Annotated in this window: 53 protein-coding genes and 1 tRNA gene (1 of these 54 running past the window's edge); 51 read left to right on the top strand and 3 right to left on the bottom strand. The window is 60.4% G+C overall.

Features of this window, described 5'->3' with window-relative positions; translation table 11 throughout:
- The 46 genes from tuf (NCT32_RS12825) to dsbD all read left to right on the top strand — a co-directional run.
- Positions 1-1,185 (top strand): elongation factor Tu (gene tuf / locus NCT32_RS12825; RefSeq protein WP_250477167.1); only part of this gene is annotated, 1,185 nt, incomplete at its 5' end.
- 67 nt (positions 1,186-1,252) lie between these two features.
- A tRNA-Trp gene (locus tag NCT32_RS12820) sits at positions 1,253-1,328 on the top strand.
- 34 nt (positions 1,329-1,362) lie between these two features.
- A complete protein-coding gene (gene secE, locus NCT32_RS12815; protein ID WP_008343790.1) occupies positions 1,363-1,743 on the top strand; it encodes a preprotein translocase subunit SecE in 381 nt (126 codons plus the stop codon).
- A gap of 1 nt (position 1,744) precedes the next feature.
- Positions 1,745-2,302, top strand: a complete 558-nt coding sequence (gene nusG, locus NCT32_RS12810; protein WP_061120232.1) for a transcription termination/antitermination protein NusG — start codon at positions 1,745-1,747, stop codon at positions 2,300-2,302.
- Between the two features lie 146 nt (positions 2,303-2,448).
- A complete protein-coding gene (rplK, locus tag NCT32_RS12805; protein WP_008343796.1) occupies positions 2,449-2,880 on the top strand; it encodes a 50S ribosomal protein L11 in 432 nt (143 codons plus the stop codon).
- Complete coding sequence (rplA, locus tag NCT32_RS12800) at positions 2,881-3,579, top strand: 50S ribosomal protein L1 (RefSeq protein WP_061120231.1); 699 nt, start codon at positions 2,881-2,883, stop codon at positions 3,577-3,579.
- 302 nt (positions 3,580-3,881) lie between these two features.
- Complete coding sequence (gene rplJ, locus NCT32_RS12795; RefSeq protein ID WP_061120230.1) at positions 3,882-4,379, top strand: 50S ribosomal protein L10; 498 nt, start codon at positions 3,882-3,884, stop codon at positions 4,377-4,379.
- An 83-nt stretch (positions 4,380-4,462) separates the two neighbouring features.
- Positions 4,463-4,837, top strand: a complete 375-nt coding sequence (gene rplL, locus NCT32_RS12790; protein WP_014192486.1) for a 50S ribosomal protein L7/L12 — start codon at positions 4,463-4,465, stop codon at positions 4,835-4,837.
- Positions 4,838-5,204: 367 nt separating this feature from the next.
- Positions 5,205-9,311 (top strand): DNA-directed RNA polymerase subunit beta, encoded by a 4,107-nt coding sequence (gene rpoB / locus NCT32_RS12785; protein WP_061120229.1) that lies wholly within the window; start codon positions 5,205-5,207, stop codon positions 9,309-9,311.
- A gap of 21 nt (positions 9,312-9,332) precedes the next feature.
- Positions 9,333-13,574, top strand: a complete 4,242-nt coding sequence (gene rpoC / locus NCT32_RS12780; RefSeq protein WP_061120228.1) for a DNA-directed RNA polymerase subunit beta' — start codon at positions 9,333-9,335, stop codon at positions 13,572-13,574.
- Positions 13,575-13,732: 158 nt separating this feature from the next.
- Entirely contained in the window at positions 13,733-15,580 is a 1,848-nt protein-coding gene (gene recQ / locus NCT32_RS12775) for a DNA helicase RecQ (RefSeq protein ID WP_061120227.1), read from the top strand.
- 217 nt (positions 15,581-15,797) lie between these two features.
- The gene (gene rpsL, locus NCT32_RS12770; protein WP_006998493.1) at positions 15,798-16,178 is read left to right on the top strand and encodes a 30S ribosomal protein S12; all 381 of its coding nucleotides are present in this window, start codon (positions 15,798-15,800) and stop codon (positions 16,176-16,178) included.
- A 188-nt stretch (positions 16,179-16,366) separates the two neighbouring features.
- A complete protein-coding gene (rpsG, locus tag NCT32_RS12765; RefSeq protein ID WP_006053291.1) occupies positions 16,367-16,837 on the top strand; it encodes a 30S ribosomal protein S7 in 471 nt (156 codons plus the stop codon).
- Between the two features lie 118 nt (positions 16,838-16,955).
- Positions 16,956-19,058 (top strand): elongation factor G, encoded by a 2,103-nt coding sequence (gene fusA, locus NCT32_RS12760; RefSeq protein ID WP_061120226.1) that lies wholly within the window; start codon positions 16,956-16,958, stop codon positions 19,056-19,058.
- Between the two features lie 54 nt (positions 19,059-19,112).
- Positions 19,113-20,303 carry an elongation factor Tu gene (gene tuf / locus NCT32_RS12755; protein WP_061120225.1) on the top strand — a complete coding sequence of 397 codons (1,191 nt, stop codon included), beginning with the start codon at positions 19,113-19,115 and terminating at the stop codon, positions 20,301-20,303.
- Between the two features lie 141 nt (positions 20,304-20,444).
- Positions 20,445-20,756: a 30S ribosomal protein S10 gene (gene rpsJ / locus NCT32_RS12750; RefSeq protein ID WP_006998489.1), complete on the top strand. Its 312-nt coding sequence runs from the start codon at positions 20,445-20,447 to the stop codon at positions 20,754-20,756.
- Between the two features lie 210 nt (positions 20,757-20,966).
- Positions 20,967-21,626, top strand: a complete 660-nt coding sequence (gene rplC, locus NCT32_RS12745) for a 50S ribosomal protein L3 (protein WP_061120237.1) — start codon at positions 20,967-20,969, stop codon at positions 21,624-21,626.
- Entirely contained in the window at positions 21,626-22,246 is a 621-nt protein-coding gene (gene rplD, locus NCT32_RS12740; protein WP_061120224.1) for a 50S ribosomal protein L4, read from the top strand. Before rplC ends, rplD begins: the two co-directional genes overlap by 1 nt.
- Complete coding sequence (gene rplW / locus NCT32_RS12735; RefSeq protein ID WP_250490384.1) at positions 22,243-22,557, top strand: 50S ribosomal protein L23; 315 nt, start codon at positions 22,243-22,245, stop codon at positions 22,555-22,557. Before rplD ends, rplW begins: the two co-directional genes overlap by 4 nt.
- A 2-nt stretch (positions 22,558-22,559) precedes the next feature.
- The gene (gene rplB / locus NCT32_RS12730) at positions 22,560-23,387 is read left to right on the top strand and encodes a 50S ribosomal protein L2 (protein ID WP_061120223.1); all 828 of its coding nucleotides are present in this window, start codon (positions 22,560-22,562) and stop codon (positions 23,385-23,387) included.
- A 10-nt stretch (positions 23,388-23,397) separates the two neighbouring features.
- Positions 23,398-23,673, top strand: coding sequence for a 30S ribosomal protein S19 (gene rpsS / locus NCT32_RS12725; RefSeq protein WP_008343850.1), 276 nt, complete (start codon positions 23,398-23,400; stop codon positions 23,671-23,673).
- A 12-nt stretch (positions 23,674-23,685) separates the two neighbouring features.
- Positions 23,686-24,015 (top strand): 50S ribosomal protein L22, encoded by a 330-nt coding sequence (rplV, locus tag NCT32_RS12720; protein WP_007730533.1) that lies wholly within the window; start codon positions 23,686-23,688, stop codon positions 24,013-24,015.
- A gap of 11 nt (positions 24,016-24,026) precedes the next feature.
- Entirely contained in the window at positions 24,027-24,821 is a 795-nt protein-coding gene (rpsC, locus tag NCT32_RS12715) for a 30S ribosomal protein S3 (protein ID WP_035506762.1), read from the top strand.
- A 2-nt stretch (positions 24,822-24,823) separates the two neighbouring features.
- On the top strand, positions 24,824-25,240 hold the full coding sequence (rplP, locus tag NCT32_RS12710; protein WP_008343852.1) for a 50S ribosomal protein L16: 417 nt from the start codon (positions 24,824-24,826) through the stop codon (positions 25,238-25,240).
- A 10-nt stretch (positions 25,241-25,250) separates the two neighbouring features.
- Entirely contained in the window at positions 25,251-25,445 is a 195-nt protein-coding gene (gene rpmC, locus NCT32_RS12705) for a 50S ribosomal protein L29 (RefSeq protein WP_007180130.1), read from the top strand.
- Positions 25,442-25,714 (top strand): 30S ribosomal protein S17, encoded by a 273-nt coding sequence (rpsQ, locus tag NCT32_RS12700; protein ID WP_008343854.1) that lies wholly within the window; start codon positions 25,442-25,444, stop codon positions 25,712-25,714. The genes rpmC and rpsQ overlap by 4 nt, the downstream gene beginning before the upstream one ends.
- 302 nt (positions 25,715-26,016) lie before the next feature.
- The gene (rplN, locus tag NCT32_RS12695) at positions 26,017-26,385 is read left to right on the top strand and encodes a 50S ribosomal protein L14 (RefSeq protein WP_006998478.1); all 369 of its coding nucleotides are present in this window, start codon (positions 26,017-26,019) and stop codon (positions 26,383-26,385) included.
- 9 nt (positions 26,386-26,394) lie between these two features.
- On the top strand, positions 26,395-26,703 hold the full coding sequence (rplX, locus tag NCT32_RS12690; protein WP_061120222.1) for a 50S ribosomal protein L24: 309 nt from the start codon (positions 26,395-26,397) through the stop codon (positions 26,701-26,703).
- A 14-nt stretch (positions 26,704-26,717) separates the two neighbouring features.
- Positions 26,718-27,257 (top strand): 50S ribosomal protein L5, encoded by a 540-nt coding sequence (rplE, locus tag NCT32_RS12685; protein WP_016346472.1) that lies wholly within the window; start codon positions 26,718-26,720, stop codon positions 27,255-27,257.
- A 7-nt stretch (positions 27,258-27,264) separates the two neighbouring features.
- On the top strand, positions 27,265-27,570 hold the full coding sequence (gene rpsN / locus NCT32_RS12680) for a 30S ribosomal protein S14 (protein ID WP_016346471.1): 306 nt from the start codon (positions 27,265-27,267) through the stop codon (positions 27,568-27,570).
- A 14-nt stretch (positions 27,571-27,584) separates the two neighbouring features.
- Complete coding sequence (gene rpsH, locus NCT32_RS12675; RefSeq protein ID WP_035506756.1) at positions 27,585-27,980, top strand: 30S ribosomal protein S8; 396 nt, start codon at positions 27,585-27,587, stop codon at positions 27,978-27,980.
- An 18-nt stretch (positions 27,981-27,998) separates the two neighbouring features.
- The gene (gene rplF / locus NCT32_RS12670; RefSeq protein ID WP_061120221.1) at positions 27,999-28,532 is read left to right on the top strand and encodes a 50S ribosomal protein L6; all 534 of its coding nucleotides are present in this window, start codon (positions 27,999-28,001) and stop codon (positions 28,530-28,532) included.
- A 12-nt stretch (positions 28,533-28,544) separates the two neighbouring features.
- Complete coding sequence (rplR, locus tag NCT32_RS12665; protein ID WP_008343872.1) at positions 28,545-28,910, top strand: 50S ribosomal protein L18; 366 nt, start codon at positions 28,545-28,547, stop codon at positions 28,908-28,910.
- A gap of 14 nt (positions 28,911-28,924) precedes the next feature.
- A complete protein-coding gene (gene rpsE / locus NCT32_RS12660; RefSeq protein WP_008343875.1) occupies positions 28,925-29,443 on the top strand; it encodes a 30S ribosomal protein S5 in 519 nt (172 codons plus the stop codon).
- A gap of 10 nt (positions 29,444-29,453) precedes the next feature.
- Complete coding sequence (gene rpmD, locus NCT32_RS12655) at positions 29,454-29,636, top strand: 50S ribosomal protein L30 (RefSeq protein WP_006052220.1); 183 nt, start codon at positions 29,454-29,456, stop codon at positions 29,634-29,636.
- Between the two features lie 31 nt (positions 29,637-29,667).
- Positions 29,668-30,102 carry a 50S ribosomal protein L15 gene (rplO, locus tag NCT32_RS12650; protein ID WP_035506750.1) on the top strand — a complete coding sequence of 145 codons (435 nt, stop codon included), beginning with the start codon at positions 29,668-29,670 and terminating at the stop codon, positions 30,100-30,102.
- Positions 30,103-30,143: 41 nt separating this feature from the next.
- Positions 30,144-31,490, top strand: coding sequence for a preprotein translocase subunit SecY (gene secY, locus NCT32_RS12645; RefSeq protein WP_008343935.1), 1,347 nt, complete (start codon positions 30,144-30,146; stop codon positions 31,488-31,490).
- A gap of 8 nt (positions 31,491-31,498) precedes the next feature.
- On the top strand, positions 31,499-31,717 hold the full coding sequence (gene infA, locus NCT32_RS12640; RefSeq protein ID WP_004521905.1) for a translation initiation factor IF-1: 219 nt from the start codon (positions 31,499-31,501) through the stop codon (positions 31,715-31,717).
- Between the two features lie 20 nt (positions 31,718-31,737).
- Entirely contained in the window at positions 31,738-31,854 is a 117-nt protein-coding gene (gene rpmJ / locus NCT32_RS12635; protein ID WP_004199844.1) for a 50S ribosomal protein L36, read from the top strand.
- A gap of 41 nt (positions 31,855-31,895) precedes the next feature.
- Positions 31,896-32,261, top strand: a complete 366-nt coding sequence (gene rpsM, locus NCT32_RS12630) for a 30S ribosomal protein S13 (protein ID WP_008344037.1) — start codon at positions 31,896-31,898, stop codon at positions 32,259-32,261.
- Between the two features lie 28 nt (positions 32,262-32,289).
- Entirely contained in the window at positions 32,290-32,694 is a 405-nt protein-coding gene (rpsK, locus tag NCT32_RS12625) for a 30S ribosomal protein S11 (protein WP_035506748.1), read from the top strand.
- Between the two features lie 152 nt (positions 32,695-32,846).
- Positions 32,847-33,470 carry a 30S ribosomal protein S4 gene (rpsD, locus tag NCT32_RS12620; protein WP_061120219.1) on the top strand — a complete coding sequence of 208 codons (624 nt, stop codon included), beginning with the start codon at positions 32,847-32,849 and terminating at the stop codon, positions 33,468-33,470.
- Positions 33,471-33,604: 134 nt separating this feature from the next.
- Complete coding sequence (locus NCT32_RS12615; RefSeq protein ID WP_014192467.1) at positions 33,605-34,582, top strand: DNA-directed RNA polymerase subunit alpha; 978 nt, start codon at positions 33,605-33,607, stop codon at positions 34,580-34,582.
- 139 nt (positions 34,583-34,721) lie between these two features.
- Positions 34,722-35,117: a 50S ribosomal protein L17 gene (rplQ, locus tag NCT32_RS12610; RefSeq protein ID WP_061120218.1), complete on the top strand. Its 396-nt coding sequence runs from the start codon at positions 34,722-34,724 to the stop codon at positions 35,115-35,117.
- Between the two features lie 151 nt (positions 35,118-35,268).
- Positions 35,269-35,601 (top strand): divalent-cation tolerance protein CutA, encoded by a 333-nt coding sequence (cutA, locus tag NCT32_RS12605; protein WP_061120236.1) that lies wholly within the window; start codon positions 35,269-35,271, stop codon positions 35,599-35,601.
- Complete coding sequence (gene dsbD, locus NCT32_RS12600; RefSeq protein ID WP_061120217.1) at positions 35,594-37,426, top strand: protein-disulfide reductase DsbD; 1,833 nt, start codon at positions 35,594-35,596, stop codon at positions 37,424-37,426. Before cutA ends, dsbD begins: the two co-directional genes overlap by 8 nt.
- 51 nt (positions 37,427-37,477) lie before the next feature.
- On the opposite strand, the gene hemB is transcribed toward dsbD, so the two are convergent.
- The gene (hemB, locus tag NCT32_RS12595) at positions 37,478-38,476 is read right to left on the bottom strand and encodes a porphobilinogen synthase (RefSeq protein ID WP_061120216.1); all 999 of its coding nucleotides are present in this window, start codon (positions 38,474-38,476) and stop codon (positions 37,478-37,480) included.
- 256 nt (positions 38,477-38,732) lie between these two features.
- A complete protein-coding gene (gene yihA, locus NCT32_RS12590) occupies positions 38,733-39,395 on the bottom strand; it encodes a ribosome biogenesis GTP-binding protein YihA/YsxC (protein ID WP_061120215.1) in 663 nt (220 codons plus the stop codon).
- Positions 39,396-39,697: 302 nt separating this feature from the next.
- Here yihA and NCT32_RS12585 point away from each other — a divergent pair, with 302 nt between their 5' ends.
- The 5 genes from NCT32_RS12585 to msrQ all read left to right on the top strand — a co-directional run bounded on the left by NCT32_RS12585 (position 39,698) and on the right by msrQ (position 45,772).
- Positions 39,698-40,366 carry a cytochrome c gene (locus tag NCT32_RS12585; protein ID WP_061120214.1) on the top strand — a complete coding sequence of 223 codons (669 nt, stop codon included), beginning with the start codon at positions 39,698-39,700 and terminating at the stop codon, positions 40,364-40,366.
- A gap of 176 nt (positions 40,367-40,542) precedes the next feature.
- Positions 40,543-42,774: a cytochrome c biogenesis protein ResB gene (locus tag NCT32_RS12580; protein ID WP_250490383.1), complete on the top strand. Its 2,232-nt coding sequence runs from the start codon at positions 40,543-40,545 to the stop codon at positions 42,772-42,774.
- 4 nt (positions 42,775-42,778) lie between these two features.
- Positions 42,779-43,981 carry a c-type cytochrome biogenesis protein CcsB gene (gene ccsB, locus NCT32_RS12575; RefSeq protein ID WP_061120212.1) on the top strand — a complete coding sequence of 401 codons (1,203 nt, stop codon included), beginning with the start codon at positions 42,779-42,781 and terminating at the stop codon, positions 43,979-43,981.
- A gap of 147 nt (positions 43,982-44,128) precedes the next feature.
- Complete coding sequence (msrP, locus tag NCT32_RS12570; protein WP_061120211.1) at positions 44,129-45,118, top strand: protein-methionine-sulfoxide reductase catalytic subunit MsrP; 990 nt, start codon at positions 44,129-44,131, stop codon at positions 45,116-45,118.
- Positions 45,119-45,121: 3 nt separating this feature from the next.
- Entirely contained in the window at positions 45,122-45,772 is a 651-nt protein-coding gene (gene msrQ / locus NCT32_RS12565; protein WP_250477163.1) for a protein-methionine-sulfoxide reductase heme-binding subunit MsrQ, read from the top strand.
- Between the two features lie 46 nt (positions 45,773-45,818).
- Here msrQ and lysA read toward each other — a convergent pair whose 3' ends face one another.
- A protein-coding gene (gene lysA, locus NCT32_RS12560) for a diaminopimelate decarboxylase (protein WP_061120209.1) crosses the window boundary here: on the bottom strand, positions 45,819-46,306 show its 3' end. It continues 775 nt past the right edge of the window; the window shows 488 of its 1,263 coding nt (coding positions 776-1,263); its start codon lies beyond the right edge, outside the window; it ends in the stop codon at positions 45,819-45,821.

Here is a 46,306-nt window from a genome sequence, read left to right as displayed (position 1 = left end):
AAAGGTAAATTCGAGCGGACCAAGCCGCACGTGAACGTGGGTACGATCGGTCACGTTGACCACGGCAAGACCACGCTGACGGCAGCGATCACGACGGTTCTCACGCAGAAGTTCGGCGGCGAGGCGAAGGCGTACGACCAGATCGACGCGGCGCCGGAAGAAAAGGCGCGTGGTATCACGATCAACACCGCGCACGTCGAGTACGAAACGGCTAACCGCCACTACGCACACGTCGACTGCCCGGGCCACGCTGACTATGTGAAGAACATGATCACGGGCGCGGCGCAGATGGACGGCGCCATCCTGGTGTGCTCGGCCGCTGACGGCCCGATGCCGCAAACGCGTGAGCACATCCTGCTGGCCCGTCAGGTTGGCGTGCCGTACATCATCGTGTTCCTGAACAAGTGCGACATGGTGGACGACGCCGAGCTGCTCGAACTCGTCGAAATGGAAGTGCGTGAGCTTCTGTCGAAGTACGACTTCCCGGGCGACGACACCCCGATCATCAAGGGTTCGGCCAAGCTGGCGCTGGAAGGCGACAAGGGCGAGCTGGGCGAAGTGGCGATCATGAACCTGGCCGACGCGCTGGATTCGTACATCCCGACGCCGGAGCGCGCAGTTGACGGTTCGTTCCTGATGCCGGTGGAAGACGTGTTCTCGATCTCGGGTCGCGGCACGGTGGTGACGGGCCGCGTCGAGCGCGGTGTGGTCAAGGTCGGCGAGGAAATCGAAATCGTCGGTATCAAGCCGACGGTGAAGACGACCTGCACGGGCGTGGAAATGTTCCGCAAGCTGCTCGACCAAGGTCAGGCGGGCGACAACGTCGGTATCCTGCTGCGCGGCACGAAGCGTGAAGACGTGGAGCGCGGCCAGGTTCTGGCCAAGCCGGGTTCGATCACGCCGCACACGCACTTCACGGCTGAAGTGTACGTGCTGAGCAAGGACGAAGGCGGCCGTCACACGCCGTTCTTCAACAACTACCGTCCGCAGTTCTACTTCCGTACGACGGACGTGACGGGCTCGATCGAGCTGCCGAAGGACAAGGAAATGGTGATGCCGGGCGACAACGTGTCGATCACGGTCAAGCTGATCGCCCCGATCGCCATGGAAGAAGGTCTGCGCTTCGCCATCCGCGAAGGTGGCCGTACCGTCGGCGCCGGTGTCGTTGCAAAGATTATCGAGTAAGAGCCAGAGATCTTCTCGGTAATTAGCGGTTTCGGGGTCGGCGAAGTCCGCCGGCCCCAAATGGTTTAGGGGTATAGCTCAACTGGCAGAGCGTCGGTCTCCAAAACCGAAGGTTGGGGGTTCGATTCCCTCTGCCCCTGCCAAATTCTTGCGCCAAGTGGCGCTGCTTAAGGTGTTATGGCGAATCCTTCCGTCGAAACTGTAAATACTTCCGGCGACAAGTTGATGTTGGTGGCGGGCGTATTGTTGGTCTTGGCCGGGTTCGTCGGGTTCTTCTGGCTCTCAGGCCAAGAATGGTACGTCCGCGGCGCAGCGCTTGCTGTTGGTGTCATCGCGGGTGTCGCAGTCGGTCTTCTCTCTGCGCCGGGCAAAGGGTTCATTGCGTTCGCCAAAGACTCGTACAAGGAAGTCCGCAAGGTTGTCTGGCCGACTCGCAAGGAGGCTACCCAGACAACTCTAGTGGTCTTCGCGTTTGTTCTGATCATGGCCATTTTCCTTTGGCTTAGTGATAAGTCGATTGAGTGGGTGATTTTCTCGGCGATTCTGGGTTGGAAATGATATGAGCGATACTCCGGCATCCCCGAGTGGAAAGCGTTGGTATGTGGTGCACGCCTACTCCGGCATGGAGAAGAGCGTGCAACGCGCGCTTCAAGAGCGCATTGAGCGTGCAGGCATGCAAGATCAGTTCGGTCAGATTCTTGTGCCGACCGAAGAAGTCGTAGAGGTAAAAGGTGGTCATAAGTCGGTCACCGAGCGTCGTTTTTTCCCGGGCTACGTCCTGGTTGAAATGGAAATGACGGACGAAACGTGGCACCTGGTAAAGAACACGGCCAAGGTCACTGGTTTTGTCGGCGGTGCGCGCAACCGCCCAAGTCCTATCTCGCCACGTGAAGTCGAAAAGATCATGTCGCAGATGCAGGAAGGCGTCGAGAAGCCGCGGCCGAAGACGCTGTTCGAGGTAGGCGAGATGGTCCGCGTGAAGGAAGGTCCATTCACCGACTTCAATGGCAACGTCGAAGAAGTGAACTACGAAAAGTCCCGAGTCCGTGTTTCCGTCACGATTTTCGGGCGATCGACACCGGTCGAACTCGAGTTTGGCCAGGTCGAAAAGCTTTAATCGAATACATCGCGCGTGGCTTTCGGGTCATCGCGCGATTCGCGCTTACGGTCCGCGGTATGGCCGTTGAGGAGCGTCAGTAGGCGGCACCGTCGAACACGCGCTATCACTCACCGAACGCTCACGCGTTCAGCAGAGGTTTCAACATGGCAAAGAAAATTATCGGCTTTATTAAACTGCAGATTCCTGCAGGTAAAGCCAACCCGTCGCCGCCGGTCGGTCCGGCACTGGGCCAGCGCGGCCTGAACATCATGGAGTTCTGCAAGGCGTTCAACGCGCAGACTCAAGGTATGGAGCCGGGTCTGCCGGTGCCGGTCGTCATCACGGCATTCGCGGACAAGAGCTTCACCTTCATCATGAAGACGCCGCCGGCAACCGTTCTGATCAAGAAGGCAGCCGCCGTGCAAAAGGGTTCGAGCAAGCCGCACACCGACAAGGTGGGCAACATTACCCGCGCTCAAGCGGAAGAAATCGCGAAGACCAAGATGCCGGATCTTACGGCAGCTGATCTGGATGCAGCCGTGCGCACGATCGCCGGCAGCGCGCGTTCGATGGGCATCACTGTGGAGGGCGTGTAAATGGCTAAGCTTTCTAAGCGCCTTCAGGCATTCGCGACCAAGGTAGATCGTCAGAAACTGTACGCAATCGACGACGCACTGGCTCTCGTGAAAGAGTGCGCGAGCGCGAAGTTCGATGAATCGATCGACGTCGCCGTTCAGCTCGGCATCGACGCGAAGAAGTCGGACCAGGTCGTTCGTGGCTCCGTCGTTCTTCCGGCTGGTACCGGCAAGTCGGTTCGCGTGGCGGTGTTCGCTCAAGGCGACAAGGCCGAACAGGCTCGCGCAGCTGGCGCGGACGTGGTCGGCATGGAAGACCTCGCCGAGCAAGTCAAGGCTGGCAATCTGAACTTCGACGTCGTGATCGCTTCGCCGGACACGATGCGTGTCGTCGGCACGCTGGGTCAGATCCTCGGTCCGCGTGGCCTGATGCCGAACCCGAAGGTTGGCACGGTTACGCCGGATGTCGCTCAAGCGGTCAAGAACGCAAAGGCCGGTCAGGTGCAGTTCCGCGTCGACAAGGCCGGTATCATCCATGGCACGATCGGTCGCGCATCGTTCGAGCCGGCATCGCTGCGTCAGAACCTGTCGGCGCTGATCGAAGCGCTGCAAAAGGCAAAGCCGGCGACGAGCAAAGGCGTGTACCTGCGCAAGATCGCCGTGTCGAGCACGATGGGCGTTGGCGTTCGCGTGGATCAAGCAACGCTGGCACAACAGTAACAATTTCGGGCGCGATCGGCTGATCGCGCTTCAAAAAGGGCTTTGGGCGGTTGCGAGACTGCAATATCGAGTCGAGCAACCGGTTGTCAAAGACCGTTGGTGGTGGTGCAGCAGGCAGGCATTGCCTTAATTCAAGCCAACGCAGATGGCGAACCCGAAACAGTTTTGCAGTGGTTGAAGTCGGTTGTCGATCATCCTGAATGATCACCAATCGATCGAAATACTCCTAACAGTCGGACGCCGTTGTCGAACGTGGTGCATGAGGGTTGTGGCCCGAGTGCATCGAATCTGGAGGTTTAACCGTGCCACTGAACAAAGAAGATAAGCAGGCAGTCGTCGCTGAAGTCGCCGCGCAAGTCGCGAAGGCTCAGACGATGGTGCTCGCTGAGTATCGTGGGATCACGGTTGGCGATCTGACCAAGCTGCGCGCGAAAGCGCGTGAGCAACAGGTGTATCTGCGCGTGTTGAAAAACACGCTGGCGCGTCGCGCCGTGGAAGGTACGCCGTTCGCTCCGCTGGCTGAGCAGATGACCGGTCCTCTGATCTACGGCATCTCGGAAGATGCCATTGCCGCTGCCAAGGTCGTCAACGACTTCGGTAAGGGCAATGACAAGTTGATCATCAAGGCTGGTTCCTACGAAGGCAAGGTAATGGACAAGGCAGGCGTGCAAGCGCTGGCCAACATTCCGAGCCGCGAAGAACTGCTCTCCAAGCTGCTGTTCGTCATGCAAGCGCCTGTTTCCGGCTTTGCGCGCGCCCTGGCCGCGCTCGCTGAGAAGAAGCAAGGCGAAGCTGCGTAACGCACACGCTTGGGCACCAGTTGCTCAGTTAGGTATTAGCTAGATCGCTAGCTCGATCCGAATTCAATTTAGGAGTATTTCAAATGGCAATCGCAAAAGAAGACATCCTGGAAGCCGTTGGCTCGATGTCGGTTCTCGAACTGAACGAACTGGTCAAGGCGTTCGAAGAGAAGTTTGGCGTGTCGGCTGCTGCTGTCGCAGTTGCTGGCCCGGCAGGTGGCGGCGCAGCTGCTGCAGTCGAAGAGCAAACCGAGTTCACGGTCAACCTGCTCGAAGCAGGCGCGAACAAGGTTTCCGTGATCAAGGCAGTTCGTGAACTGACGGGTCTCGGCCTGAAGGAAGCGAAGGATCTGGTCGACGGCGCACCGAAGCCCATCAAGGAAGCGGTGCCCAAGGCTGCTGCTGAAGAAGCCAAGAAGAAGCTGGAAGACGCAGGCGCGAAGGCTGAAATCAAGTAAGTTTCATTGCGCTATGCGAAGGCTGGCGGTTTTCCACCGCCGGCCTTTTTGTGCTTTGTGGGGACGCAGTTTTTGTGCTTGTCGGCAAGCATGAAAGTCTCCACAGAAGCCAAAGAAAACGTTCGGAGCGGCAGATTTTTCCGATTGTTCTCTTTGTCTTCTGAAGCGACTGCAGAAGGCAAGTTTGGTCGGGTAGCGGGAAACACAGGCATCCGCTGCCGTCAGCCAGCGGTTGGTAGCGGCCAACCACCAAGCTTCTAGGCTCGCGCGTCCTCCCGGGCACGTGCGCGGGTCTCAGTCGGTGAACACCGGGCTGTGACATCGAGGTATCCCGCCTCGGTAACGCCCGCCGTGATTCGGAGATCGTATGCAATATTCCTTCACCGAGAAGAAGCGTATTCGCAAGAGTTTCGCGAAGCGCCCCATCGTTCACCAAGTTCCCTTTTTGCTGGCGACCCAGCTTGAATCATTCCAGACGTTTCTGCAAGCAGACACGTCGTCCTCGCAGCGCAAGTCGGAAGGCTTGCAGGCTGCGTTCACCTCTGTTTTCCCGATTGTCTCGCACAACGGTTTCGCGCGGCTCGAGTTCGTCAGCTACATGCTGTCATCGCCCGCATTCAACATCAAGGAATGCCAGCAGCGCGGCCTGACGTACTGCTCGGCTCTGCGCGCGAAAGTGCGTCTGGTTCTGCTCGACAAGGAGTCGCCGAGCAAGCCGGTCGTCAAGGAAGTGAAGGAACAGGAAGTGTACATGGGCGAAATTCCGCTCATGACGCCGACGGGTTCGTTCGTCATCAACGGAACGGAGCGCGTGATCGTGTCGCAGCTCCACCGTTCGCCTGGCGTGTTTTTCGAGCACGACAAGGGCAAGACGCACAGCTCCGGCAAGCTGTTGTTCTCGGCGCGCATCATTCCTTACCGCGGTTCGTGGCTCGACTTCGAATTCGACCCGAAGGACGTGCTTTACTTCCGCGTCGACCGTCGTCGCAAGATGCCGGTGACGATTCTGCTGAAAGCGATCGGCATGACGCCGGAGCAGATCCTCGCGAACTTCTTCGTGTTCGACAACTTCGGCCTGATGAGCGAAGGCGCGCAAATGGAATTTGTTCCCGAGCGCCTGCGCGGTGAAGTCGCGCGTTTCGACATCCAGGACCGCGACGGCAACGTCATTGTCACGAAGGACAAGCGGATCAACGCGAAGCATATTCGCGACCTCGAAAACGCCAAGACGAAGTTCATCTCGGTGCCGGAAGAGTACCTGCTCGGCCGCGTGCTGGCGAAGAACGTGATCGATCCGGAAACGGGCGAAGTGATCGCGAACGCCAACGAGGAAATCACCGAAACGGTTCTCGAGAAGCTGCGCGAGGCGAAGGTCAAGGACATCCAGACGCTCTACACGAACGACCTGGACCAGGGGCCGTATATCTCGTCGACGCTGCGTATCGACGAAACCGCCGACAAGATGGCCGCCCGCATCGCGATCTATCGCATGATGCGCCCGGGCGAGCCGCCGACCGAAGAAGCGGTCGAGGCGCTGTTCAACCGTCTGTTCTACAGCGAAGATGCGTACGATCTGTCGAAGGTCGGCCGTATGAAGTTCAACCGCCGTGTCGGCCGTGACGAAATCGTTGGCCCGATGACGCTGCAGGACGACGACATCCTCGCGACGATCAAGATCCTCGTCGAGTTGCGTAACGGCAAGGGCGAAGTGGACGACATCGACCACTTGGGCAATCGTCGTGTGCGTTGCGTCGGCGAGCTCGCGGAGAACCAGTTCCGTGCAGGTCTCGTGCGCGTGGAGCGCGCCGTGAAGGAACGCCTCGGCCAGGCCGAGAGCGAAAACCTGATGCCCCACGATCTGATCAACTCGAAGCCGATTTCCTCGGCGATCCGCGAGTTTTTCGGTTCGTCGCAGCTCTCGCAGTTCATGGACCAAACTAACCCGCTGTCGGAAATCACGCACAAGCGTCGTGTATCCGCACTGGGCCCGGGCGGTCTGACGCGCGAGCGCGCGGGCTTCGAAGTCCGCGACGTGCACCCGACGCACTACGGCCGGGTGTGCCCGATCGAAACGCCGGAAGGTCCGAACATCGGTCTGATCAACTCGCTCGCGCTGTATGCGCACCTGAACGAATACGGCTTCCTCGAAACGCCGTACCGCAAGGTCGTGGACAGCAAGGTGACCGACCAGATCGACTATCTGTCGGCAATCGAAGAAGGCCGTTACGTGATCGCTCAGGCGAACGCGGCAGTGGCCGACGACGGAACGCTGACCGACGAACTCGTGTCGTCGCGTGAAGCGGGCGAAACGCTGATGGTCACGCCGGATCGCATCCAGTACATGGACGTGGCGCCGTCGCAGATCGTGTCGGTGGCTGCATCGCTGATTCCGTTCCTCGAGCACGACGACGCGAACCGCGCGTTGATGGGCTCGAACATGCAGCGTCAGGCCGTGCCGTGTCTGCGTCCGGAAAAGCCGGTCGTCGGTACGGGCATCGAACGCACGGTGGCGGTCGACTCGGGTACGACCGTGCAGGCGCTGCGCGGTGGCGTGGTGGATTACGTCGACGCGGGCCGTATCGTGATTCGCGTGAACGACGATGAAGCCGTTGCCGGCGACGTCGGCGTGGACATCTACAACCTGATCAAGTACACGCGTTCGAACCAGAACACGAACATCAACCAGCGTCCGATCGCAAAGGTGGGCGACAAGGTCTCGCGCGGCGACGTGCTGGCCGACGGCGCCTCGACGGATCTGGGCGAGCTCGCGCTCGGCCAGAACATGCTGGTCGCGTTCATGCCGTGGAACGGCTACAACTTCGAAGACTCGATCCTGATCTCGGAAAAGGTCGTTGCGGACGATCGCTACACGTCGATCCACATCGAAGAACTGAACGTCGTTGCTCGCGACACGAAGCTCGGACCGGAAGAAATCACGCGCGACATTTCGAACCTCGCGGAAGTGCAGCTTGGCCGTCTCGACGAGTCGGGCATCGTGTATATCGGCGCGGAAGTCGAAGCGGGCGACGTGCTGGTCGGCAAGGTCACGCCGAAGGGCGAAACCCAGCTGACGCCGGAAGAAAAGCTGCTGCGCGCGATCTTCGGTGAGAAGGCATCGGACGTGAAGGACACGTCGCTGCGCGTGCCGTCGGGCATGAGCGGCACGGTCATCGACGTGCAGGTGTTCACGCGCGAAGGCATCACGCGGGACAAGCGCGCGCAACAGATCATCGACGATGAACTGAAGCGCTATCGCCTCGACCTGAACGACCAGCTTCGTATCGTGGAAGGCGACGCGTTCCAGCGTCTCGCGCGCATGCTGAACGGCAAGGTCGCGAACGGCGGTCCGAAGAAGCTCGCGAAGGGCACGAAGATCGACCTCGCTTACCTCGAAGATCTCGACCACTACCACTGGTTCGACATCCGTCTCGCGGACGAAGAAGCAGCGGCACAACTGGAAGCGATCAAGGACTCGATCGAGCAAAAGCGTCACCAGTTCGACCTCGCGTTCGAAGAGAAGCGCAAGAAGCTCACGCAAGGCGACGAACTGCCGCCGGGCGTGCTGAAGATGGTCAAGGTGTATCTCGCCGTTAAGCGTCGCCTGCAGCCTGGCGACAAGATGGCGGGTCGTCACGGTAACAAGGGTGTCGTGTCGAAGATCGTGCCGATCGAAGACATGCCGTACATGGCCGATGGCCGTCCGGCCGACGTCGTGCTGAATCCGCTCGGCGTGCCGTCGCGGATGAACGTGGGTCAGATTCTCGAAGTGCATCTGGGCTGGGCCGCGAAGGGTCTCGGCTGGCGTATCGGCGAAATGATGCAGCGTCAGGCGAAGGTCGAAGAACTGCGTCAGTTCCTAACGCAGATCTACAACGAGTCGGGCCGCAAGGAAGAGCTGGAAAGCTTCTCCGACGACGAGATCGTCGAACTGGCGAAGAACCTGCGCGAGGGCGTGCCGTTCGCGACGCCGGTGTTCGACGGTGCGACGGAAGACGAAATGTCGCGCGCGCTGGATCTGGCCTACCCGGACGAGATCGCAACGAACCTCGGCATGACGCCGTCGAAGAACCAGGTCACGCTGTACGACGGCCGCACCGGCGAGGCATTCGAGCGCACGGTCACGGTCGGCTACATGCACTACCTGAAGCTGCACCACCTGGTCGATGACAAGATGCACGCACGTTCGACCGGTCCGTACTCGCTCGTCACGCAGCAGCCGCTGGGTGGTAAGGCACAGTTCGGTGGTCAGCGCTTCGGTGAGATGGAAGTGTGGGCGCTCGAGGCGTATGGCGCGTCGTACGTGCTACAGGAAATGCTGACGGTCAAGTCGGACGACGTGACGGGCCGGACGAAGGTTTATGAGAACCTCGTCAAGGGCGATCACGTGATCGACGCGGGCATGCCGGAATCCTTCAATGTGCTGGTGAAGGAAATCCGCTCGCTCGGTATTGATATCGATCTGGACCGCAATTAATCGGACTACGGAGAGAAAGCAATGAAAGCTCTGCTCGATCTATTCAAGCAAGTCCAACAAGAAGAAGTTTTTGATGCGATCAAGATCGGCCTCGCGTCGCCCGACAAGATTCGTTCTTGGTCGTTCGGCGAAGTGAAGAAGCCTGAGACCATCAACTACCGCACGTTCAAGCCGGAGCGGGATGGTCTGTTCTGCGCGAAGATTTTTGGTCCGATCAAGGACTACGAATGCCTTTGCGGCAAGTACAAGCGCCTGAAGCACCGCGGCGTGATCTGCGAGAAGTGCGGCGTCGAAGTGACGCTGGCGAAGGTGCGTCGTGAGCGGATGGGCCACATCGAACTGGCCTCGCCGGTTGCGCACATCTGGTTCCTGAAGTCGTTGCCGTCGCGTCTGGGCATGGTGCTCGACATGACGCTGCGCGACATCGAGCGCGTGCTGTACTTCGAAGCCTATGTGGTGATCGATCCGGGCATGACGCCGCTGAAAGCGCGGCAGATCATGACGGAAGAGGATTACTACAACAAGGTCGAAGAGTACGGTGACGAATTCCGTGCCGAAATGGGTGCGGAAGGCGTTCGCGAGCTGCTGCGCGCGATCAACATCGACGAACAGGTCGAAATGCTGCGCACCGAACTCAAGAACACGGGTTCGGAAGCGAAGATCAAGAAGTACGCGAAGCGCCTGAAGGTGCTCGAGGCTTTCCAACGCTCGGGCATCAAGCCTGACTGGATGGTGCTCGAAGTGCTGCCGGTGCTGCCGCCGGAACTGCGTCCGCTGGTGCCGCTGGATGGCGGCCGTTTCGCGACGTCGGATCTGAACGACCTGTATCGCCGCGTGATCAACCGTAACAACCGGTTGAAGCGTCTGCTCGAACTGAAGGCGCCTGAAATCATCGTCCGCAACGAAAAGCGGATGCTGCAGGAAGCCGTCGATTCGCTGCTCGACAACGGCCGTCGCGGCAAGGCGATGACCGGCGCGAACAAGCGTCCGCTGAAGTCGCTCGCCGACATGATCAAGGGTAAGGGCGGTCGTTTCCGTCAGAACCTGCTCGGTAAGCGCGTCGACTACTCCGGCCGTTCGGTGATCGTGGTGGGTCCGACGCTCAAGCTGCATCAGTGCGGTCTGCCGAAGCTGATGGCGCTCGAACTGTTCAAGCCTTTCATCTTCAACAAGCTGGAAGTGATGGGCGTCGCGACGACCATCAAGGCCGCGAAGAAGGAAGTCGAGAACCAGACGCCGGTGGTGTGGGACATCCTCGAAGAGGTGATCCGCGAGCATCCGGTGATGCTGAACCGTGCGCCTACGCTTCACCGTCTCGGTATTCAGGCGTTCGAGCCCGTGCTGATCGAAGGCAAGGCGATTCAGCTGCACCCGCTCGTCTGCGCGGCGTTCAACGCCGACTTCGACGGTGACCAGATGGCCGTTCACGTGCCGCTGTCGCTCGAAGCGCAGATGGAAGCGCGCACGCTGATGCTGGCGTCGAACAACGTCCTGTTCCCGGCGAACGGCGATCCGTCGATCGTGCCGTCGCAGGATATCGTGCTGGGCCTTTACTACGCGTCGCGTGAAGCGATCAACGGCAAGGGCGAAGGCATGACGTTCACGGGCGTGTCGGAGGTGATCCGCGCGTACGAAAACAAGGAAGTCGAGCTGGCTTCGCGCGTCAACGTGCGTATCACCGAAATGGTGGCGAACGAGGACACGAGCGAAGGCGCGCCGGCGTTCGTGCCGAAGATCTCGCTGTACGCGACCACGGTCGGCCGTTCGATCCTGTCGGAGATTCTGCCGCCGGGTCTGCCGTTCTCGGTGCTGAACAAGCCGCTGAAGAAGAAGGAAATCTCGCGCCTGATCAACACGGCGTTCCGCAAGTGCGGTCTGCGCGAGACGGTGATCTTCGCCGACCAGCTGATGCAGATGGGCTTCCGCCTCGCAACGCGCGCCGGTATCTCGATCTGCGTGGACGACATGCTCGTGCCGCCGCAGAAAGAGACGATCGTCGGCGACGCTGCGAAGAAGGTGAAGGAGTACGACCGTCAGTACATGTCGGGTCTCGTCACCGCGCAGGAACGCTATAACAACGTGGTCGACATCTGGTCGGCGACGTCGGAAAGCGTCGGCAAGGCGATGATGGAGCAGCTCGCGACGGAACCCGTCACCGACCGTGACGGCAACGAAACGAAGCAGGAGTCGTTCAACTCCATCTACATGATGGCCGACTCGGGCGCTCGTGGTTCCGCGGTGCAGATTCGTCAGCTCGCGGGTATGCGCGGCCTGATGGCGAAGCCGGACGGCTCGATTATCGAGACGCCGATCACCGCGAACTTCCGCGAAGGTCTGAACGTGTTGCAGTACTTCATCTCGACGCACGGCGCTCGTAAGGGTCTGGCGGATACGGCACTGAAGACTGCGAACTCGGGCTACCTGACGCGTCGTCTCGTCGATGTGACGCAGGACTTGGTCGTCGTCGAAGACGATTGCGGCACCTCGAACGGCGTGGCGATGAAGGCGTTGGTCGAAGGCGGTGAAGTCGTCGAAGCGCTGCGTGACCGTATTCTCGGTCGTGTCGCGGTGGCGGACGTCGTCAATCCGGAAACGCAGGAAACGCTGTACGCGTCGGGCGATCTGCTCGACGAAGACGCGGTCGAGGAAATCGAACGCCTCGGCATCGACGAAGTGCGCGTGCGCACGCCGCTGACCTGCGAAACGCGCTATGGCCTGTGCGCCGCGTGCTACGGCCGTGACCTCGGCCGCGGTTCGCGCGTGAACGTCGGTGAGGCAGTGGGCGTGATCGCTGCGCAGTCGATCGGTGAGCCGGGCACGCAGCTGACGATGCGTACGTTCCACATCGGTGGTGCGGCATCGCGTGCGGCGGTTGCTTCGACGGTCGAAGCGAAGTCGAACGGTACGGTGCGCTTCACGGCGACGATGCGTTACGTCACCAACGCGAAGGGCGAGCAGGTCGTCATCTCGCGTTCGGGCGAGGCGATCATCGCGGACGACTTCGGTCGCGAGCGTGAGCGTCACAAGGTTCCGTACGGCGCGACGCTGCTGCAACTCGACGGCGCGCAGATCAAGGCCGGTGCGCAACTGGCTCAATGGGATCCGCTGACGCGTCCGATCATCACCGAGTGGGGCGGTACGGTGAAGTTCGAAAACGTCGAGGAAGGCGTGACCGTTGCGAAGCAGATCGACGACGTGACTGGTCTTTCGACCCTGGTCGTGATCGACGTGAAGCGTCGCGGCTCGCAAGCGTCGAAGAGCGTGCGCCCGCAGGTGAAACTGCTCGACGCGAACGGCGAGGAAGTGAAGATCCCGAACACCGAGCATTCGGTGCAGATCGGCTTCCAGGTCGGCGCACTGATCACCGTGAAGGATGGTCAGCAAGTGCAGGTCGGTGAAGTGCTGGCGCGTATCCCGGTTGAAGCGCAGAAGACGCGTGACATTACCGGTGGTCTGCCGCGCGTGGCCGAACTGTTCGAAGCGCGCTCGCCGAAGGACGCGGGTATTCTCGCGGAAGTCACGGGCACGACGTCGTTCGGTAAGGACACGAAGGGCAAGCAGCGTCTCGTCATCACGGATCTCGAGGGCAATCAGCACGAGTTCCTGATCGCGAAGGAAAAGCAGGTGCTGGTGCACGATGGTCAGGTCGTCAACAAGGGCGAAATGATCGTCGACGGTCCTGCCGATCCGCACGACATCCTGCGTCTGCAGGGTATCGAGGCGTTGTCGCGCTACATCGTGGACGAAGTGCAGGACGTGTACCGTCTGCAGGGCGTGAAGATCAACGACAAGCACATCGAAGTGATCGTGCGTCAGATGCTGCGTCGTGTGCAGATCGTCGACAACGGCGATACGCGCTTCATTCCGGGCGAGCAGGTCGAACGTTCGGACATGCTGGACGAGAACGACAAGATGATCGCGGAAGACAAGCGTCCGGCGACGTACGACAACGTGCTGCTCGGTATCACGAAGGCATCGCTGTCGACCGACTCGTTCATCTCGGCGGCATCGTTCCAGGAAACGACCCGCGTGCTGACCGAAGCGGCGATCATGGGCAAGCGCGATGATCTGCGTGGCCTGAAGGAAAACGTGATCGTCGGCCGTCTGATTCCGGCTGGTACGGGTCTCGCGTTCCACAAGGCACGCAAGGCGAAGGAGTCGTCGGATCGCGAGCGTTTCGACCAGATCGCGGCCGAAGAGGCATTCGACTTTGGTACGCCGGAAACCCCGGCAGCGGAGCAGCAGCCGCATACCAACGAGTAAGCGTCTTTCGCTGTAGTAGCCACGAACCGCTCAGCTTCGGCTGAGCGGTTTTTTTTTGCCTCTGCCATTCGGCTAACAACATATTCCTGCGCCTCGGCGCGCGCGGATGCGTTGGTAGAATTCGTTATCTCTCACGTTGCAGTGCACATCCCTCTTCCATGGCTCGGTCGCTCGAAATACTCAACGAAATCTTCGGCTATCCCGCATTTCGCGGACAACAGGCGGAGATCGTCGAGCATGTCGCGAACGGCGGCGATTCGCTCGTGCTGATGCCGACGGGCGGCGGCAAGTCGCTGTGCTACCAGATTCCCTCGCTCGTGCGCAGCGAGGCCGGGCTCGGCGCGGGTATCGTGGTGTCGCCATTGATCGCGCTGATGCAGGACCAGGTCGCGGCTCTGACGGAAGTCGGCGTGCGCGCCGCATATCTGAATTCGACTTTGTCGGGCGCGGAGGCCGCGGCCACCGAGCGGGCGCTGCGCGAAGGCGACATCGATCTCCTTTACGTCGCACCCGAACGCCTGATGACGCCGCGCTTTCTCGAACTGCTCGAGCGCGCGCGCGTCGGACTTTTCGCCATCGACGAAGCGCATTGCGTGTCGCAATGGGGGCACGATTTCCGTCCTGAGTACATCCAGCTTTCCGTGCTGCACGAGCGGTTTCCGGATGTGCCGCGGATCGCGCTCACCGCGACTGCCGATGCGATCACGCGCGATGAGATCGTCCATCGGCTCGCGCTGGACGATGCGCGCATATTCGTTTCCAGCTTCGATCGGCCGAACATTCGCTATCGGATCGTCGAGAAGGACAACGCGCGTTCGCAACTGCTCGATTTCATCCGCGCCGAGCATACGAACAAGGACGGCACGACCGATGCGGGCGTCGTGTATTGCCTGTCGCGGCGGAAAGTCGAAGAAACCGCGGACTGGCTGAAAGGCCAGGGCATCCGCGCGCTGCCTTACCACGCGGGCATGGAGTTCGAGACGCGCCAGAAGCATCAGGAGATGTTTCAGCGCGAGGAAGGCATCGTCATGTGCGCGACGATCGCGTTCGGCATGGGCATCGATAAACCGGATGTCCGCTTCGTCGCGCATCTGGATTTGCCCAAGAGCGTCGAAGGCTATTACCAGGAGACGGGCCGCGCCGGCCGCGACGGTCTGCCGGCGAACGCATGGATGGCGTACGGGCTGGGCGACGTCGTGCAACAGCGCAAGATGATCGACGAATCCGAGGCTGACGACGCACACAAGCGCGTGCAGAGCGGCAAGCTCGATGCCTTGCTGGGTCTGTGTGAGGCGGCGTCCTGTCGTCGCGTGCGCCTCCTCGCGTATTTTGGCGAGACGAGCAAGCCGTGCGGCAACTGCGATACATGTCTCGAGCCGCCCGCGTCATTCGATGCCACCCGCGAAGCGCAAATGGCGCTGTCGTGCGTGTATCGTGCGCAGAAAGCGAGCGGGTTCCATTTCGGCGCGGGCCATCTCATCGACATCCTTCGTGGTACCCGCAGTGAGAAAGTCCTGCAGCGCGGACACGAGAAGATATCGACCTTCGGCGTCGGCGCCGCGCTCTCCGAACCCGAATGGCGCGCCGTGTTCCGGCAACTCGTCGCGTTCGGCTATCTCGCTGTCGATCACGACGGTTTCGGCGCGCTCGTGCTGACCGACGCCAGCAAGCCCGTGCTGAAGGGCGAAGAGCAAGTCACGCTGCGCAAGTATGTGAAGCCGACTCGGGCGCGCCAGTCCTCCAGCCGTACTGGTGAACGCGCGGATCCGACCGCCGGCATGTCGGCACGCGAAAGGGCGCGTTGGGAGCGCCTGCGCGCCTGGCGCGCAGAGACCGCGAAGAGCGACGGCGTGCCGGCCTACGTCATCTTCCACGATGCCACGCTCGCCGAGATCGTCCGCAGCGATCCCGACACGATCGACGATCTGCGCCACATTCCCGGGATCGGCGTGCGCAAGTTGGAGCGCTTCGGCGACGAATTGCTCGCCGTTGTCGGCTCCGACTGATGTCTGGCTTGCGAAAAGCCTCGAAATCATCGCAACCTATTGACCCGATTGCGATTTTCGGAATATCATGCTTGGTTCTCGTTCGCGGTCCGACTTTGGGCCTGGCTCAGCGCCGGGTGTGAATGGCGGAATTCATCGGCGAGATAGTCAAACGCGTAGCTCTTTTCGCTTTGCCCGAAAGAGTTTCGCGGATTTTGTTCATTTTTAGGATTAAACAATGCCAACCATCAATCAACTGGTTCGCAAAGGCCGCGCGTCGGAAACGACGAAAAGCAAGTCGCCGGCCCTGCAGGACTGCCCTCAGCGTCGTGGCGTGTGCACTCGCGTGTACACCACGACGCCGAAGAAGCCGAACTCGGCACTCCGTAAAGTCGCCAAGGTTCGTCTGACGAACGGCTTCGAAGTCATTTCGTACATCGGCGGTGAAGGCCACAACCTGCAAGAGCACTCGGTTGTGCTGATCCGCGGCGGCCGTGTGAAGGACTTGCCGGGTGTGCGTTACCACATGGTTCGCGGCTCGCTGGATACCCAGGGCGTCAAGGATCGTAAGCAAGCTCGCTCGAAGTACGGTGCGAAGCGCGCGAAGGCCGGCAAGTAAGTCGCGGTCGGAAGTAAGAATCAGGAATCAGGTCGCCGCAAGGCGGTTAAGGCGGTGGTGCCGGAAGCGCCGGTGCTGTCGAGTAAGTGGTCACCCGGCCAAGCTGGTTTAGTCGAATAGATGGATCGGGTTTGTTGGTGGCCGCGGAGTTGAGAATCAGCTCCAACTGAAAAAGTAAAGGAAGAATCATGCCGCGTCGTCGCGAAGTCCCCAAGCGGGAAGTGTTGCCGGATCCGAAGTTCGGTAACGTAGATGTAGCCAAGTTCATGAACGTGCTGATGCTCTCCGGCAAGAAGTCGGTTGCCGAGCGTATCGTGTACGGCGCTTTTGAACAGATCCAGACCAAGGGTGGCAAGGACCCGCTGGAAGTGTTCACGGTTGCGCTCAACAACGTGAAGCCGGTGGTCGAAGTGAAGAGCCGTCGCGTTGGTGGTGCCAACTATCAGGTTCCGGTCGAAGTGCGTCCCTCGCGTCGTATGGCATTGGCGATGCGTTGGTTGCGTGAAGCCGCGAAGAAGCGCAGCGAAAAGTCGATGGCCCTGCGCCTGGCAGGTGAACTCTCCGAAGCGGCTGAAGGCCGTGGCGGCGCGATGAAGAAGCGCGATGAAGTTCACCGCATGGCAGAGGCCAACAAGGCATTCTCGCACTTCCGTTTCTAAGCTCCCGCTCGTAGAGCAAACGGAAAAATCAGGGCGGGTGCGCTACTCCAGGCGCCTCGCCCGTTTGTGTTAGGGCGCGCTCGCATTCGCAGGCGCGTCGACCGAAAAAGGATCGAAAGTGGCTCGCAAGACACCTATCGAGCGCTACCGCAATATCGGTATCAGCGCTCACATCGACGCCGGCAAAACGACGACGACCGAGCGCATCCTGTTCTACACGGGCGTGAATCACAAGATCGGTGAAGTTCACGACGGCGCAGCAACGATGGACTGGATGGAGCAGGAGCAGGAGCGCGGCATCACCATCACGTCGGCTGCTACTACGGCCTTCTGGAAGGGCATGGGCGGCAACTATCCCGAGCACCGCATCAACATCATCGACACCCCGGGGCACGTCGACTTCACGATCGAAGTGGAGCGCTCGATGCGCGTTCTCGACGGCGCGTGCATGGTCTACTGTGCAGTGGGCGGCGTGCAGCCGCAGTCGGAAACCGTGTGGCGTCAGGCTAATAAGTACAAGGTTCCCCGTCTCGCGTTCGTCAACAAGATGGACCGTACCGGCGCGAACTTCTTCAAGGTCTACGACCAGTTGAAGAACCGCCTGAAGGCGAACCCGGTTCCCGTCGTGGTGCCGATCGGCTCGGAAGAAAACTTCAAGGGCGTGGTTGATCTCCTGAAGATGAAGGCGATCATTTGGGACGAAGCGTCCCAGGGCACGAAGTTCGACTACGTCGAGATTCCCGCTGAACTCGTCGATACGTGCAACGAGTGGCGCGAGAAGATGATCGAGTCGGCTGCCGAAGCCAGCGAAGAGCTGATGGAAAAGTATCTCGGCGGCGAAGAGCTGACCGAAGCGGAAATCGTCAAGGCGATCCGCGACCGGACGATCGCGTGCGAAATCCAGCCGATGCTCTGCGGCACCGCGTTCAAGAACAAGGGCGTGCAGCGCATGCTCGACGCTGTGATCGACTTCCTGCCGTCGCCGGTCGACATTCCGCCGGTTACGGGCGAACTCGAAAGCGGCGAGAAGGCCGAGCGCCGTGCTGCCGACGACGAGAAGTTCTCCGCGCTGGCGTTCAAGATCATGACGGACCCGTTTGTCGGTCAGCTGATCTTCTTCCGCGTGTACTCTGGCGTCGTGAATTCCGGTGACACCGTGCTGAACGCGACCAAGGACAAGAAGGAACGTCTGGGCCGTATTCTGCAGATGCACGCGAACCAGCGCGAAGAAATCAAGGAAGTGCGCGCGGGCGACATTGCGGCGGCCGTCGGCCTGAAGGAAGCGACCACCGGCGACACGCTGTGCGATCCGCAGCACCCGATCGTGCTCGAACGCATGATTTTCCCGGAGCCGGTGATTTCGCAGGCTGTGGAGCCGAAGACCAAGGCTGACCAGGAGAAGATGGGCCTGGCGCTGAACCGTCTCGCGCAGGAAGACCCGTCTTTCCGCGTTCAAACGGACGAGGAATCGGGCCAGACGATCATCTCGGGCATGGGCGAGCTCCACCTCGAAATTCTCGTCGACCGCATGAAGCGCGAGTTCAACGTGGAAGCAACGGTCGGCAAGCCGCAGGTTGCGTATCGCGAAACCATTCGCACGACGGCTGCAGATGTTGACGGCAAGTTCGTCAAGCAGTCGGGTGGTCGCGGCCAGTACGGTCACGCGGTCATCACGCTCGAGCCGAACGAGCAGGGCAAGGGCTACGAGTTCCTGGACGAGATCAAGGGCGGCGTGATTCCGCGCGAATACATCCCGGCCGTGGACAAGGGTATCCAGGAAACGCTGAAGTCGGGCGTGCTGGCGGGCTTCCCGGTGGTCGACGTGAAGGTTCACCTGACGTTCGGTTCGTATCACGACGTGGACTCGAACGAAAACGCGTTCCGCATGGCCGGCTCGATGGCCTTCAAGGAAGCAATGCGCAAGGCGAGCCCGGTCATCCTCGAACCGATGATGGCTGTGGAAGTCGAAACGCCGGAAGACTACATGGGTAACGTGATGGGCGACCTGTCGGGCCGTCGCGGTATCGTGCAGGGCATGGAAGACATGGTCGGCGGCGGCAAGATCGTCCGCGCTGAAGTGCCGCTGTCGGAAATGTTCGGCTACTCGACGTCGCTGCGTTCGCTGACACAAGGCCGCGCCACGTACACGATGGAGTTCAAGCACTACGCCGAAGCTCCGCGTAACGTCGCCGACGCGATCATCAACGCGAAAAGCAAGTAATTCGGCGCAAGCCACAAGCTTTAACCGATAACCAAACTTTGAAAGAAGGTAATCATGGCAAAAGGTAAATTCGAGCGGACCAAGCCGCACGTGAACGTGGGTACGATCGGTCACGTTGACCACGGCAAGACCACGCTGACGGCAGCGATCACGACGGTTCTCACGCAGAAGTTCGGCGGCGAGGCGAAGGCGTACGACCAGATCGACGCGGCGCCGGAAGAAAAGGCGCGTGGTATCACGATCAACACCGCGCACGTCGAGTACGAAACGGCTAACCGCCACTACGCACACGTCGACTGCCCGGGCCACGCTGACTATGTGAAGAACATGATCACGGGCGCGGCGCAGATGGACGGCGCCATCCTGGTGTGCTCGGCCGCTGACGGCCCGATGCCGCAAACGCGTGAGCACATCCTGCTGGCCCGTCAGGTTGGCGTGCCGTACATCATCGTGTTCCTGAACAAGTGCGACATGGTGGACGACGCCGAGCTGCTCGAACTCGTCGAAATGGAAGTGCGTGAGCTTCTGTCGAAGTACGACTTCCCGGGCGACGACACCCCGATCATCAAGGGTTCGGCCAAGCTGGCGCTGGAAGGCGACAAGGGCGAGCTGGGCGAAGTGGCGATCATGAACCTGGCCGACGCGCTGGATTCGTACATCCCGACGCCGGAGCGCGCAGTTGACGGTTCGTTCCTGATGCCGGTGGAAGACGTGTTCTCGATCTCGGGTCGCGGCACGGTGGTGACGGGCCGCGTCGAGCGCGGTGTGGTCAAGGTCGGCGAGGAAATCGAAATCGTCGGTATCAAGCCGACGGTGAAGACGACCTGCACGGGCGTGGAAATGTTCCGCAAGCTGCTCGACCAAGGTCAGGCGGGCGACAACGTCGGTATCCTGCTGCGCGGCACGAAGCGTGAAGACGTGGAGCGCGGCCAGGTTCTGGCCAAGCCGGGTTCGATCACGCCGCACACGCACTTCACGGCTGAAGTGTACGTGCTGAGCAAGGACGAAGGCGGCCGTCACACGCCGTTCTTCAACAACTACCGTCCGCAGTTCTACTTCCGTACGACGGACGTGACGGGCTCGATCGAGCTGCCGAAGGACAAGGAAATGGTGATGCCGGGCGACAACGTGTCGATCACGGTCAAGCTGATCGCCCCGATCGCCATGGAAGAAGGTCTGCGCTTCGCCATCCGCGAAGGTGGCCGTACCGTCGGCGCCGGTGTCGTTGCAAAGATTATCGAGTAAAATCTCCGATTCGCTCGATTTGAAGTTGCAGTACTGAAGTACAGATTGGAGCCGGGTGCTCGCCCTCAGCGAGTGTCCGGTTCCACGCTCTTTTGCCTAATGTGCGGTGCAACACCGCCTCGCTCTTTTCAAGGAATCGTCATGCAAAACCAGAAAATCCGCATTCGTCTGAAGGCTTTCGACTATCGTCTGATCGATCAATCGGCAGCCGAAATCGTCGATACGGCGAAGCGGACTGGCGCGATCGTCCGTGGCCCGGTGCCGCTGCCCACGCGTATTCAGCGTTTTGACATCCTGCGTTCGCCGCACGTCAACAAGACCTCGCGCGACCAGCTCGAAATCCGTACCCACCAGCGCCTGATGGACATCGTCGATCCGACGGACAAGACCGTCGACGCGTTGATGAAGCTCGATCTGCCGGCTGGCGTCGACGTCGAGATCAAGCTGCAGTAAATCCCAAAAGCATGTCCGGCGCGCTTCCTGGCGCGTCGGAAGGTGCTAAGTCTTTGATTGCTTGCGGGATTCGAAAAGCCTTGTTATACTCCAAGGCTTTTCGCGCCTATGCGCACGAAAAAGACGCAAGAAAGCCGCCCCAGTTTCTCGTAACGAAGCCGGCATTTGTAAATCAGCCCCGACCAATCGCAGTTGGGAATGGAGAAAACGATGAGCCTTGGACTCGTAGGTCGCAAGGTTGGCATGACCCGTATCTTCACGCCTGAAGGGGATTCGATCCCCGTCACCGTGCTGGACGTGTCGGACAACCGCGTGACGCAGATCAAGACCGTTGAAACGGATGGTTATACCGCCGTTCAGGTTGCATTCGGTGCTCGCCGCGCGTCTCGCGTGACGAAGCCTCTGGCGGGTCATCTCGCCAAAGCCGGCGTTCAAGCCGGTGAAATCCTCAAGGAATTCCATATCGAAACGGCCAAGGCAGGCGAACTGTCGAACGGCGCCGTTATCGGTACGGACATCTTCGAAGTCGGCCAGAAGGTTGACGTGCAAGGCACGTCGATCGGTAAGGGTTATGCCGGCACGATCAAGCGCTACAACTTCGCCTCGGGCCGGGCAACGCACGGTAACTCGCGTTCGCACAACGTCCCGGGTTCGATCGGTATGGCGCAGGATCCGGGTCGCGTGTTTCCGGGTAAGCGCATGACGGGTCACCTCGGTGACGTCACCGTCACGGTTCAAAATCTCGAAATCGCCCGCATCGACGCTGAGCGTAATCTTCTGCTCGTCCGCGGTGCTGTTCCGGGTGCGAAGGGCGGCAAGGTCTTCGTGACCCCGGCCGTCAAGACGCGTGCTGTGAAAGGAGCGAAATAATGGAACTTAAGCTCCTGAATGCCAATGGTCAGGAAGGCGCTGGCGTGAACGCATCGGACGTCGTGTTCGGTCGCGATTACAACGAAGCCCTGATTCACCAGGTCGTCGTCGCTTATCAGGCGAACGCACGTAGCGGTAACCGCGCGCAGAAGGACCGCGAGCAGGTCAAGCACACCACCAAGAAGCCGTGGCGTCAGAAGGGTACGGGCCGCGCTCGTGCCGGTATGTCGTCGAGCCCGTTGTGGCGTGGCGGTGGTCGCATTTTCCCGAACTCGCCGGAAGAAAACTTCTCGCACAAGGTCAACAAGAAGATGCATCGTGCAGGCCTCTGCTCGATCTTCTCGCAGCTGGCTCGCGAAGGCCGCATCGCCGTGGTCGAAGACCTCGCGCTCGAAGCCCCGAAGACCAAGCTGTTGGCCGAAAAATTCAAGGCGATGGGTCTCGAATCCGTGTTGGTGATTACCGATACGGTCGACGAGAACCTGTACCTCGCGTCGCGCAACCTGGCCCACGTGGCGGTTGTCGAGCCGCGTTACGCCGACCCGCTCTCGCTGATCTACTTCAAGAAGATTCTGATCACGAAGGCTGCGGTCGCTCAGATCGAGGAGTTGCTGTCATGAGCGAAGTTCGCAAAAACGATCATCGTTTGATGCAAGTTCTGCTCGCGCCGGTGATCTCCGAAAAGGCGACGCTGGTTGCCGAAAAGAACGAACAAGTCGTGTTCGAAGTCGCGCCGGACGCCACGAAGCAGGAAGTAAAGGCTGCTGTCGAGCTGCTGTTCAAGGTCGAAGTCAATTCCGTCAACGTGCTCGTCACGAAGGGCAAGGCAAAGCGCTTTGGCCGCTTCAACGGCAAGCGCAAGGACGTGAAGAAGGCGTACGTCTGCCTGAAGCCCGGCCAGGAAATCAACTTTGAAGCGGAGGCCAAGTAATCATGGCAATCGTGAAAGTTAAGCCGACCTCGCCGGGTCGCCGCGCGATGGTCAAGATCGTCAACAAGGATCTGCACAAGGGCAAGCCGCACGCGGCGCTGCTCGACTCGCAATCCAAGTCGGCGGGCCGTAACAACAACGGCCGTATCACCACGCGTCACCAGGGTGGTGGTCACAAGCAGCACTATCGTATCGTCGATTTCCGTCGCAACAAGGACGGCATTCCGGCGAAGGTCGAGCGTCTCGAGTACGACCCGAACCGTAGCGCGAACATCGCGCTGGTTCTGTACGCAGACGGCGAGCGTCGCTACATCATCGCGCCGAAGGGCGTGGCCGTTGGCGCGCAGCTGATGTCCGGTTCGGAAGCGCCGATCCGCGCAGGCAACACCCTGCCGATCCGCAACATCCCGGTCGGTACCACGATCCACTGCATCGAAATGCTTCCGGGCAAGGGTGCGCAAATCGCACGTTCGGCCGGTACGTCGGCGATGCTGCTGGCTCGCGAAGGCGTCTACGCTCAAGTGCGTCTGCGTTCGGGCGAAATCCGCCGCGTGCACGTCGAGTGCCGCGCGACGATCGGCGAAGTGGGTAACGAAGAGCATAGCCTCCGTCAAATCGGTAAGGCTGGTGCAAACCGCTGGCGCGGTATCCGTCCGACGGTGCGCGGTGTTGCAATGAACCCGATCGATCACCCGCACGGTGGTGGTGAAGGCCGCACGGCAGCAGGTCGCGATCCGGTGAGCCCGTGGGGCACGCCGACGAAGGGCTATCGCACCCGCAGCAACAAGCGCACGACGACGATGATCGTCCAGCGCCGTCACAAGCGTTAAGGAGTAGGCAATGACACGTTCTGCTAAAAAAGGTCCGTTCTGCGACGCTCATTTGCTGAAGAAGGTTGAGGCGGCTGCATCGACGCGTGACAAGAAGCCGATCAAGACCTGGTCGCGTCGTTCGACGATTCTGCCGGACTTCATCGGTCTGACGATCGCTGTTCACAACGGCCGTCAACACGTTCCGGTGTACGTCACGGAAAACATGGTCGGCCACAAGCTTGGCGAGTTCGCACTGACCCGTACGTTCAAGGGTCACGCGGCCGACAAGAAGGCCAAGAAATAAGGGGCTATCAAGATGGAAGTGAAAGCAATTCATCGCGGTGCCCGCATCTCGGCGCAGAAAACGCGCCTTGTGGCTGACCAGATTCGTGGTTTGCCGGTCGACAAGGCGCTGAACGTTCTGACGTTCTCGCCGAAGAAGGCGGCGGGTATCGTCAAGAAGGTCGTGCTGTCTGCGATCGCGAATGCGGAACACAACGAAGGCGCCGATATCGACGAGCTCAAGATCACGAGCATCTACGTCGACAAGGCTGCTTCGCTGAAGCGTTTCACCGCACGCGCAAAGGGTCGCGGTAACCGCATCGAGAAGCAATCCTGTCACATCACTGTGACGGTCGGGAATTAAGGAGCCATACGATGGGACAGAAAATTCATCCGACTGGCTTCCGTTTGGCCGTCAGCCGTAATTGGGCTTCGCGCTGGTATGCGAACAACAACAATTTCGCGGCGATGTTGCAGGAAGACATCGGTGTTCGTGAATACCTGAAGAAGAAGCTGAAGAACGCTTCGGTCGGTCGCGTCGTCATCGAGCGTCCGGCGAAGAACGCGCGCATCACGATTTACAGCTCGCGTCCGGGCGTTGTCATAGGCAAGAAGGGCGAGGACATCGAATCGCTGAAGGCTGAACTGCAGAAGCGCATGGGCGTTCCGGTTCACGTCAACATCGAAGAGATCCGCAAGCCGGAAACCGATGCTCAGCTGATCGCTGACTCCATCACGCAACAGCTCGAGCGCCGGATCATGTTCCGCCGCGCGATGAAGCGCGCGATGCAGAACGCGATGCGTCTTGGCGCCCAGGGCATCAAGATCATGAGCGCGGGCCGCCTGAACGGTATCGAAATCGCTCGTACCGAGTGGTATCGCGAAGGTCGCGTGCCCCTCCATACGCTGCGTGCGGATATCGACTACGCGACGTCGGAAGCGAAGACCACGTACGGCATCATCGGCGTGAAGGTGTGGGTCTACAAGGGCGACACGCTGGGCCGTAACGAAGCGCCGGTGGTGGAAGAAGTGGCGGAAGAAAAGCGTCCGCGCCGCAACGCACGTCCGGGTGGCGATCGCCGTCCGCGCCGTGACGGTGAAGGCGCTCCGGCTGGTGCGCGTCGTGGTGCACCCCGTCGCGCTGGCGGTGACGCGAAGACTGGAGAATAACGATGCTGCAACCGAAACGCAGAAAGTATCGCAAAGAGCAGAAAGGTCGTAACACCGGCAAGGCGACGCGCGGCAACGCAGTGTCGTTCGGTGAATACGGTCTGAAGGCTATCGGTCGCGGCCGTTTGACCGCGCGTCAAATCGAAGCGGCGCGTCGTGCAATGACGCGTCACATCAAGCGTGGCGGCCGGATCTGGATCCGTATTTTCCCGGACAAGCCGATTTCGCAGAAGCCGGCCGAAGTGCGTATGGGTAACGGTAAGGGTAACCCGGAGTACTACGTCGCTGAAATTCAACCGGGCAAGATGCTGTACGAAATGGACGGTGTCTCCGAAGAACTGGCGCGCGAAGCGTTCCGTCTGGCTGCAGCCAAGCTGCCGCTCAAGACGAACTTCGTCGTTCGTCAGCTCGGCGCCTAAGGAGTAAATGATGAAGGCATCTGAACTTCACCAGAAAGACCAGGCCGCGCTCAACAAAGAGCTGTCGGACCTGCTGAAGGCGCAATTTGGCTTGCGTATGCAACTCGCGACCCAGCAGCTCACGAACACGAGCCAGCTGAAGAAGGTCCGTCGCGACATCGCACGTGTGCGCACCGTCCTGACTGAGAAGGCGAACCAGAAATGAACGATAGCGTAAAAACCTCGCTCAAGCGGACGCTGGTCGGCAAGGTCGTCAGCAACAAGATGGACAAGACGGTCACCGTTCTGGTCGAGCACCGCGTGAAGCATCCGATCTACGGCAAGTACGTCGTGCGCTCCAAGAAGTACCACGCGCATGACGACGCGAACACGTACAACGAAGGCGATCTCGTCGAAATCCAGGAAACCCGTCCGATTTCGAAGACGAAGGCTTGGGTTGTGTCGAAGCTTGTTGAAGCGGCTCGCGTGATCTAAAGCCGAAGTAGCAGTACCACGATGCAGTAGCAAATCGTGTCGCAGTAAGTTTCGCTTGCAAGACCGAGATTATTTGTTATAATCTCGGTCTTCCCTCTTTGTGGGAGCCCCGTCGCGGGCGAAACTGGTGGGGGAAGCCGGTTCGGGCGCCAGCCTGAGTCGACAGATTCACCGGATTGCGATGGCGGGTTTCGTCTGCCCTCGCTGCCTGTTCTAACCCAAGCAGCCAGTTGGCTGACGGGACCAAGACTGACCGGCTGTGCCATGGTGGTGCGACCGGATTAAGTTGGGAAAGATAAACCATGATCCAGACCGAAACTCGGCTTGAAGTGGCCGACAACACGGGTGCGCGTGAAGTCATGTGCATCAAGGTGCTCGGCGGTTCGAAGCGTCGTTACGCTAGCATTGGCGACATCATCAAGGTGACCGTCAAGGAAGCGACGCCGCGCGGACGCGTGAAGAAGGGCGAAATTTACAACGCCGTGGTCGTTCGTACGGCCAAGGGCGTGCGTCGCCAGGATGGCTCGCTCATCAAGTTCGACGGCAATGCCGCCGTTCTGTTGAATACGAAGCTCGAGCCGATCGGCACGCGTATTTTCGGGCCGGTTACGCGTGAACTGCGTAGCGAACGATTCATGAAGATCGTTTCGCTCGCGCCGGAAGTGCTGTAAGGAGTCGCGATGAACAAGATTCGCAAGGGTGACGAAGTCATCGTCATCACCGGCAAGGACAAGGGCAAGCGCGGTACCGTGCTGGCCGTTGCGGAAGACCGTGTCACGGTCGAGGGCATCAACCTCGTCAAGAAGCACGTGAAGCCGAACCCGATGAAGGGTACGACGGGCGGTGTGGAAGCCAAAACGATGCCGCTGCATATTTCGAACGTCGCATTGGTCGACGCGAATGGCAAGGCATCGCGTGTGGGCATCAAGGTCGAAGACGGAAAGAAGGTTCGCTTCTTGAAGTCGACCGGCGCCACGCTTAACGCCTGACGCGGAGTTAAAAAATGGCTCGTCTGCAAGAGATTTATAAAGAAAAGGTTGTGCCGCAACTCGTCGAAAAGTTCGGCTACAAGTCTGTCATGGAAGTGCCGCGCATCACCAAGATCACCCTGAACATGGGTCTTGGCGAAGCCGTCGCCGACAAGAAGATCATCGAAAACGCCGTGGGCGACCTGACGAAGATCGCTGGCCAGAAGCCGGTCATCACGAAGGCGCGCAAGGCAATCGCAGGCTTCAAGATTCGTCAGGGCTACCCGATCGGCGCGATGGTCACGCTGCGCGGCCAAGCGATGTACGAATTCCTCGACCGTTTCGTGACCGTTGCGCTCCCGCGTGTGCGCGACTTCCGTGGCGTGTCGGGCCGTGCATTCGACGGTCGTGGCAACTACAACATCGGTGTGAAAGAGCAGATCATTTTCCCCGAAATCGACTACGACAAGATCGACGCGCTGCGTGGGCTGAACATCAGCATCACGACCACCGCGAAGACTGACGACGAAGCAAAGGCGCTGCTCGCCGGCTTCAAGTTCCCGTTCAGAAACTGAGGTTACCGTGGCTAAACTGGCACTGATCGAACGTGAAAAGAAGCGCGCGCGCCTGGCAGCCAAGTACGCTCCGAAGCGTGCTGAGCTGAAGGCTGTGATCGATGACGCAAGCAAGTCGGACGAAGAGCGTTACTTCGCGCGTCTGGCGCTGCAACAACTGCCGCGTAACTCGAACCCCACTCGCAAGCGTAACCGCTGCGCGATCACGGGTCGCCCGCGTGGCACGTTCCGTAAGTTCGGACTCGCACGCGGCAAGATTCGTGAAATCGCTTTCCGCGGCGAAATCCCTGGCCTGACCAAGGCGAGCTGGTAATAGGAGAAACATAAATGAGCATGAGTGATCCTATCGCCGATATGCTGACTCGCATCCGCAATGCGCAGATGGTCGAGAAGGTTTCGGTGACTATGCCCTCGTCGAAAGTCAAGGTTGCGATTGCGCAGGTTTTGAAGGACGAAGGTTATATCGACGACTTCGCAGTGAAAGCTGAAGGCGCGAAGATCGAATTGAACATCGCGTTGAAGTACTACGCTGGCCGTCCGGTGATCGAGCGCCTCGAGCGCGTCTCGAAGCCTGGTCTGCGCGTGTACCGCGGTCGCAACGACATTCCGCAGGTCATGAATGGCCTCGGCGTTGCAATCGTGTCGACGCCGAAGGGTGTGATGACCGACCGCAAGGCGCGCCAGAACGGCGTCGGCGGTGAAGTCATCTGCTACGTCGCTTAACGCCTAAGGAGAAGAAACATGTCTCGAGTAGGTAAAAGCCCGATCGCGCTGCCGCAAGGCGCCGAAGTGGCCATCAAGGGCGACGTCATCACCGTTAAGGGCCCGCTCGGCACGATCTCGCAACCGGCCAACAAGCTGGTGACCGTGACGAACGACAACGGCACGTTGAAACTCGCTCCGGCCGACGAAAGTCGTGAAGCGAACGCGATGTCCGGCACGATGCGCGCCCTGGTGGCGAACATGGTGCAGGGCGTCACCAAGGGTTTCGAGCGCAAGCTGACGCTGGTTGGCGTTGGTTATCGTGCGCAAGCGCAAGGCGACAAGCTGAACCTGTCGCTGGGTTTCTCGCACCCCGTGGTGCACCAGATGCCGGAAGGCGTCAAGGCTGAAACCCCGTCGCAGACCGAAATCGTGATCAAGGGGATCGACAAGCAGAAAGTCGGACAGACCGCAGCAGAAGTGCGCGGCTATCGTCCGCCTGAGCCGTACAAGGGCAAAGGCGTGCGCTATTCCGACGAGGTCGTGATCCTCAAAGAAACGAAGAAGAAGTAAGGGTGCGCAATCATGGATAAGACTCAATCTCGCCTGCGCCGCGCTCGTCAGACGCGTATCAAGATCGCTGAGCTGCAGGTTCCGCGTCTGGCCGTGCATCGCACGAATACGCATATCTACGCGCAAGTGTTCTCGGCATGCGGTACGAAAGTCGTGGCTAGCGCCTCGACGCTCGAAGCTGAAGTGCGCGCTGAACTCGCCGACAAGTCGGGCAAGGGCGGCAACGTCAATGCTGCGACCCTGATCGGCAAGCGTATCGCCGAAAAGGCCAAGGCTGCCGGCATCGAATCCGTCGCCTTTGACCGCTCGGGTTTCCGCTACCACGGCCGCGTGAAGGCGCTGGCTGATGCGGCGCGTGAAGCCGGGCTCAAGTTCTAAGGGAAGAATTCGTCATGGCAAAGATGCAAGCGAAAGTTCAGGCTGACGAACGCGACGACGGCCTGCGCGAAAAGATGATTTCGGTCAACCGCGTGACCAAGGTCGTGAAGGGTGGCCGGATTCTCGGCTTCGCCGCACTGACCGTGGTTGGCGACGGTGACGGCCGGATCGGCATGGGCAAGGGCAAGGCCAAGGAAGTTCCGGTCGCCGTTCAAAAGGCAATGGAACAGGCCCGCCGCAACATGTTCAAGGTGCCCCTGAAGAACGGCACGCTGCAACACGAAGTGCACGGCAAGCACGGCGCATCGGCGGTCCTCCTCGCTCCGGCGAAGGACGGTACCGGCGTGATCGCTGGCGGCCCGATGCGCGCAGTGTTCGACGTGATGGGCGTGCAAAACGTTGTGGCCAAGAGCCACGGTTCGACGAACCCGTACAACCTCGTTCGCGCAACGCTGGACGGTCTGCGCAAGCAGTCGACCCCGGCCGACATCGCGGCGAAGCGTGGTAAGTCCGTCGAAGACATTCTGGGCTAAGGTGGTCACCATGTCTGAAAAAACTGTCAAGGTTCAGCTCGTCAAGAGTCTGATCGGGACCCGCGAAACGCACCGGGCGACGGTGCGTGGCCTCGGCCTGCGCCGCCTCAACTCGGTCTCCGAGTTGCAGGACACGCCGGCAGTGCGCGGGATGATCAACAAGGTTTCGTACCTCGTTAAGGTCATCAGCTAAGCGGCTGACCCTAGGATCCAAGGAGTTGAACATGGAATTGAATAACCTGAAGCCGGCAGAAGGCGCGAAGCACGCTAAGCGTCGCGTCGGTCGCGGTATTGGTTCGGGCCTCGGCAAGACCGCCGGCCGCGGCCATAAGGGTCAGAAATCGCGTTCGGGCGGCTTTCACAAGGTCGGCTTCGAAGGCGGTCAGATGCCTCTGCAGCGTCGTCTGCCGAAGCGTGGCTTTACCTCGCTGACGAAGGAATTCGTCGGTGAAGTGCGCCTCTCTGATCTGGAAAAGCTGCCGGTCGACGAAATCGATCTGTTGGCGCTGAAGCAAGCGGGTCTGGTCGGCGAACTCATCAAGAGCGCAAAGATCATCAAGACCGGCGAGATTACGCGCAAGGTCACGGTGAAGGGCCTGACGGCAACGAAGGGCGCCCGTGAGGCAATCGAAGCCGCTGGCGGCTCGTTCGCCGAGTAACGCGCTTTCGCCGTTACTAGCACTAGCATCGGAGAAGGTACTTGGCTAACAGCCCGAGTCTCGCAAAAACCGGTCGAAGCGCGGCGAAATTCGGCGATCTGCGTCGGCGTGCAGTGTTCCTGCTGCTGGCGCTGATCGTCTACCGCATTGGTGCGCATATTCCGGTACCCGGCATCGATCCGGATCAACTGGCCAAGCTGTTCCAAAGCCAGTCAGGCGGCATCCTGGGCATGTTCAACATGTTCTCGGGTGGCGCGCTGTCGCGATTCACGATCTTTGCACTGGGCATCATGCCCTACATTTCGGCGTCGATCATCATGCAGTTGCTGTCGATCGTGTCGCCGCAGATGGAGGCGTTGAAGAAGGAAGGGCAAGCGGGACAACGGAAGATCACGCAGTACACGCGTATCTTTACGGTGGTTCTGGCGACCTTCCAGGCGTTCGGTATCGCGGTTGCGCTGGAAAATCAGCCGGCTTTGGTGCTGGACCCCGGCATGGTGTTCCGGCTGACGACGGTCGTCACGCTGGTGACGGGCACGATGTTCCTGATGTGGCTCGGTGAGCAGATCACGGAGCGCGGTCTCGGCAACGGCATCTCGATCATCATCTTCGGTGGTATCGCGGCGGGCTTCCCGAACGCAATCGGTGGCCTGTTCGAGCTGGTTCGCACCGGTTCGATGAGCATCATCTCGGCGATCATCATCGTCGTGTTGATCGCGGCGGTCACGTATCTGGTCGTGTTCATCGAACGCGGTCAACGCAAGATCCTCGTGAACTACGCGAAGCGCCAGGTCGGTAACAAGATTTACGGCGGACAGTCATCTCATCTGCCGCTGAAGCTGAACATGTCGGGTGTGATTCCGCCGATCTTCGCATCGTCGATCATTCTCTTCCCGGCAACCATCCTGAACTGGTTCAGTTCGGGTACGCGCACCAACTGGTTCGCGAACACGCTGCACAACGTGGCCGAGGCGCTGAAGCCCGGTCAGCCCGTGTACGTGCTGCTGTATGCGTTGGCGATCGTTTTCTTCTGCTTCTTCTACACCGCACTGGTGTTCAACAGCCGAGAGACCGCCGACAACTTGAAGAAGAGCGGTGCTTTCGTTCCGGGTATCCGTCCGGGCGATCAGACTGCACGATATATCGACCGCATCCTGACGCGTCTCACGCTGGCTGGTGCGATCTACATCGTATTCGTGTGCCTGCTGCCTGAGTTTCTGGTGTTGCGCTGGAACGTGCCGTTTTATTTTGGTGGAACGTCGCTGCTGATCATTGTCGTCGTCACGATGGACTTCATGGCTCAGGTGCAGTCGTACGTTATGTCGCAACAATATGAATCGCTGCTCAAGAAGGCAAACTTCAAGGGTGGCAACGTCCCGATGCGTTAATAAGGACTATGGCCAAAGACGATGTTATCCAGATGCAGGGTGAGGTCATCGAAAACCTTCCCAACGCTACTTTCCGGGTGAAATTGGAAAATGGCCATGTCGTCCTGGGACATATCTCCGGAAAGATGCGGATGCACTACATCCGCATCCTGCCGGGCGACAAGGTTACGGTTGAATTGACGCCTTACGATCTGTCTCGTGCACGGATCGTGTTCCGGGCGAAGTGATTTGAAAAAAGGGTAATATCATGAAAGTGATGGCATCGGTTAAGCGCATTTGCCGCAATTGCAAGATCATCAAGCGCAAGGGCGTTGTGCGCGTGATTTGCAGCTCTGATCCGCGCCACAAACAGCGTCAAGGCTGAACGCCGCGCTTTTGCTTGCGCTTTTTGTTTGAGGAAAAACAATGGCTCGTATCGCAGGGGTTAACATCCCGAATCACCAGCATACCGAGATCGGCCTTACGGCAATCTTCGGCATCGGTCGCACGCGTTCCCGCGGCATTTGCACGGCAGCTGGTGTGGAATTTTCGAAGAAGGTCAAGGACCTCACTGACGCAGACCTCGAAAAGCTGCGTGACGAAGTGGGCAAGTTCATCGTCGAAGGCGACCTGCGTCGTGAAGTGACGATGAATATCAAGCGCCTGATGGACTTGGGTTGCTACCGCGGCATGCGCCATCGCAAGGGTCTGCCCCTGCGTGGCCAGCGTACGCGCACGAATGCCCGTACCCGTAAGGGTCCGCGTCGTGCAGCGCAATCGCTGAAGAAGTAAGCGGAACTGACAGTTACAGGAAAACGTAATGGCTAAGGCTTCGAACAACTCCGCGGCGCAACGCGTTCGCAAGAAGGTCAAGAAGAACGTCGCCGAGGGCGTGGTTCACGTTCACGCGTCGTTCAACAACACCATTATCACGATCACTGACCGTCAAGGTAACGCGCTGGCATGGGCGACCTCGGGTGGTCAGGGCTTCAAGGGCTCGCGTAAGTCGACGCCGTTTGCAGCTCAGGTCGCAGCCGAATCGGCTGGCCGCGTGGCATTGGAATACGGCGTGAAGAACCTCGAAGTGCGGATCAAGGGCCCCGGTCCTGGCCGCGAATCGGCGGTGCGCGCGCTGCATGGTCTTGGCATCAAGATCACCGCGATCTCCGACGTGACGCCGGTCCCGCACAACGGCTGCCGTCCGCCGAAGCGCCGTCGTATCTAAAGTCCGACGACGCGACCGCACGTTTTCCTGTCGATGCGAAAGTATCGGCGGGTTTCGTGCGTTATGAAGTTTTGACTAAGCCCACCGTTCGGCCCAAGGGGTTCGGACTAGCGCAGACGAAAGTGTGCGTGATCAATATTTAAGGATGCAAAGTGGCACGCTATACCGGTCCCAAAGCAAAACTGTCCCGCCGTGAAGGCACCGATCTGTTCCTGAAGAGCGCACGCCGCTCCCTCGCTGACAAGTGCAAGCTCGACAGCAAGCCCGGCCAGCACGGCCGCACCTCGGGCGCGCGTACGTCCGACTACGGCACCCAGTTGCGCGAGAAGCAGAAAGTGAAGCGTATCTACGGCGTGCTGGAGCGTCAGTTCCGCCGCTACTTCGCTGAAGCCGACCGCCGCAAGGGTCCGACGGGCGAAAACCTGCTGCAATTGCTCGAATCGCGTCTCGACAACGTCGTCTATCGCATGGGCTTCGGCTCGACGCGCGCCGAAGCGCGTCAGCTCGTGAGCCACAAGTCGATCATGGTGAACGGCCAAGTCGTGAACATTCCGTCGATGCAAGTGAAGTCGGGCGACGTCGTGTCCGTGCGCGAGCAGTCGCGCAAGCAGGCTCGTATCGTCGAAGCCCTGTCGCTGGCCGAGCAAGGCGGAATGCCGAGCTGGGTGTCGGTCGACGCGAAGAAGTTCGAAGGCACGTTCAAGTCGATGCCGGAGCGTAGCGACATCGCTGGCGACATCAACGAAAGCCTGATCGTCGAATTGTATTCGCGTTAATCGCGGCGGTAATGGATTAACAGCCGGGGAGCCTGATTGCTCGTGGCAAGGGGTGGCCTCGGCTGTTTATTTTCAGGTTGTTACCGGTCAGCCTTATCGGTGTAACGAGCCGAGGGTATTGAAAAGGAAAACCTATGCAAACCAGTTTGTTGAAGCCCAAGATCATTGCAGTTGAATCGCTTGGTGAAAACCATGCGAAGGTGGTTATGGAGCCGTTCGAACGCGGCTATGGCCACACCTTGGGTAACGCGCTTCGGCGCGTGCTGCTGTCGTCGATGATCGGCTACGCGCCGACCGAAGTGACGATCGCAGGCGTCGTGCATGAATACTCGACGCTCGATGGTGTGCAAGAGGATGTGGTCAACCTGCTGTTGAACCTGAAGGGCGTCGTCTTCAAGCTGCACAACCGCGATGAAGTCACGGTGACGCTGCGCAAGGAAGGCGAAGGGCTCGTGACGGCCGGCGATATCGAACTCGCGCACGACTGCGAGGTGATCAACCCGGAGCACGTAGTCGCACACCTGTCGAAGGGCGGCAAGCTCGACGTTCAGATCAAGATCGAAAAGGGCCGCGGCTATGTGCCGGGCAACGTGCGTCGTTACGGTGAAGAGTCGGCGAAGATCATTGGCCGCATCGTGCTGGACGCGTCGTTCTCGCCGGTTCGCCGCGTGAGTTATGCGGTGGAAAGCGCGCGCGTCGAACAGCGTACCGACCTCGACAAGCTCGTGATGAACATCGAGACCAACGGCGTGATTTCGCCGGAAGAAGCGATTCGCCAGTCGGCTCGTATTCTGGTCGACCAGTTGTCGGTGTTCGCCGCGCTCGAAGGCACCGAAGCGGCAGCGGAAGCGCCGTCGCGCGCGCCGCAGATCGATCCGATCCTCCTGCGTCCGGTGGATGACCTCGAACTCACGGTTCGTTCCGCGAACTGCCTGAAGGCCGAGAACATCTATTACATCGGCGATCTGATCCAGCGCACGGAAAACGAACTGCTGAAGACGCCGAACCTGGGCCGCAAGTCGCTGAACGAAATCAAGGAAGTGCTCGCTTCGCGCGGTCTGACGCTGGGTATGAAGCTCGAAAACTGGCCGCCGGCTGGTCTCGACAAGTAATAGACGAAGTCGCTGCGTAACTTTGCAAAGACGCGGATTCTGCTTTAAAATCCGCGTCTTGCTTTATTTTCGACCGGCCCGTGCGCTGATGTAGGGCGCAATAGAAGAGCTGGATCAAAACTCGTTAAAGGAACTGAAAATGCGTCATAAGCATGGTCTGCGGAAACTGAACCGCACGAGCAGCCATCGTCTGGCAATGCTCCGCAATATGTCCAATTCGCTCATCGAGCACGAAGTCATCAAGACGACGCTGCCGAAGGCCAAGGAACTGCGCAAGGTCGTCGAGCCCCTCATCACGCTCGGCAAGAAGCCGTCGCTCGCGAACCGCCGTCTGGCGTTCAACCGCCTGCGCGATCGTGATTCCGTCGCGAAGCTGTTCGACGTCCTCGGCCCGCGCTACGCGAACCGTCCGGGCGGCTACCTCAGCATCCTGAAGTTCGGTTTCCGCGTCGGCGACAACGCCCCGATGGCGCTGGTCCAGTTGATGGATCGCCCGGAAGTCGAAGAAGCGGAAGAAGTGCAAGAAGCGGAATAAATTCCGTTTCCAGCTGTTAGCAGAAAGGCCAGGCTCGATGCTTGGCCTTTTTGCTTTCTTCCTGCGACGTTGCGGCGCGCCGATGCGTAAAAGTGTGTGTCGGCCGCCGATGCTACGATAGATGGCTAGTCTGCCGTTTTTGGAGTACCGCGTGAACGTTCCTGTCGTTTTGATTCTTTCCACGCTGCCTGACGCCGCCGCGGCCGATGCGCTCGCGCAGGCTGCGCTGGACGCGCGGCTCGCCGCGTGCGTGACGAGCCTCGGCGCGGTGTCCTCGCAGTATCACTGGAAGGGCGCGCTGGAGTCGTCGCAGGAAGTGCAGTTGTTGTTCAAGACGAGCATCGCGCGCAGCGAAGAGTTGCAGCGCTTCGTCGAGGCTCGGCATCCGTACGAAACACCCGAAATCCTCGTCTGGCAGGTGAACGCATCGCCCGGCTACGGTCAGTGGGTCAACGCAGAAACGCAGCGCCCTCTTCATGTGTGAGTTTTCCCGTCTTTTCGCGCGGCGATTCTTCGGCGCGTTCCTGTTTCTGGCAGCGTTCGCATTGCTGTCGGGCGCCGCGCGCGCAGCGGACGATTTCCTCGATCCCGATGTCGCGTTCAGGTTCAGCGCATCGGAGAAGCCCGGCGAAGTGGACGTGCGCTACAAGATCGCCGACGGCTACTACATGTACCGTGAGCGCTTCGCGTTCGCCGTGAAGAGCGGCGATGCGACCATCGGCGCTGCGCAACTGCCGGCGGGCAAAGTCCACTTCGATCAGACGTTCAACAAGGACGTCGAGACCTATCGCGGAGAGTTGCACATCCGCATTCCCGTCATGCAGGCAAAGGGTCCTTTCGAACTCGCGGTGACGTCGCAAGGATGCGCGGATCAGGGCATCTGCTATCCGCCGATGGAGAAGACCTACCGTGTCAGAGGCGACGCGCTGCAACCGGCAGGCGTCGCGCCGACTGGCCCCAAGGCAGACACGGACAGTTCGTGGTTCGAGCGCGCAACGAGCGCGGACTACGCGCAGTCCATGCTCGAAGGCGGCGGATTCCTCACGGTCGTCGGCATGTATTTTCTGGCCGGCATGGTGCTGAGCCTCTTGCCGTGCTCGTATCCGATGATTCCGATTCTGTCCGCGATCATCGTCGGAGAGGGCGCGCGCGTAACGCGTTCGCGCGGGTTCGCGCTGTCGGTTTCGTATGTGATCGGCATGGCGCTCGTCTACACGGTGCTCGGTATCGTTGCCGCGCTGATCGGACAAAGCCTCGGCGCGTGGTTGCAGAATCCCTGGGTGCTCGGCGCGTTCGGCCTGCTGCTCGCGGCGTTTGCAGTCGCGCTGATTTCAGGCGTCGATATCGCGTTGCCCGAACGCTGGCAAAGCGGTGTGAACGAGGCGTCGCAGAAGCGCAGCGGCGGCAAGTTTGCGGCGGTGGCGGTGATGGGCGCGTTATCCGCGCTCGTCGTCGGCGCGTGCATGACAGCGCCGCTTTTCGCGGTGCTCGCATTCATCGCGCATACCGGCAACGCCGTGCTCGGCGGCGCGGCGCTTTTCGCGATGGGTATCGGGCTAGGCGTGCCGCTTTTGATCATCGGCTTGGGCGCGGGATCGGTCCTGCCTCGCGCGGGCGCCTGGATGGACGGCGTGAAGGTGTTCTTCGGCGTGGTCCTGCTCGCGGCCGCGCTGTGGATCGTGTGGCCGGTTATCGGCGGTGTCGCGCAGATGCTGCTCGTGGCGTTGTGGCTTTTGATCGCGGCTGCATCGCTCGGATTGTTCTCGTCGGGCACGTCGACGCCTGTCGGCGTCTGGAAACGACTCGGACGCGGGCTCGCCGCGGCGTTCGCGGTCTGGGCCGCGACGCTGCTCGTCGGCCTTGCTGCGGGTTCGACGGATCCGCTGCGTCCGCTCGCGGTCCTCGCTTCCCGAGGCGCGTCGTCCGCGTCTGCGAATGCGCAAGCGGAAGGACCCACGTTCGCGCTGGTGCGTTCGTCGGCGGAGCTGGATTCCGCCGTGAAGGCCGCCGCGCGACCTGCGATGCTCGACTTCTACGCCGATTGGTGCGTCTCCTGCAAGGAGATGGAGAAGCTGACTTTCTCCGATTCCCGCGTGCAAGCGCGGCTCGCGCAGTTGAATCTTCTGCGCGCCGACGTGACCGCCAACAACGCGGACGACCAGGCGCTTCTCAAGCGCTTCAAGCTTTTCGGGCCGCCGGGCATCATCTTCTTCGATGCGCAAGGCAACGAAGTCGCCCGCGTGGTCGGGTACGAATCGGCCGATACTTTCCTGAAGAGTCTCGACCGGGTCGGGACGTCGAACGGATAAAAAAAGGGCGATGCATCGAGCATCGCCCTCTTCATATCGCCACTCAGAGACTCACTTCGACGCCCGCAGAATCCGCGCCGCATCCAGCGCGAAATACGTCAGCACGCCATCCGCGCCCGCGCGTTTGAACGCGAGCAGCGCTTCCATCATCACCTTGTCGTGGTCGATCCAGCCGTTTTGCGACGCGGCCTTGATCATCGCGTACTCGCCGCTGACCTGATACGCGTACGTCGGGAAGCGGAATTCGTCCTTCACGCGGCGCACGATGTCGAGATACGGCATGCCCGGCTTGACCATCACCATGTCCGCGCCTTCCTCGATGTCCATGCGCACTTCGCGCATCGCTTCATCGGAGTTGGCCGGGTCCATCTGATACGTCATTTTGTTGCCCTTGCCGAGATTCGCGGCCGAGCCGACTGCGTCGCGGAACGGGCCGTAGAAGGCCGACGCGTACTTCGCCGCGTACGCCATGATGCGCGTGTGGATGTGGTTCTCACTTTCGAGCATCTCGCGGATCGCACCGATGCGACCGTCCATCATGTCCGACGGCGCCACGATATCGACACCCGCTTCCGCCTGCGTGCGCGCCTGCTCGACGAGAATTTCGCTCGTTTCGTCGTTCTTCACGTAGCCTTCCTCGTCGAGCACGCCGTCCTGGCCGTGGCTCGTGTACGGATCGAGCGCGACGTCCGTCAGCACGCCGAGCATCGGGAAGTTTTTTTTCAGCTCGCGCACGGCGCGCGGAATAAGACCTTCCGGATTCGTGGCTTCGCGGCCATCCGGCGTTTTGATCGACGGCTCGATCGCCGGAAAGAGCGACAGCACCGGCACACCCAGTTCGACGCACTGCTCGGCGACCTTCATGAGGAGATCGACGGATGTGCGCTCGACGCCCGGCATCGACGGCACCGCTTGGCGCACATTCGTCCCTTCGACGATGAACACCGGATAAATGAGGTCGTTCGTCGTGAGGAGGTTCTCGCGCATCAGACGGCGTGAGAAGTCATCCCGGCGCATCCGGCGCGGGCGATGGTGGGGGTAGAAGCTCATGTCTTGACTCGAATTGGAATGGTCTTCGGGAGATCGAAAAAACGGCTTTCTGAAATGCGTAAATCCTTGCCGAACAAGCACTTGGACGCGTCTGAAACCGTTTTGAGACAATGGTATATCATACCGATCGAGCGAGGCGCTTGCCGCCGGACTCCCCGCTTCTCCTCCCTGAGCGGGTGCCTGTCGATGTTCGATTAGGCTGTTAACCCGCCGTCATGCGGCGGGTTTTTTTATGCCGCCGCGTGCTCGCGACGTTTCATCCGGCTGCGTCTTGTGACGCGTTCTCGCCGGCTTCCCCGGGCATCAGCCAGCTCTCGATCTGTTCGTGCGCTTCTTCGAGTCCAGTGCGCTTGAGCGCGGAGAAGAGTTGCACCGTGAGTTCGCCGCGATAGCCCGCATCCTTGTATTCGGCCAGCGACTTCTTCGTCGCGCGCAGGGCGTTGGTCATCTCCTGTCGCGTCAATTTGTCGCATTTTGTGAGCAGCGCGTGAATCGGCTTTCCGGTCGGCGCGAACCAGTCGATCATGATGCGATCGAGGTCGGTAAGCGGCCGGCGCGAATCCATCATCAGGATCATGCCGCGTAGTTGAGCTCGGCTCTGGAGGTAAGTCGACAACAGACGCTGCCAGTGCTCCTTCGCGGCGCCCGGCACTTCGGCGTAACCGTAGCCGGGAAGATCGACGAGATAGCCGGTCGGCGCGGCTTCCGGCCCTACGGAGAAGTAGTTGATGTGCTGCGTGCGTCCCGGCGTCTTACTGGCGAACGCGAGCCGCTTCTGGTTGCACAGAATGTTGATGGCCGTCGATTTTCCAGCGTTCGAGCGTCCCCCGAACGCGATTTCGGGCTGCGGCGTCGGCGGCAGATCGCGCAAATGATTGACGGTCGTGAAGAAGCGGGATTGGTGAAGCAGAAATGACATGGCGGGCCCAATCGAAAGAGCTGCGAAAACTTCAAGCCTTGAGAACCCGGCAAATACTGGGCATGCCCCGACTGGCGTCTTTGCGTGGAGCGGGTTATTGTACAATACGACGGATTTTTAAAGACCAGCACGGGCACGCAAGACCCAGGCCGCAGGCGGCACCCACAGAGGAGCGAGACAGTTTTCGGGGCACTTTTTGAGCCTCTTCGTTCAGCGAGTTCGGGTATCTTGCGGCGATAATCGGTCGCCGTCGTTTTTTGCAGAACCTCACATTCTCACAAGACGAAAAACAGGGTACGCGAATGAACCGACTGTACAGGTCTCTGGTGGTGATTCGAGCAGCGGCGGCTTTCGGTGCGGGTTTGAGTGGACTAGCGGTGTCGGTGAATGCGGCGGAGCCTGCCCAAGCGGCGAAGCCGGATGTGGCGCGAGGCCAGGCCATCGCGACCCAGGTGTGCGCGGCGTGTCACGCAGCGGACGGCAACAGCGCCGGCGCCGCGTTTCCGAAACTCGCGGGGCAGCACGCCGAATACATCGTCAAGCAGTTGAAGGATTACAAGACGCAGCCGGGCGCGAAGGCGCCGGCGCGCAACAATCCGATCATGGCGGGCATTGCGGGCGCGCTGTCGGATCAGGACATGGTGAACGTCGCGGCGTATTTCGCGTCGCAGAATGCCAAGCCGAACTACGCGCGTGACAAGAACGACGTCGCGCTGGGTCAGAAAATTTACCGCGGCGGCATCGCGGACAAGGGCGTGCCAGCGTGCGCGGCTTGCCACGGTGCGACCGGCATGGGCATTCCGGTGCAGTATCCGCGGCTGTCGTGGCAGTGGGGCGACTACACGGTGGCACAGTTGAACGCCTTCGCATCGGGACAACGCGCCAACAGTGAGCCGATGCACCAGATTTCCTCGCGCCTGAACGAAGCGGAGATGAAGGCGGTTGCCGACTACATCGCCGGCTTGCATTAAGCGCGCAGCAGTCAGCGTCCAGCGGTTCCCGGCGGCAATCGCGGGAATCGCCCATACTACGAAGCCGGTCCCGGGAAGATCCGAGAAGGCCGGCGCGAGAACAAGAAAAGGGTGGGACGTCGGTCGATGAGACCGCCAGCGTCTCCACCCTTTTTTGCTGTCCAGCCGGAGTTTGAATGAGCGTCACCACATCGAGTTTGCAGTCGAAGTCGGCCCGTCGGGCCATCCGGCATTTCGTCGAACTCGTCAGTTCGATGCGCTTCGCCATCGCGTTGCTCGTCATTCTGGCGATCGCGAGCATCATCGGTACGGTGCTCACGCAAGAAGACCCGTATCCCAACTACGTGAATCAGTTCGGTCCGTTCTGGGCCGACATCTTCCGCGGCCTGAGCCTCTACAACGTGTACAGCGCGTGGTGGTTCATGCTCATCCTGATCTTCCTCGTGATTTCGGTGTCGCTGTGCGTCGTGCGCAATAGCCCGAAGATGATCGCGGACCTCAAGAGCTGGAAGGATCGCGTGCATGAAGGCGGCCTGCGCGCATTCCATCACAAGGGCGAATTCACGGTTTCGACGAACCGCGCGCAGACAGCCGCGACGCTCGAGCGGCTCGCCGCGAAGATGGGCTACCGCACCGTCACGCGCCAGACCGACAACGGCGCGACGCTCATCGCCGGCAAGCGCGGCGCGATGACGAAGATCGGCTATATCTCGGCGCACGTCGCGATCGTCGTGATCTGTATCGGAGGGCTGCTCGACAGCAATCTGCCCATCAAATTGCAGATGTGGATGTTCAACAAGACGCCGATCAACAGCAACGCCGTCATCAACGACATTCCGCGCGAGCATCGTCTTTCGACGTCGAACCCGACTTTCCGCGGCTACGCGTGGGTGCCGGAAGGGCAAAACGTCGGCACGGCGATCCTGAATCAGCAGGACGGCTCGATCATTCAGGATCTGCCCTTCTCGATTCAGTTGAACAAGTTCATCGTCGATTACTACTCGACCGGCATGCCGAAGCTCTTCGCGAGCGACATCGTCGTGATCGATCACAAGACGGGCAAGCGCATTCCGGCGCGCGTCGAGGTGAACAAGCCGTTCACGTACGACGGCATCTCGATCTATCAGTCGAGCTTTCAGGACGGCGGCTCGAAGCTCGAAATGACCGCGTGGCCGATGGCCGGCGGCAGCGCGAAGACCGAGCCTTTCAACGGCACGATCGGCGGCACGTCGCCCATCGGCACGCAGTTCACCGGCGCGCAGGGTGAAACCGTCGAGTTCACGGATTTCCGCGCGATCAACGTCGAGAACATGACAGACGGCGGCGGCGCGCCGGACGCGCGCGGCGTCGGCAAGCAGGAAACGCTGCGCGACGCGTTCGACGAGCGTCTCGGCTCCGGCGCGAAGACCTCGAAGCCGACGGATCTACGCAACATCGGCCCTTCGGTGCAATACAAGGTGCGGGGTACGGACGGTCAGGCGCGCGAGTACAGCAATTACATGCTGCCGGTCGACGTGAGCGGGCAGCGCATGTTCCTCGCGGGCATGCGCGTGAGCCCGAACGATCCATTCCGCTACTTGCGCATTCCCGCCGACGAACAGGGCACGATCAAACAGTGGATGGACCTGCGCGCCGCGCTTGCCACGCCCGCGACGCGCGCCGCAGCCGCGCATCGTTTCGCGTTGCGCTCGGTACCGCAGGAAAACCGCGAATTGCAGGAACATCTGGAAGAAAGCGCGGTTCGCGTGCTGAATCTCTTCGCCGGCGTTGACGAAACAGGCAAGGCGACGACGAATCCCCAGATGATTGGCGGCTTTCAGAGCATCGCGACGTTCATCGACCGCTCGGTGCCGAAGGGTGAGCAGGAAAAAGCCGCGGGCCTTTTGATGCGCATGCTCGAAGGCGCGATGTGGGACGTATGGCAGATTTCCCGAGAGCAAAACGGCCAGCCCGACGCTAAAGTGGATGACAAGAACTCCGCGTTCGTTCAGGCGTCCATCAACGCGCTTTCCGACAGCTTTCTGTACGGTTCGCCCGTCTTTCTGCAACTGGACAACTTCAGGCAGGTGCAAGCTTCGGTATTCCAGTTGACGCGCGCGCCGGGTAAAAATCTGGTGTATCTTGGCAGCCTTCTGCTGGTGGTCGGGATTTTCTCGATGTTCTACGTCCGCGAACGCCGGCTCTGGTTCTGGCTCAAAGATGCAGGACAGGGCGGCGCCAGCGTGCTGATGGCAATGTCCACGGCGCGCCGGACGTTCGATTTCGAGAAGGAGTTCGTACGCACGCGCGCGCAGATCGCGACGGCGCTCGACGCGAAGCCGGCAGAACCGGCCGATCCGTCCCCGGCATCCAGTGCGCCCCCGCACTCGCAATCCGAGACTCCGAGCTCGGAAGTTTCGACACGGTAAGATCATGGACCTCACACAGACTTCCTCACACGCCTCCGCCAAAACGGAACGTCCGGCATCGGGCCTTCCCGATGTCGCCGTGTTCGACGATCGTCCGTTCCTGCGCCGGCTGACGCCGATCGACTGGCTCTTCGCCCTCGCGATGGTCGCAGGCGCGGGTTTCGCGCTGAACCGCTATCACGCATACATGGACGTGTACGACACGGCGGTGCTGGTCGGCGCGGTGCCTACGTTCGTCGTGCTGGGATGGCGCTGGAAACCGGTTCGCCTGCTGATCGCGATGATCGCAGTGCTCGCGCTGTCGTCGATCCAGCTTTACCAGCACGATCTGGCGCGCGCCGACACCAACTTCTTCCTCAAATACTTCCTGTCCAGCCAATCCGCGATTCTATGGATGAGCGCGCTTTTCATCCTCGCGACGCTCTTTTACTGGATCGGTCTGGTGACGCGCTCGCAGACCGGCGGCGCGATCGGCTCGCGCATGACGTGGGTCGCGGTGCTGATGGGCTTCACCGGTCTGATGGTGCGCTGGTACGAGTCGTACATGATCGGCTCGGACGTCGGCCATATTCCGATCTCGAATCTGTATGAAGTGTTCGTGCTGTTCTGCCTGATCACGGCGCTCTTCTATCTCTACTACGAACAGCACTATTCGACGCGGCAGATGGGCGCGTTCGTGCTGCTCGTGATCAGCGCGGCTGTCGGATTCCTGATGTGGTATTCGATCGCTCGCGACGCGCAGCAGATTCAACCGCTCGTGCCCGCGCTGCAAAGCTGGTGGATGAAGATCCACGTGCCGGCGAACTTCATCGGTTATGGCAGCTTCGCGCTCTCGGCGATGGTTTCCGTCGCGTATCTCGCGAAACAGCGCGGCTTCATGGCGGACCGCCTCCCGTCCCTCGAAGTCCTCGACGACGTGATGTACAAGTCGATCGCCGTCGGTTTCGCGTTCTTCACCATCGCGACGATTCTCGGCGCGCTGTGGGCCGCGGAAGCCTGGGGCGGTTACTGGAGCTGGGACCCGAAGGAAACGTGGGCACTGATCGTATGGCTGAATTACGCGGCGTGGCTGCATATGCGCCTCATGAAGGGGCTGCGTGGCGCGGCGGCGGCATGGTGGGCGCTGACTGGCCTGATCGTCACGACGTTCGCGTTCCTCGGCGTGAACATGTTCCTGTCGGGGTTGCATAGCTACGGCAAGCTCTGATCGGTTGAGCCGACTGTGAAAAACCGCCATGCATCGCGCTGGCGGTTTTTTTTCGTTTTGCGGTGGAATACTGGCATCCAGACTGCTGTTTTCCACCTATGAGCATTCAGCAGCGATGCCTTACGCGTCGCAATAGAAGGAGCGCACATGTTTATCAGAAGAAATCGTCAGCTATACGGTGACGACATCGCGGGTCATGAAATCACGCCGCGCGAGGTGTTCGAGAATCGTCGACGCGCGCTGCGCTCGATCGGCGCGTTCGCCGCGACGGGACTCGCCGGCGCGAGCGGTCTCGCCCACGCGACGCTCACGTCGCCGGATGCCAACGGCCAGAAGCTCGCGGCGAAAATCAATCCGAAGTTCGTCGCGCTGGACAAGGCGACGTCGTTCAAGGACATCACGACCTATAACAACTTCTACGAGTTCGGCACCGATAAGGGCGATCCCGTCGAGCACGCGGGCACGCTGCGTCCGCGTCCGTGGAAGGTGTCAGTCGAAGGCGCGATCAAGAACCCGAAGGTCTACGACATCGACGACATCCTGAAGCTCGCGCCGCTCGAGGAGCGTGTGTACCGGTTGCGCTGCGTCGAAGGCTGGTCGATGGTGATTCCGTGGATCGGCGTGTCCTTGTCCGAGCTCATCAAGCGGGCTGAGCCGACGGGCAGCGCGAAGTACGTGCAGTTCATCACGCTCGCCGATCCGTCGCAGATGCCGGGACTCTCGACGCCGATTCTCGAATGGCCCTACTCGGAAGGTCTGCGCATGGACGAGGCGATGAATCCGCTCACGCTCCTGACCGTCGGGTTGTACGGCCAGGTGCTGCCGAACCAGAACGGCGCGCCGGTGCGCGTGGTCGTGCCGTGGAAGTACGGCTTCAAGAGCGCGAAGTCGCTCGTGAAGATCCGCTTCGTCGAGAAGCAGCCGCCTACAAGCTGGAACCTTTACGCGCCCAGCGAATACGGCTTCTATTCGAACGTGAATCCGAACGTCGATCATCCGCGCTGGAGTCAGGCGACCGAGCGGCGCATCGGCGAGGACGGCTTCTTTTCGCCGAAGCGCAAGACGCTCATGTTCAACGGCTACGGCGACCAGGTCGCGTCGCTGTATCAGGGCATGGATCTCAAGAAGAACTTCTGAACGATGCCGACCGTTTCCGAGATCAAAGGCGCGCGGGCAAACGCGGGCATTCGCTGGCTTGTTCCCGCGAAGGTCGCCGTGTTCATCGCGATGCTGTTTCCGCTCGCGCGTCTCGTGGTGCTGGGCATGACGGGCGGCCTGGGCGCAAATCCGATCGAATTCATCACGCGTTCGACCGGCCTCTGGACGCTCGTCTATCTGTGCATCACGCTGGCGATCACACCGGTGCGCCGCATGACCGGCATCACGGCACTCGCGCGCTTTCGCCGGATGATCGGGCTGTACGCCTTCTTTTTCGCCGTGCTGCACTTCACGACATATATCTGGTTCGACAAATGGTTCGATGTCGCCGCGATGCTGAAGGACATCGGCAAGCGGCCGTTCATCACGGTCGGCTTCGCGGCGTTCGTGCTGCTGATTCCGCTTGCGGTCACGTCGCCCAAAGCCATCGCGAGAAAGCTCGGCCGCCGCTGGCAGACCTTGCATCGGGCGATCTATCTGATCGCCGCGCTCGCGATCCTGCATTTCTGGTGGATGAAGGCGGGCAAGCACGATTTCGAACTGCCGAAGATCTACGGTTCGATCGTGATCGTGTTGCTGGGCTGGCGCGTGATCGCGTGGCTTCGAACGCGAACGACACGACGGCGCGCATAAAAAAAGCGATGCCGAGGCATCGCTTTTTGTTGAAGCCCGCGAAGCTTCAGTCCGGCAGAACCGATTCCCCGGCGAACAACTGCTTCACTTCTTCACGTTCGCGCACGAGACGCGCGCGTTCGCCGTCGACCATGATTTCGGCCGCGCGCGGACGCGTGTTGTAGTTCGAGCTCATCACGAAGCCGTACGCGCCCGCGGAGCAGATCGCGAGCAGGTCGCCCGGTTCGATGGCCAGTTCACGGTCGCGACCGAGCCAGTCGCCGCTCTCGCACACCGGACCGACGACATCGTACTTGTGCGCCTGTGCGTCGCGCTTCACGACCGGCACGATGCGATGAAACGCCTCGTACATCGCGGGACGTGCGAGATCGTTCATCGCCGCATCGACGATGGCAAAGTTCTTTTCCTCGCCCGGCTTCAGAAACTCGACGCGCGTCAACAGCACGCCGGCATTGCCGACGAGTGAACGTCCCGGCTCGAAATACACTTCACGCTGACCGTGGCCGCGCTTCTCGATGTGATCGAGCACCGTCT

The organism is Caballeronia sp. INML2 (assembly GCF_023631365.1).
In the GTDB taxonomy this organism is placed as follows: Bacteria; Pseudomonadota; Gammaproteobacteria; order Burkholderiales; family Burkholderiaceae; genus Caballeronia; species Caballeronia turbans.
The sequence above is the reverse complement of the archived record's forward strand: the minus strand, read 5'-3'. Positions and strand labels throughout refer to the sequence as shown.

Excerpts from the sequence above, each read along its gene's own strand:
- secE (WP_008343790.1), top strand. The coding sequence starts at position 1,363 with ATGGCGAATCCTTCCGTCGAAACTGTAAATACTTCCGGCGACAAGTTG.
- nusG (WP_061120232.1), top strand. The coding sequence starts at position 1,745 with ATGAGCGATACTCCGGCATCCCCGAGTGGAAAGCGTTGGTATGTGGTG.
- rplK (WP_008343796.1), top strand. The coding sequence starts at position 2,449 with ATGGCAAAGAAAATTATCGGCTTTATTAAACTGCAGATTCCTGCAGGT.
- rplA (WP_061120231.1), top strand. The coding sequence starts at position 2,881 with ATGGCTAAGCTTTCTAAGCGCCTTCAGGCATTCGCGACCAAGGTAGAT.
- rplL (WP_014192486.1), top strand. The coding sequence starts at position 4,463 with ATGGCAATCGCAAAAGAAGACATCCTGGAAGCCGTTGGCTCGATGTCG.
- rpoB (WP_061120229.1), top strand. The coding sequence starts at position 5,205 with ATGCAATATTCCTTCACCGAGAAGAAGCGTATTCGCAAGAGTTTCGCG.
- rpoC (WP_061120228.1), top strand. The coding sequence starts at position 9,333 with ATGAAAGCTCTGCTCGATCTATTCAAGCAAGTCCAACAAGAAGAAGTT.
- recQ (WP_061120227.1), top strand. The coding sequence starts at position 13,733 with ATGGCTCGGTCGCTCGAAATACTCAACGAAATCTTCGGCTATCCCGCA.
- rpsL (WP_006998493.1), top strand. The coding sequence starts at position 15,798 with ATGCCAACCATCAATCAACTGGTTCGCAAAGGCCGCGCGTCGGAAACG.
- rpsG (WP_006053291.1), top strand. The coding sequence starts at position 16,367 with ATGCCGCGTCGTCGCGAAGTCCCCAAGCGGGAAGTGTTGCCGGATCCG.
- tuf (WP_061120225.1), top strand. The coding sequence starts at position 19,113 with ATGGCAAAAGGTAAATTCGAGCGGACCAAGCCGCACGTGAACGTGGGT.
- rpsJ (WP_006998489.1), top strand. The coding sequence starts at position 20,445 with ATGCAAAACCAGAAAATCCGCATTCGTCTGAAGGCTTTCGACTATCGT.
- rplC (WP_061120237.1), top strand. The coding sequence starts at position 20,967 with ATGAGCCTTGGACTCGTAGGTCGCAAGGTTGGCATGACCCGTATCTTC.
- rplD (WP_061120224.1), top strand. The coding sequence starts at position 21,626 with ATGGAACTTAAGCTCCTGAATGCCAATGGTCAGGAAGGCGCTGGCGTG.
- rplW (WP_250490384.1), top strand. The coding sequence starts at position 22,243 with ATGAGCGAAGTTCGCAAAAACGATCATCGTTTGATGCAAGTTCTGCTC.
- rplB (WP_061120223.1), top strand. The coding sequence starts at position 22,560 with ATGGCAATCGTGAAAGTTAAGCCGACCTCGCCGGGTCGCCGCGCGATG.
- rpsS (WP_008343850.1), top strand. The coding sequence starts at position 23,398 with ATGACACGTTCTGCTAAAAAAGGTCCGTTCTGCGACGCTCATTTGCTG.
- rplV (WP_007730533.1), top strand. The coding sequence starts at position 23,686 with ATGGAAGTGAAAGCAATTCATCGCGGTGCCCGCATCTCGGCGCAGAAA.
- rpsC (WP_035506762.1), top strand. The coding sequence starts at position 24,027 with ATGGGACAGAAAATTCATCCGACTGGCTTCCGTTTGGCCGTCAGCCGT.
- rplP (WP_008343852.1), top strand. The coding sequence starts at position 24,824 with ATGCTGCAACCGAAACGCAGAAAGTATCGCAAAGAGCAGAAAGGTCGT.
- rpmC (WP_007180130.1), top strand. The coding sequence starts at position 25,251 with ATGAAGGCATCTGAACTTCACCAGAAAGACCAGGCCGCGCTCAACAAA.
- rpsQ (WP_008343854.1), top strand. The coding sequence starts at position 25,442 with ATGAACGATAGCGTAAAAACCTCGCTCAAGCGGACGCTGGTCGGCAAG.
- rplN (WP_006998478.1), top strand. The coding sequence starts at position 26,017 with ATGATCCAGACCGAAACTCGGCTTGAAGTGGCCGACAACACGGGTGCG.
- rplX (WP_061120222.1), top strand. The coding sequence starts at position 26,395 with ATGAACAAGATTCGCAAGGGTGACGAAGTCATCGTCATCACCGGCAAG.
- rplE (WP_016346472.1), top strand. The coding sequence starts at position 26,718 with ATGGCTCGTCTGCAAGAGATTTATAAAGAAAAGGTTGTGCCGCAACTC.
- rpsH (WP_035506756.1), top strand. The coding sequence starts at position 27,585 with ATGAGCATGAGTGATCCTATCGCCGATATGCTGACTCGCATCCGCAAT.
- rplF (WP_061120221.1), top strand. The coding sequence starts at position 27,999 with ATGTCTCGAGTAGGTAAAAGCCCGATCGCGCTGCCGCAAGGCGCCGAA.
- rplR (WP_008343872.1), top strand. The coding sequence starts at position 28,545 with ATGGATAAGACTCAATCTCGCCTGCGCCGCGCTCGTCAGACGCGTATC.
- rpsE (WP_008343875.1), top strand. The coding sequence starts at position 28,925 with ATGGCAAAGATGCAAGCGAAAGTTCAGGCTGACGAACGCGACGACGGC.
- rpmD (WP_006052220.1), top strand. The coding sequence starts at position 29,454 with ATGTCTGAAAAAACTGTCAAGGTTCAGCTCGTCAAGAGTCTGATCGGG.
- rplO (WP_035506750.1), top strand. The coding sequence starts at position 29,668 with ATGGAATTGAATAACCTGAAGCCGGCAGAAGGCGCGAAGCACGCTAAG.
- infA (WP_004521905.1), top strand. The coding sequence starts at position 31,499 with ATGGCCAAAGACGATGTTATCCAGATGCAGGGTGAGGTCATCGAAAAC.
- rpmJ (WP_004199844.1), top strand. The coding sequence starts at position 31,738 with ATGAAAGTGATGGCATCGGTTAAGCGCATTTGCCGCAATTGCAAGATC.
- rpsM (WP_008344037.1), top strand. The coding sequence starts at position 31,896 with ATGGCTCGTATCGCAGGGGTTAACATCCCGAATCACCAGCATACCGAG.
- rpsK (WP_035506748.1), top strand. The coding sequence starts at position 32,290 with ATGGCTAAGGCTTCGAACAACTCCGCGGCGCAACGCGTTCGCAAGAAG.
- NCT32_RS12615 (WP_014192467.1), top strand. The coding sequence starts at position 33,605 with ATGCAAACCAGTTTGTTGAAGCCCAAGATCATTGCAGTTGAATCGCTT.
- rplQ (WP_061120218.1), top strand. The coding sequence starts at position 34,722 with ATGCGTCATAAGCATGGTCTGCGGAAACTGAACCGCACGAGCAGCCAT.
- dsbD (WP_061120217.1), top strand. The coding sequence starts at position 35,594 with ATGTGTGAGTTTTCCCGTCTTTTCGCGCGGCGATTCTTCGGCGCGTTC.
- hemB (WP_061120216.1), bottom strand. The coding sequence starts at position 38,476 with ATGAGCTTCTACCCCCACCATCGCCCGCGCCGGATGCGCCGGGATGAC.
- yihA (WP_061120215.1), bottom strand. The coding sequence starts at position 39,395 with ATGTCATTTCTGCTTCACCAATCCCGCTTCTTCACGACCGTCAATCAT.
- NCT32_RS12585 (WP_061120214.1), top strand. The coding sequence starts at position 39,698 with ATGAACCGACTGTACAGGTCTCTGGTGGTGATTCGAGCAGCGGCGGCT.
- NCT32_RS12580 (WP_250490383.1), top strand. The coding sequence starts at position 40,543 with ATGAGCGTCACCACATCGAGTTTGCAGTCGAAGTCGGCCCGTCGGGCC.
- ccsB (WP_061120212.1), top strand. The coding sequence starts at position 42,779 with ATGGACCTCACACAGACTTCCTCACACGCCTCCGCCAAAACGGAACGT.
- msrP (WP_061120211.1), top strand. The coding sequence starts at position 44,129 with ATGTTTATCAGAAGAAATCGTCAGCTATACGGTGACGACATCGCGGGT.
- msrQ (WP_250477163.1), top strand. The coding sequence starts at position 45,122 with ATGCCGACCGTTTCCGAGATCAAAGGCGCGCGGGCAAACGCGGGCATT.